This window comes from Acinetobacter sp. V89_4, assembly GCF_029967875.1.
GTDB classification, from domain to species: Bacteria; Pseudomonadota; Gammaproteobacteria; order Pseudomonadales; family Moraxellaceae; genus Acinetobacter; species Acinetobacter oleivorans.
The window spans coordinates 1-57,671 of record NZ_JASCAI010000024.1 but is presented as its reverse complement, the minus strand read 5'-3'; the positions used below and the strand labels follow the sequence as shown (position 1 = coordinate 57,671).

Here is a 57,671-nt window from a genome sequence, read left to right as displayed (position 1 = left end):
GATCCAGGAGTTGGCTGTAATGCCTTAGGTTCAAACTCATTACCTTGCTGGTGTAAATTTATTTTTTGATTTCCGAACTGTAGAGCCTTTCTATCACCTTTAAAAGTGATGATTTCAAACCTTAATACGGTTTGATAGAAATTACATGTAGTTTCAATATTCGAGACAGTTAAAACAAGATGATCAAGATGGCTGATTTTCATGTGTTACTCACTATCATTTAGTTGGGTTAATAGTCAGACAAAGATTCATTTTTTAAATGAGACGCACGGCTTTCTTTAGATGCTTGAGCGACTTGATCATAATCAAGTTGCTGAAATGGACCTGTCTTTAAGCCTGAAATCGTGATTGCCATTTCTTTTCGAAAATAGGGAATTTGATACATCCAAGGAAAAACCAGATCTCTTAGGCCTCCAGCCCACCAGTGGTCAGATTGATAAAGGGGTGTTAATAAGCGACTGAGGAACTGATAAAACTGAGTAGATGAGCGGCGAAGCTGGTGATAGTGCTGCCAGAGCAGGGGCCAATCAATATTTTGATTCTTTTGGGCATGTTGCAATGATTGAGAGAAAGCCCAAGCATCTAATAATGCCATATTTGCGCCTTGCCCCAACTGGGGACTCATCGCGTGAGCGGCATCTCCAATTACCCCAATTCTACCTTGACCAAATTGAGTCATGACGACATCGCGGTAGTTTGCAGATAGCCATTTAGGTTGAGTTTGACTGTCATATAAAATCTCTTTGAGCCATTCTGCAACTTTGGGCCATCGCTCTGAGACTTGCTTTAACCAAGTTTGTTTAGCTTGCTCATCTTTTAAAAAGCTTTGTAATTGCTGCGTCGGTAAGCTCCAGAAGATACTTGAAAGGCGCTGTTGAGGTTCTGTTGGAATCGCTCCTGTAGGAAGAATTCCCATCATAATCTTCGAGCGATCATAAAATTGATGCAGAATTTCAGAATCGAGTACTTGGCACTCAGGTACGATACTCCACGCCGCACCCCAAGGGTAGGCTTGGTCAACCTTTACCCATGCTTTGGGGCGTAATTGGCTACGAGCACCATTGGCAATAAGTACGGCATCAAAGCGAGCATCAAACTTTTGACTTTGATAAGTTCCGAATAGCCGAACTTCATCATTATGTTCTTCAAAACTCTCAACAGAGTGGTTCATACACCAAGTAATTTGGCTCGAATATTCACTAAGTTTTTGGGTGAGTACATGACATAAAGTGGCCCGGTGTATACCTAAGCCATAGAGATTTGCGGATGCTTCGTGATAATGACTGTTAACTAAAAGGCGCTTATCCGGAAGTTGTCCTTCTAGGCCTGTGACTCTCGCACCTAAGGTTAAGGCTTTGTCGAGTACACCTAAATGTTCAAATACTGCTAAGCCCGCAGGTTGTAGTAATAAACCAGCGCCGACTGGAGATAACTCATCAACTTGTTCAAAAATAGTAACGTTATTACCTTCACGGGCGAGCAAAATCGCAGTGGCTAAACCTGCGGTACCTGCACCGATAATGGCAAAATGAGGTGTTTTCATTGTTTGTTCTTTTAAAGCATTTATGAACGCTAATTTAGCAATCAACGAACAAGCGATCTATATTTTTAAAAATTAAAGTTATCCATAAAAAAAATCCCTTGCATTGGCAAGGGATTTAAAACTTATTTCAATATACGCCAAAGCGCTAATAAACTGCTTAGCACAATTAAAATAATAGAAACAAACCAAGGGCTAATAATTGCGATGGTCAGTAAAATCAGCATGCTACTACCGAACATCCAACTGCGGCGTTGTTGATGTTCCATTTGTAAACGAAGTTGCTGCATTTCGCGTAACTGACGGTCTTGCCAAGCAGACTGATTTTTTAAACCATTTAAACTGTCAACAATTAAGCTTGGGAAATCTTGAGCACCTAAAAGCAGGTCAGGTAATTGCTGTCCTAACTCTTTAATATTTTTGACTGGGTTCATATTGGCCTTGACCCATTCAGTCAAAATTGGTTTTGCCAATTTCCAGATGTCAAGCTGCGGGTAAAGATCGGTCCCTAGGCCTTCGACATGCACTAAAGTCTTTAACAACAACATGAGTTGTGGTGGAATCTCTAAATGGAAGCGACGGGCAATATCCATCACTTGAATCAAGATGCCAGCAAAATCAAGTTGATCCATTGGTTTAGATACCATTGGACCAACGGTGCGACGCATTTCACGCGATAGCGCATCTTGGTCTGTACCCGGTGGAATCCAACCAGCTTGATGCACGATTTGAATGAGCTGCATAAAGTTGCTGTTCATTACAGCAAGCAACATGCGGGCAATGGTCATCTGGTCATGCTTAGATAGCTCACCCATAATTGCACAGTCGAGTGCAATAAAGCGTGGATTGCTTGGGTTAATTGTTTCTACAAAGACATTGCCGGGGTGCATATCGGCATGGAAAAAGTTATCGCGGAATACTTGCGTAAAGAAAATGGTTAATCCTTTTTCTGCAAGTTGTGCACGGTCCATGCCTAGACGGTCAAAGGTTGCCGTATCTGAAATAGGAACACCTGTAATGCGCTCTGCTACCATGACATCTTTGGTGTCCATGTAGACTTCAGGCACATACATCATGGTTGAGCCAGTAAAATAATGGCGCATACGACGGGTGTTGTCTGCTTCAATACTTAAGTCCAGCTCATTTAAGATAATCTGGCGGTAGTCTTGAATAATTTCAGAGAGATGTAAGGCACGCGCAGCTTCAAGGCGACTTTCTAATGTGTTGCCTAACCATGCCAAAATCTCAAAGTCTTGCAAAATTTGGTTGCGAATGTCAGGACGAGTCACTTTAACAACAACTTCTCGACCATCGTGCAAAGCAGCAGTATGAACTTGTGCAATTGAAGCAGCTGCTAATGGCTGATCATCAAATCGTGCAAACAAGGTATTTACGTCAGCTTTTAATGATTCTTGAATACGTTGTTTGGCAACATTGCTATCAAAAGGTTTTACCTGATCTTGAAGTAAGACCAATTGAGCGAGTATTTCAGGTGGAATCAAATCACGTCGAGTTGACAGTAATTGTCCAAGCTTAATTGCAAGCGGTCCCATCTCTTCCAAAGCTTCTTTGAGCTTTAAAGGATTTTTACGTTCGCGACTAGACCATGCAGCTGGGTGCATTTTAATAACACTTAATGCACGTTGAGCTTTAACTGGTAATTCATCCGCAGGGAACAACGTATCGAGTCTATAGTGCGCTGCAATACGCCAAAGTTCGAGTAAACGTGAAACGTGCGGAATCATATACGGTCTTACCTAGTCTTGAGAGGGTTGTAGTTGTGTGTTGAGTTGCTGCAATCTTGCTTCTAAACGGTCAATGTCTTGATTAAGCTTGCGAGTTGCTTGAGTTAAATCATCCATTTCCCAACGAGGGGCAAATAGACCGCTGTCTTCTTTTAATGCGTCTTCTGCAAAAAATAGATGACTTTGAAGAGAGCGTTTTAAATGTTTTGGTGCAAGTTGAATCTTGCCAATTTCGTGGGCGAGTTGAGGACCGACCCATCTGGATAAGTGCGAAGCTAAATCTGGTTCAGCTTGCTGCATAATCTTTTGAATATCCTGTAGCAGATGGTAATCACCTTGCAATGGGATATTGCCAATCTGATCTGGATCGCTGACCAATAATTTAATCAGTTCGACGACATCTTTAACATGCAAAGTTGCTGTTGCTTCAGAAATTTTGAATTGCGCATCAAAAGGGCGTTGTTCAAAAATAGAAGGCTTTTCACTGTGCCCTGTTGCAGTAGGTTCAAGACGTACTTTTTCTTGGTCAAAGAATACATCGACAGAAAGCTGCGGACTATCAATCACAACACGCAACATTTTGCCCTGTAACTGATTAAGCTGAATGCGTGTAAGCGCATCCAGATCGATCAGATGATGAATGATACGTTCGACTGCACCGAGTGCCAGAATCGACCACATATCGTTATCCCTTACAGTTTGAAGCCACGGTGAACGGCAACGATACCTGCAGTAAGGTTGTGATAGTCACAGTTCTGGAAGCCAGCATTTTCCATCATACCTTTTAAGGTGCGTTGGTCTGGATGCATACGAATTGATTCAGCCAAATATTTATAACTTTCTGAGTCATTCGCAACCAATTTACCCATAATCGGTAAAGCAGTGAATGAATAGAGGTCATAAAGTTTTGAGAATGGCTCAAATACAGGTTTAGAAAATTCAAGAATAAGTAAACGACCACCTGGCTTTAACACACGGAACATAGATGCAAGTGCGGCATCTTTATCTGTCACGTTGCGTAAACCAAAGCTAATGGTGAGTAAGTCAAAGCTGTTATCTGCAAAAGGCTCTAAAGTTTCTGCATTAGCAAGTACGAAGTCAACATTGGTACAGCCTGCATCAATTAGGCGGTCGCGACCAACATTAAGCATAGATTCGTTAATGTCTGAAAGAACGACATGACCTTGAGGACCAACTTCACGGCTAAATACTTTTGCTAAGTCGCCTGTACCACCAGCAATATCTAATACGTGTTGACCACGGCGTACGCCAGACATATTAATTGCGAAGCGTTTCCATAGGCGGTGAATACCAAATGACATTAAGTCATTCATCAAGTCATATTTACTTGCAACCGAGTGGAATACTTCTGCAACTTTTTGTGCTTTATCTTCAGTTCTAACAGTTGAATAACCAAAGTGTGTAGTTTCACCAACGTTACCAGTATTGCCAGCACCACGTGGTAAATTGTATTTCGGTACAGAACCATTAACAGGTGTGTCGGTTAAGGTTTGTTGTAAAGATTGTTGTTGCCCTTGAGGGGTACCTGACGGTAAAGGTGAGCTTAGGAATGGGCTAACTTTGTCTGAACTTTGTGCCTGCTCAGTTGGAGATGTTGGCTTTTGGTTTTCGTTAGACATATTGTCTCTCCTAGACTCAAACTCAAGTGAAACGGAATAAGTTCTGCATGATGACAGATTTTGTCTATTTTTACAGGCATCATCATGCAAATATAATGAATAAAATCTCAACTTCGTAAGGTTGATTTTTTCTCTGTGCCGACCTTATCACACTCTAAACGGATTCGGATGCCCTGAATGTACATTTTCAATAATTTGGCGTTCTTTTTCAGTAAAAGTCTTGATAAAGTTCTCGGCTGATTTTAACGGTTTCATCGCACTAAAACCATCTTGGATAAAATCATACATCAATTCGAAGTGATATTTTTGGGCAATGCCTTTACACATTTTAAAAGCCGTAAACATCATAAATGAGCGCATGTATTTATCGAGTGCTGCTCCTAAATCATCAAGAAGAGCAAGCTGCTGATAACGAGCTTCTGCCTGATCAAGCTTGATTAAGGTTAAACGCATAATCTCATCAGTGAGTACTGTATCTGCTGGGTAGTCTTCAAGAAGTTGTATCGCTACTTGCTCATCAAGTTGAGTTGCAAGCACAGCTAAACTTACCGATTTAGTGCCAGTTTTAATTGCATTTTCAGGCAACACTTTTTCGGCTTTATGAGCATATTTCAATAAACGTTCAATTTGAGCCGCCAGAGCATCAAACTCTGGACCACCATATAAACGATTTAAAAAATATTCTGACATGAGCTTGTGTTCAGGCAGATTAAAAAAGTCGTGATGCGTATCTTTCATCCGCTCTTTTAGCCATGTTTGTACATCTTGCAAACGCTGGGCAAGCACTGGATTGTCGTGATAATTAAATGTTTTATATTGTTGTAAAAGATCATCAAAAGCAGCGAGTTTAGACATTTAAGGCTCTAATATTGGGCTATTTGCAAAAAATCATAAGAGGCATTGTAACCTTGTACTATGGCGAGTAGATGTAAAAAAAATGATTCATGCGTCAATTCTTAGACAGATTTTTGTCGCAATGACATAATTTGTATAGCAATTCATCATTTAACCGCATAAGTTAAAGATCATCGAAATTAAACAATAAAATATTAGAGCCGTGGACTATGAGTGAACAACAACCAAAATTTGAAATTCGAGATGAAGAACTGCTTTCAGTTGACTTGATTGAAGCACAATATGCGTTAAAAGAAAGTCGGGGAAAACCCAACGCTAAAAGCACACTCATTTTAATGAGTGGTATTGAGCTGGCAGGTAAAGGGGAGGCAGTTAAGCAGCTCCGTGAGTGGTTAGACCCTAGATATTTGCGAGTCAAAGCAGATGCGCCACGTGTACTGACAGATACAGAAGCATTTTGGCAATCTTATTCGGAGTTTATTCCTACCGAAGGCCAAATTGTGGTGATGTTTGGTAATTGGTATAGCGATTTGCTCGTAACAGCGACACATGTGTCTGAGCCTTTAGATGAAGCACGCTTTGATGCTTATGTTGAAAATATGCGGGCATTTGAGCAAGATTTAAAAAATAACTATGTCGATGTGGTTAAAGTCTGGTTCGATCTTTCATGGAAGTCACTACAAAAACGTTTAGACAAAATTGACCCGTCTGAGCAACACTGGCATAAGCTCCATGGCCTAGACTGGCGTAATAAAAAACAATACGACACTTTGCAAAAGTTACGCCGTCGTTTTACCGATGATTGGTACATTATTGATGGCGAAGATGAAAAGCAACGTGATCAGTTTTTTGCTCAGTACCTTTTACAACACATGCGCCAACTTCCAGACCATGAAACCGAAGTCAAAGGGAAATGGCAGCAGGCTAAAATTCCAGAGAGTTTATTAAAACCTGCTGATGAACCACTTGATAAAGCCGAATATAAAAAAGAGCTCGATAAATTAAGCAAAAAAATTGCTGATGCCATGCGTTTCGATAAACGTAATGTCGTCATTGCTTTTGAGGGAATGGATGCTGCTGGTAAAGGGGGTGCAATTAAGCGAATTGTTAAAAACCTAGACCCGCGTGAATATGATATTCATTGTATTGGAGCACCTGAACGCTTTGAAGCACGACATCCTTACTTATGGCGCTTTTGGAACCGCATTAATGAAGCCGAGAAAATCACAATCTTTGATCGGACATGGTATGGGCGCGTACTTGTTGAACGTGTTGAAGGTTTTGCTTCACCTTTAGAGTGGCAGCGTGCCTATGACGAAATTAATCGTTTTGAAAGAGATTTATTTGATAGCCAAACGATTGTAGTAAAAATTTGGCTTGCGATTAGCAAAGATGAGCAAGAACAGCGCTTTAAGGCCAGAGAAGAGACACCGCATAAACGTTTTAAAATTACCGCAGAAGATTGGCGTAATCGTGATAAGTGGGATGATTATTTAAAAGCCGCAGCCGATATGTTTGAGCGAACCAGTACTGACTACGCGCCTTGGTATATTGTTGCAACTGATGATAAATATACGGCACGTCTAGAAGTATTAAGGGCGGTTTTAAAACAGCTGAGAGCAGATTAAGCTCTCAGCCATAAGGCATAGATTAATTTACAATGGTGGTGCGGCTTTTTTGCTGAATACGTTTTGCAAGATTGTAACTGTCAGTAAGATGCGTTTCTGCTATTTTTTTCATCATGAAATAGCCTAAACTAGCTGCTACAATTTGTCCGCCTAGCGGTATAAATTTAGTCACCTGTTTCGTTACGATTTTGCCAAAAAAGCCATTAAATGTTTTTTTAACGGTCGTGCGTGCCACTACAAAGCCTGAAAATTCAAAACCACGTTTACGTAGCTCATCCCAGTGAATTGTTTTAGTTTTTGGGTCATAGACACTTACGTGTTCAGGGGCCAAACCGAAACGGGAATTGATATCTGGAATAAGGTACGACAAAATTCCCAAATCTATCACCACGTCAAAAAAAGGAATCGGTACAATTGCCGCCCCTGCTGAGACGTAAGCTCTTTTTTTGATGAGATCATGGCACTCATCGCGAATTTGTTCCAGATTTAGGCTAGGATCAATATAGTCAGGAATCTTGTCAATTTTCATAATGTCTACCTGTATAAATTTCTTGATGGCGTCATTCAAACCAAGTGTAAGTGACACCTGAAGTTAAATTATGCTGTGTTTAAACCAACGTGACATAGTCAGATTCAGTTGTATAGTAATGAATGTTTATGATTTTGTGCATAAATTATGCAAGCAGGAAATGAAATAAATGGGGATCCATGTTATTCAAAGTCAACGTATTGATGTGTTGTTGCAAGGTGTATTAGCGTCTACATCTCAAGCTTCAACGCATCCATTACAGGTTTTGAAAACCCAACATTTTATTGTTCCAAGTCCTGCGGTCGAGCAGTGGTTGATACAAAAACTTGCAGAACAGCAAGGCATGAGTGCCAATTACCAGTTTCACCAACGAGTACGTGGCTTCCAATGGTATGCCTACCAGCAAGTTTTAACTGCGCATAAAGAACAGGTTCGTAAAGCGAACATCCCACGTTTGATTTTTAAATGGCGGGTGCATCAGGCTCTACACGAATTTATTCAACCTGACACGATGAGCATAGACACATCGCATCCTTTACATTCTATTGTTCAGCGTATTTATGACAGTGCAGATCGACTCGAACAAGGCATAGATAAACAATTAAAAAAACAAAAAATGCTGTATTGGGTCGCTGAGCAGGTTGCGGATTTATTTAGCAACTATATGATTTATCGTGGACAGTGCCAGCGTGGTTGTGAAAATGGTTGCACTTGTCCTGAAAACTGGTTGTCTGCTTGGGGGCAGGGTCGAGCACTCGATATTGAAAAATATATTGTACAAAAAGATGAAGAAGTGACTGCTTTTGCATTGCACCAAACTGAGGAGTTAGAACGCTGGCAGCGCTGGTTGTGGCAGCAACATTTTCATGATGATTTTGTGCAGATGCAGCAAATTGATGCGTTGTTCTGGCAAGAGTTAGATCATCCGGACCGTAGTAAGCGTGCTATTTCAAGATTACCTAATCAAGTGGTGATCTTTACTTTGTTAGATTTACCACCAAGTCAGTTACAGTTCTTGCGCCGTTTAGGTCAATATATTGATGTATTGATTTTGCACTATAACCCTTCACAAGAATATTGGGCCGATAGTGTCGATCCACTGTGGAAGCAGCGTTATGACTTAGGGGTAAAAGAGCGTTTTATTGCGAAAAATCCAAAGGCAACAGATGCTGAAATTAGTGATTTCTTTAATAAATTTACACTCAACTTTAATGCTGAAGCGCGTGAGTCCAGACATCCGCTTTTAACCAGATTGGGTAAACAAGCACGCGACCACTTTTCACTATTATCGAATTTGTCTACGGGCGAAGAAGGTAAGTGGGTTGATGCTTTTGTGGATGATTTTCCAGAAAGTTTACTCGGTAAAGTTCAGTCAGATATTTTGCATTTGGTAGAACCGCAAGCTAAGCAATATGAGCTTGCTTCCGATGATGACTCTATTCAGATTCATGTTTGTCATTCGACTCTACGTCAACTTGAAGTATTAAAAGAGCAATTAATCTGTTGGTTGGCTAAACCGCATGAGCAACCGCGCCGTCCAAACGACATTTTAGTTTTAGTTCCTAATTTGGCCGACATAGAGCCTCTAATTCGAAGTGTATTTCCCGCTACTGCTACTGAGCAAGGTGTACATTTGCCAGTGAAAATTGCAGGTGTTGCATCACTCGATGCACTGAATGCATGGCGCGCTGTGATTGGGCGTATTCAGCTGATGCAGGGACGTTTTAGCTTTGATGATTTTGCTGACTGGTTAAGTTTGCATGCGACCCAGCAACGTTACGAACTTGAATATGTTCAGGTTGAGCGAATTTTAAATTTACTCGCCGATGCAGGCTTTAAACGAGGGCTTGATGCAGAACATCTCAAGCGAAGTTTGTGTGACGGTGATGATGATTACCGATATAGCTTTAAATTTGCCTTAGAACGATTGGCTCTTGGTATTGCCGTGCCTGTGCATGCGACATTTAATCAGGTGTTGAGTTATGCCAAAGTTCAACCGGGTGATTTTGAGCTGATTGGTACACTCATTCAAATTTATCAAGATTTGAATGAGCGCCGTGATTGGCTGACGCTGCATGAGCAGGGAAAAGTCTACACGGTTGAATATTGGCTTCAGGTATTGGGCAAAGATATTGTTGAGTTTGAACAGGTCGGTGTTGCTGCTTTAAAAGCTGTTCGGGAAATTGTTAAGAAACAAGAGCGAATGTTGACGCTCGCAAACTATTACGCCGAGACAGAAACAGGAACTTTGCGCAAAATTACCTTACCCCTGCCTTATATTATTGAAGAAATTCAGCGAACTTTAGAAAGCCAAAGTGCACAAGCTGAACCAACAGGGCAGATTACCTTTGCTCAAATTGGACATATTCGGCCGTTACCTTATCGCTTAATGGTCATGCTAAATCTGGATGCAGGGCAATTTCCAAACCGTGATACCCATGTGCCATTTGATTTAATGGATGCACTGCGTCAACAGTTAGGTGACCGCTCTCGACTTGAAGATGATCAAGGTGCTTTTTTAGATGCTTTATTATTAGCCCAAGACAATTTATGGCTGTTTTATAACGGTTTTGATGTGAATGATGGTGAGGTACGAGAACCTTCCAGTATTCTTCAAGAGTTCCGTGAACACCTTGCCCTGATTGTGAAAGCTGAAGACGATGTACCTGAGAACGTAGTTGTTGAAGGGATTGAGATTCCATCACAGTTAAAACAACTCTATCACTTACATGACTTACAGCCATTCGACCCGAAAGGTTTTACTGTAGAAAAAAGTGTGATCCGTTATCAAGATCACTGGTTTAAGGTCGCTTCACAAATTCAGCAAGTCTCAGGAAACCGCCAACCTTGGGCAAATACGACCTATCCGCTACAAGCTCCTGATATGCTGGTTTTAGAGAGCCATCAGTGGATACAGGATGTGACGTTCCCTGCACGTTTATATTTGAAAACTTTAGGGGTAGAAAACTTAGGAAGTGTCGGAGTGCTCGACCAAAATGAACCGTTATTATTAGATGGTTTAGGGCGCTATGCGATTCGACATTTTTTACAGCAATCTGAACAGCATGCACAACCTGAAGTATTAATTGATCAGTTGCCTGTAGGTAAAGTCAAATATAGCGCATGGCAACAAGGAGTGTTTGAGCAAGAATGTTTACTTGAACGCCTTCACCATTATGCACCTGCAGTGACACAAACAACTCAGCGTATTTGGCGAATTGCTAAACAGCTTCATATGAATATTACGGTTCCAAAGTCTGAAACTCAGGATTGGGTCAGTATGGAGCCTTCAAGCGCCCGAGCAAAAAGACGAGCGAAAGTCTGGTTGGAACACTTACTTTGGTTAGCTTATTTGAATGAGGGAAGTGCAGGAGCTGAAAAGCGCCGTATTGTGGTTTTTAGCGATCAAACTGTGATTTGTAGTGGGGTTAGTTCTGAGCAAGCTCGGCAATATTTACAGCCATGGTTTAAAATCTGGCGTCATGCACAGCAACAACCATTGGTTCTACCAGCAGCCTTATTATTAAAACCATTAGAAAAAGCCAAAGCATATCAGTGGGAAACAACAAATCAGGCAGAAAAAGCAAAACTGGATGAGAAGAGCTACACTGAGCTGTTAAAATACTGGAATGAAACAGGGTCATTTACCACAATGGATATGACTCAAAATGAAGCTTGCAAGTTGCATCGAGACTGGAGCTTTATTTTACAAGAACAAGATGCGCAAGCTTTGCTTCAACATGCTTGTGATGAGTTTGCGTATGATCTGTATCATCCGGTTTTTCAATTTCAACATTCGGAGTAAGACATGAACTCAAGAGTACAGGTGTCTTATCAACCTATTATTGATATTGAATTTAGTGGCTTACACTTAATTGAAGCTTCGGCAGGTACAGGAAAAACCTATACCTTATCAAGTTTGATGGTGCGTATCTTTCTTGAAAAGTACTTGCCTCGACAAGTGATTGCAACCACGTTTACCCGTGCTGCCGCTGCTGAGTTAAAAAGCCGTATTCGTGCCCGTTTGGTCGAAACGTATCGTTACTTAGAGACCAAGCGCAGTTTTACAGAACACGAATTAATTATGCAGGCTGAGCAAGAGCCTGACTTATTACTCCAACATATTTTAAAAGGCTTTGCGACGCGTATTGCCTATGCGTGTGAACGCTTAAAGTTAGTAATAGATCAGTTAGACGAGTTATTCGTCGGAACACTTGATAGCTTTAGCCAAAAACTATTACGTGAGTTTGCCTTTGAGAGTGGCAAAATTGAACGCGCTCAAATTACTGATGATGCCAAAACCTATAGCCGACAACTGATTCATGATGTTTTGCGTGAATGGATACAGTCTCAACCTCAAACCGTGATTGATGCGTTGTATCTGGCAGGTGAGTTAAAGAGTGTCGATAGTTTTGTCAAACTTGTTGAAGACTCACTTAACTTTAGTTCTGCTCATTTTAAACTTCCTGAAAAACCAATCATTCAATTTGAACAACTTGCTCAGCTCAAACAGTTAGCGACAGAAATTGACTTAAGCCTTTTAGAGCCGTATTACTTGCTTGATGGCGAACACTATAAACATGTAAGCGGCACAATATTTCGTAATGGGGCGTTTAACAAATTATTTAGCGAGTGTTTACCGCAGCTTTTACAAGTTCTAACGCAAAGCGACAGTATTTTGGTTTTTGATGGGTCTTTGACTGCACAACGTGAGCTTGTTTTTAAGTTTTTAGGTCAACTTGCCGATCAGAAAGTTTTCAAGAAATGTCCTGCTGAAATTTCAGATGGTTTCTATCAACATCCTTGTATTCAACATATTCAACAGCTATTTGGCGTACTGAAAAATTACGCTGAGCAGTTCGACCAGCTTCATATTTTTTTAAAAGCCTATTTGTGTGTAGAGGTGAAAAAACGTTTACCACAGGTTTTACAAAATAAAGGTGAAACTACTTTTTCTCAGCAAATTCGTACACTTTCTGAAGCTTTAAAAGGTGAGCAGGGGCAGCGTTTTGCTGTATTTGTTCAGGCGCGTTATCCCTTAATTTTGGTCGATGAATTTCAGGACACTAACCAAGATCAAGACGATATGCTGGCGAGCATTTGGCGTCATCCAGAGCGTTACCAAAAAGGTTGCATGATTATGGTGGGTGACCGGAAACAGGCGATTTACGGTTTCCGCGGTGGGGATATGCTCACCTTCTTAAATGCCTATAAGGATATTCAAACTAAACATGGCCGCGAATATAAGTTAATTCATAACCATCGCTCCGTTGCAGATCTGGTTGAAGTGGTCGATGCCTTATTTCAACGACAAATTGATTTCGGTGAAGAGGTTCAATATGACCCAATTCGAGCGGGAACTCGGCCTCATCCTGTACTGATTGAGCAGAACAATCATAATCCTCATCCTTTACGTTGGCTCATGCTCAAAGATAAAGAAACTGAGGCACAGCAAGTTGCTTGGAAGATTCGAGATCTACTCAACCAGTCACATGCTGGAGAGCTATATTTTCAAAAAGATGCTCAGACTCAAACTCTAAACGAAGATGATATTGCGGTATTGTCCCGTAATCATGATGGGCTTGATAAAGTTCAATTTGAGCTAGAGCGTTTAGGAATTCGGGTTAACAGGCCATCAAAACGAAGTGTTTTCGATTGCGCAGTTGCTCAAGACGTTGGTGCTTTGTTGACTGCCATACTTCATCCTTACGATGAGGCAAAAGTGAAGCGAGCTTTAATTAGCCGTCTATTTGCCATGGATTTAAAACAACTATTGCAGCTTGAGCAGACAGCCGAAGGGTTAAGCCAGTTTATGACTGGTTTCGACGTCATTCGTGAGTTGTGGTCCGCTCAAGGCTTTTTAGTGGCATGGCAGCAATGTCTCATCCAGTTTGATATATGGCAAAATTTGGTCGCTGCCCAAAGTAAAGATAATGAACGGGTTGTGGTGAACTTGCGTCATTTGACTGAAATTTTGAGTCAGCACAGTGAGAAATACTCAGGCGCGCAAAACCTCTATCATTGGTATCTCAAACAGTTGGGTTCTCCTCTCGATCGTGATTGGGAGTTAGAACGTAAATTGTCGAGTGAGGCTGGGGTTCAGCTCATGACAATTCACCAGTCAAAAGGACTGGAATTTAAGATTGTATTTTTATTAGGTGCAGACAAGCCCTTTCGAGAAAATAACAAAACTCTGAATTTTTCGACCCAAGATGTAGTCCAACCAGACTCAAGTCAGACCTTAACTCAACGTGTCGTTGCGATTGCTGATAAAACTTATTTAAATGAAGTTGAACTTAAGCAACACGAAGAACGAGCGCTTGCTGAACAGAATCGCCTTTGGTATGTCGCTTTAACGCGAGCAAGCCACCGCGTCTATGCACTTTTACAAGATGTGGATGGTAAATCAGTATCAGGTCTCGCGTTTTGGAAAAATAGGACTGAGCCTTTTCAACACCGTTGCTGTACGGATGAAATGGTTTTGGAGCAGATTCCACAGGAAATTCATTTAGCCAAACAAACAAGTATTATTGAAATACAAGCGCAACGGTTTCCTGAACAACGTTTTTATTCGAGAGGTAAAACCAGTTTCAGTTATTTGGCACAGCATTTAAAACATAAGGCTGGCACAGATTTATTGGCGAATCAGAGCAATGATGCTGTATTAGCAGAAGATGAGCTGGATTTAATTAACACTGCTGAGGCAATCAGTGCTCAGCCGATTGATTGGATAAAGAGTAACTTCCCGCGAGGAACGCTTGCCGGTAATTTCTTACATGAAATCTTTGAGCACATCAATTTTCAATGTTCAGATGACTGGGTAAGTGAAATACGTCGTCGTTTTAAAAATGACTATAGTAGTCTTTGGCAAGATTTACTTAATAAATATAACGAGAGCTTCCCAGAGCAAGAAGATGCCGAGAATCTGCTTTACCAGTCAGTTGCAGAGTGGCTGAAAGATATTTTGCGAACGCCGCTTGATCAAAGTTTCCGACTAAATCAGCTTCAACAAGAGCAGTATTTGTCAGAGTTTCCTTTTTATTTGGCGTTGTCAGATCGGGTTCTAGCGATGACACGTATTCAGCAGCTTTTCGCTGAGTATGGGTTGAATATGCCGGAATTACTTGAGGCTCGCTCAGCACGTTACCTCAATGGTTCTATCGATTTGGTCTATTTTGATGGGCAGCGTTACCACATTGCCGATTATAAAAGTAATTACTTAGGTGATGATCTTGCAGATTATCGTAGCGATAGCATTGCCCAAAGCATGTCTTTAGCAAGTTATTGGCTACAGGCAGGTTTATATCTCGTTGCATTACATCGCTATTTGCAAGTCAAAATGCAGGATTACCAAATTGAGCAACACTTAGGTGGGGCAACTTATCTTTATTTACGTGGTATGAATGGTGAAGCTGAGCAGGGCTATTATTACTGGCAGCCTAGCATTGAGTTTATTCTGCGTCTTGATGCCATTTTAGGGTATTTTGCTGAGGATAAAATTGCATGAAAAATGCTGATAAAGTATGTAATTTTAATATTAACAAATATTTGGCATGTGGATAAGCCTGTCTATAACCATGTGGACAAGCGTGTGGAAAACTAGGTGGATAAGTGTGTGGACAATCTAAATAGCTCTGAACAGGCCGATTTAAGCTGGTTAACAACGTGGAGTAACTTCTTAAATCAGGCTCCATTTACTGAGCGATCGCAAGGGTCAGAAGCCACTTCTTACTTGCAGCAGCTTATTGAAGCGAGCTTACAAGGCGATAGCTGTATCGATGTCAGTTCTGAGCAAATTGCAGCACTTGGTCAGCTTGCTATATCTGCCGATCAAGCAACTTCAAATGTTGCCCCATGCGTCTATGATGAGCAGGGGTTGGCATTATACCGATATTGGCACCTAGAGCAACGACTTGCAGAACAAATTTGTCGATTAAAGCAACAATTAATTCAACCTGTATCTTGTGATGACTACTTAGACCTACTCACAGACCCGCATCAACAGGCAGCTTTACAAATGGTTGCTCGGCAGAGCCTGAGTATTATTACGGGTGGGCCAGGTACGGGTAAGACCTATACGCTTGCACGTATTATTGCAGTGCTTAGCCAAACAATTCCGAATATTCGTGTGGCGATGGCTGCTCCAACAGGTAAAGCCGCACAGCGCATGCAAGAGGCCTTACAGAACTCATTTAATGACCCTAAATTGCTTGAGTCTGGATTAGTGAGTGAAGAACTAAGGAATCAGGGAACGCAAACAATTCACCGATTATTGGGGATGGGACATAGTCAAACACCACGGTTTAATCAAAAACAACCGCTTCCTTATGACGTGATTGTTGTGGATGAGGCTTCCATGCTGGATTTAAATCTAGCTACTCTTCTACTTGAAGCAGTGCCAGAGTCTTGTCGAATTATTTTATTAGGAGATGCAAATCAGCTGGCTTCCGTCGACGTCGGAGCGGTTCTTGCTGACTTGCAACAAATACAGGCACTCGCCGACAACAGGGTACAATTACAAACCAGTCGCCGTTTTGCTGAAGGGGCGTTGATTGGGCAGGTGGCACGTTTTATTCAAATGCAAACCAGTCAGATTAATCATGAGCAGGTTTTGCAACAGTTTGAAATTGATATTGTTGAGGTTTCTGAATTAAAGCCTATAGTTTTACAAAGTGAAATGCCAGATGTGGTTCAGCTTGAGTATTTACCAGAAGGGAATCACGCAGAAGTCGAAATTTATTATCAGAAGCTCATGCTCGGTTTCCAAGGATATGTAAAAAGCCTAAAAAATTATTTAAAAGAAGAACGCTCGATTGAACAGGTCCAAAACGTAGTAAAAGCATTTGATGACTACCGTATTTTAACGGCTGTTCGTCATGGCCCATTTGGGTTACAGCAGTTAAATCAATATGCGCAGCGTTGGATACAGCAACAACTTTCAATAGTGACAGCAGGGGGATGGTATGTTGGTCGTCCGGTCATGATGACTTATAACGACTATCAGCTCGGTATTTCAAATGGTGACATTGGTCTGTGTTTTGAACACAGAACTCAACCTCAGCAGTTTGAAGTATATTTTCCAAGTTTAAATAAATGGGTCGCTGCAAACCGATTACCTAAAAGTATTCAAAGTGCATTCGCTTTAACAATTCATAAATCGCAAGGGTCTGAATTTACACACACTGCTGTCGTTTTAGATCAAGCCGCAAAGAATTTATTAAGCCAAGAGCTTATTTACACTGCGATTACACGTGCTAAAAAAGTAGTGAGTCTTTTGGTTCATCCCGAAGCTTTACTACAGTCCTTTACAGTTCGTACGACACGAAAAAGTGGTTTAGTTCAGAAAGTTAATCGGTTAGTTCGTTAAGCCAAACTTAATATTTTCACCCTTGTAAGAAAAAGCTTACATAGATTCGAGATATTTGCTGCTAGAGTACACCCCATGTTTTTGAGATTATAAACGCACAACGAGCTTGGCAAGGAATGTCGGGCAAAATCGCACAATAATAATAGCTTAAGTCGAGAGACTGCGAACTTACAATGACGTAGGTGTATAAAGAGGAAACTTACAGCCGCTAAGCCTTGTAGTTTTGGGAGAGACTACAGGGCTTTTTTATATTCTCAATTTTATTTACTTCTAAAAATTATCAGAAAAGTTCGGATTTAAGCCAATATTGAGTGTAATTTCTTTTAAAAATTTATATCAATAATATCAATATATTTATCTGTAATATGATTTTTAAACACCCATTTTTCCTGTGAATTGTTAAGTTAAATGTTATACAGAACTGTACGATAATGGGGCAAAAACCGTTATTTATTAAATATTAGACAGACCTGTACGTTTTTGCTTACATGATGATAAGAAAAATACTACTTTTCTTCATAATTGGATATGTCACAATACATCACATAAGGAAATAGAAACAAAACAACGGAAGTCAGTTAAAACAACAAGAAGGATGTGACTAGCATCTCACCAACGATAATAAAAATAGAAATAACACGATAAACAAAAACTACAGCGCAAAAAACCCAAGCAGAAATGCTTGGGTTTTTTATTTGATTTATACTAAGTTCGTTTCATGAGCATCGCTGCCAAACAAAGATCGGCGCTGATCTCTAGGAATGCGTGGGCATTGTGTTGAAATCTGATAAAGCACGTTGGCTAAAGCAGGTAGGTGAGTCCCCACGACCGATTTGCCCGTTGTTAATAGAGAAACACTAATATCTCTTTCAGGGTCGGCCCAACATAAAATGTTGGAGAATCCTAAATGACCAAAAGCTTGCCCCGTCATTGGACCAAAAAGACCTACAGGATTACTACCTAACATTGGACCTAAGGCATAGCGCATTGGAATTAATAAAGTACGGTCAATGTTAACGCCTGTGGTCGGCAGTGTTGCCCTGAAAATTGTTTTCTCACTGAATATTTGCTGACCGCCGTAGCTTCCGCCACTTAAAAGCATTTCAAAGAAACGTCCAGCTTGCTCTGCACTCGTATAAATGTTGCCGGCTGGGCAAATTGTGTCCATGAAACGACTATCGTTAGTCACATCAACTGCAAGTTGCAACCCTCCACCTAATACATGATTTAGATAGTGATCGGTACCAAGCCGAGGGTGTAGACCCGTTGCACAGTTTAAGGCTACCTCTGAGCGGTTTTCTGGTTTTAAGCCATAATTGAAATAAGGCATTCCCATTGGCTTTTCGATAGTTTGATGCACAAACTCACGTAAATCCTGCCCAGTTACCCGTTCAATGACTTCACCTAAAATATAACCCGCCGTAACCGCATGATAGGCAAGATGGTTACCAGCAGGAGACACAGGCTTGGCAGCATATAAACGTTTTAAAATTTCATCTTTATCAAATAGGAGTTCGGGTGTGACATCGCCATCAATATAGGGGATACCCCCACGATGTGCTAATAAATGAAAGAGAGTTGCACGGCGCTTACCATTTACGCCGTATTCCGGAATATAGTAGCTAACAGGATCAAGCAAATTGATTTCGCCCTTTTCATCTAATAAATGAATCAGCATGGCCGTGATCATCTTAGATGCTGAAAACAGACAAACGGGCGTATCTGGAGTCGCAATCAGGGCATTCTCTTGTAGTCCTGCCGGCGAGTTCCCTTGAGCATATCCAATGCTTCTGTTCAGCAAAACTTTACCTTGTCTACGTAAGCAGAAGGTAATGAGTGGATAATTTCCGGTTTTATATAGTGCTTCTATACTGTTCCAGATTTTTTGAATCTGGCGTTCAGTCATTCCACCCTGTTCAGCAGCAACTTCATCTTGATGACGAATAACTTGCTCAATATTGTCCGGTACTGGACAAGTGTTGGTTGAAAAAATTTTCACACGTCCCTCGCGCTTCTTTCTTTTTATTCAAAGCTAGTGTGCAGGGTTAGCATGCTCGTGTCAGTGTCTAAAATGACAAGTTACTGAAAACTATTTTGCAATCCACCTATAGATACCTTAAAATAGGCAACTTGCTGTAGTGATGCACGGCAGTCAGTTGCCTCAACTGATTCATATCGTTTACTTTTTTAAGCATCTCGGAGAAATCGAATGGCTTTAACTAATGCAGACCGCGCAGAGATCATTGCTAAATTTGCTCGCGCTGAAAATGACACTGGTTCACCAGAAGTACAAGTAGCTTTATTGACTGCTCAAATCAATGATTTACAAGGTCACTTTAAAGCTCACAAACACGACCATCACAGCCGTCGTGGTTTGATCCGTATGGTTAACCAACGTCGTAAATTGCTCGACTACTTAAATGGTAAAGACCACGGTCGTTACACTGCTTTGATCGGTGCTTTAGGTTTACGTCGTTAATTCGATTTTCACTTTGTTTTCGCTATTTCGCATGTCGCAATGCTTTATCGCTGAAAAGAGAGTTTCACTTAATTTTAGGTTAAGTGATGTTTAGAAGGGGCGCTTGTGCGCTCCTTCTTTGCGTTTAATATTATTTAAAATTTTTGGCCTAGTGTGATGGCTTCTAAGCTTTGTCATTTATCTACCAACAGTTGTAGTCTGAATGCCAAACCTTAGGGGTCTCACTAGAATAAAATTAGGAAAATACAATACATGTCAATGTTTAATATCGTTCGTAAAGAATTCCAATTCGGTCAACATCAAGTCGTTTTAGAAACGGGTCGCGTTGCACGTCAAGCAAACACAGTTTTAATTACAATGGGTGGCGTAACTGTTTTAGTTGCAGTTGTTGCTCAACCTAAAGCAAAAGCGGGTCAAGACTTCTTCCCGTTAACAGTTAACTATCAAGAAAAACAATATGCAGCTGGTCGTATCCCTGGTGGTTACGGTAAGCGTGAAGGCCGTGCTTCTGAAGCTGAAACTTTAATTTCACGTCTTATTGACCGTCCAATTCGTCCATTGTTCCCAGAAGGTTACTTCAACGAAATCCAAGTAACAGCAACAGTTGTTTCTTCTGACAAAACTATGGATGCTGATATTGCAGCAATGCTTGGTACATCAGCAGCATTATCTATTGCTGGTACTCCTTTCCGTGGTCCAATCGGTGGCGCACGTGTTGGTTTAATCAACGGTGAATATGTTCTTAACCCGAACTTTGAACAGTTGAAAGAAAGTGATCTTGACCTTGTTGTTGCTGGTACAGAATCTGCTGTATTAATGGTTGAATCTGAAGCTAAAGAGCTTTCAGAAGACCAAATGCTTGGTGCTGTGCTTTTCGGTCATGACGAAATGCAAATCGCGATTCAAGCAATTAAAGAATTTGCTGCTGCTGCTGGTGCAGTTGAATCAACTTGGGTTGCCCCAAGCAAAAACGAAGCACTTCTTGAGCAATTAAAAGCAGCTTTCGAAGCTAAAATTTCTGAAGCATATACAATTGCGGTTAAACAAGACCGTTATGCAGCACTTGATGCACTTTATGCAGAAGCTGTAGCTCAGTTCGTTCCTGAAAATGACGAAACTGGTATTGCTGACGAAGTAAATGAATTATTTGAAGACCTTAAATACCGTACAGTACGTGACAACATCTTGTCAGGTAAACCACGTATTGATGGCCGTGATACTAAAACTGTTCGTGGTATCGACGTTCAAGTTGGTGTATTAGACCGCGCTCACGGTTCTGCATTATTTACACGTGGTGAAACTCAAGCGTTGGTAACAACAACTTTGGGTAATACTCGTGATGCATTAATGGTTGATACATTGTCAGGTACTAAAACTGACAACTTCATGTTGCACTACAACTTCCCTGCATACTCTGTAGGTGAAACTGGTCGTGAGTCTGGCCCTAAGCGTCGTGAAATCGGTCATGGTCGTTTAGCACGTCGTGGTGTTCAAGCTGTTCTTCCTGCTGCTGACCGCTTCCCGTACGTAATCCGTATCGTATCTGACATTACTGAATCTAACGGTTCATCTTCAATGGCTTCTGTATGTGGTGCTTCATTATCACTTATGGATGCGGGTGTTCCACTTAAAGCACCAGTTGCTGGTATCGCAATGGGCTTAGTGAAAGAAGGCGAGCGTTTTGCAGTACTTTCTGACATCTTGGGTGATGAAGATCACTTAGGTGATATGGACTTTAAAGTAGCAGGTTCTGCAAACGGTATTACTGCGCTTCAAATGGACATCAAGATTGAAGGTATCACTGAAGAAATTATGGAAGTTGCATTAAACCAAGCATTTGCTGGTCGTATGCACATCCTGAATGAAATGAATAAAGTCATTTCACGTGCTCGTGCTGAAATCAGCGCACATGCACCGACATTTGAAGTGATTAACATCAATCCAGACAAGATCCGTGATGTTATTGGTAAAGGTGGCGCAACGATTCGTGCCATTACTGAAGAAACTAAAGCTGCAATTGATATTGAAGATAACGGTACAGTTCGTGTATTTGGTGAAACTAAAGCTGCTGCTCGTGCTGCGATTGCAAAAATTCAAGCACTTACTGCTGAAGTTGAACCAGGTAAGATCTATGACGGTAAAGTAATCCGTATTGTAGAATTCGGTGCGTTTGTAAACATCATGCCGGGTACTGATGGTCTTCTTCACATTTCGCAAATTTCAAACGAACGTATTGCGAACGTGACTGACGTTCTTAAAGAAGGTCAAGAAGTGAAAGTACAAGTTGCTGATGTTGATAACCGTGGTCGTATTAAATTGACTATGAAAGACATTGAACAAGCATAATTGTTTGAATGACACGAAAAAGTCCGCTTGATGCGGACTTTTTTTATGGCATGATGCAAGTAATACAAAAACAGATCGTTGTGGTATGCAGGTTTATTATTTTTATCGCCATCAAAGCGACGGCTATGTCTTTTTAAGCCGCGAACAGCATAGTGAACATGTTCTGGAGTTTTTCTGGATTGATAGTGTCAGAACGGATGTGGTTAACCATAACGAAGAATGGCAACAAGAGATTCATAAGCTTTCAGGTGTGGTTATTAATGAGTTTCATATGCGGGATATTGCCAACATTGAACATCCCTGTGCATTTGATACGCTTGAAGAATATGACCTGTTAATTTTTAAGAAATTGGTTACGCCTGACGATGAAATTAAGCATGCAGAATCACAAGATAGTGTTTTTGGTTTAGCAACGACGCCGATTAGTTTTATTTTGACACCTGATGTGCTGATTAGTGTGCGCGAGCAGGGGAATAAGTCGATTGAAAACTATATTCAACGTCTCGAAAATATTTTATGTAAAACTTTAGAAGAACAAAACAAAACCCGTAAATTACCGAATTCACCCGTCGATTTATCATTACGCTTGTTAAATAGTATGGTTGATGGTTATCTTGATATCCGCTCACCATTGACGAGAAGAGTAGAGCATTGGCAACAACAACTATTGCAGGGTAATCGTCGTTTTAAACAATGGCACCAGTTGTTCCATGAGAATATGGCCTTTCAACAGGTCGAAAATTTATGTGAAGAACAAATTGAAACCCTTCAAGAGTTTCGGGATGAAATTGTAGAAAATTACCATCATGTTGTTGGCAGTCACATCCATAATTCTCAAGATATTTTACTGGTTCGTTTAAATGATTTAATGAGTCATGTTGAACGTATTCAGAAACATACTTTGCGGTTACGTAGTGCAATTCAGTCGGCCATTGATTTACATTTTTCTGCTATTGCAAACCAAACCAATGAAAACATGCGGATTCTTGCGATTATCACGGCAGTCTTTGCGCCGCTTACCCTTTTAACAGGCATTTATGGAATGAACTTTGAGTTTATACCTGGTCTTAAATCACCTGTTGGTTTCTGGATTATGTTGGGTGCCATGCTGATTAGTACGATTTTTCTGTTGTACTATTTTTATAGACAGCACTTGGTTGGGCGTGGTGAAAAAAGTGTGATTGATTTACTGGCTCAACAGCATCGTCAAGATCGGATGAATTTGTTTTGGTTTTTGGAATATGAGCCGATTAAACAGACTGTGAAGGAATTGGAGAAGATTACTCGGTTGAAGTAATAGGAATTTTCAAAGATCAGTAAAGTTGATTTGTTAGTACTGCCTCAAATTTAGGGATTAATTTGATACTTATTGTCTAGGCATATCCTTACTTTTGACTGGGCAAAAGTAACAAAACCCCTTGCTTGGACTGACGGTACATCCTTGTTACCGCAGTCCAAAAGGCGGCATCCATGCCGCCCATCACGTTAGCTCATACCTGTGTGAAAGATTATTTAGAAGAAAAAATCTTAATGAAAATGCTTCAACTGTTTTCTAAGTTGTTGTACTTCATCAATCAAATCTAACATCACCGCAACTGCTGCCAAACTTGCGTCAAAGTCACGTTGCAGACGATAAGCTTTACGTGCACGTGCCACATCTTCACCGATAAATTGGTGTGCTTCAGGCGTATTATCGACAGATAAAATGTCATATTCAATTAACTGAATAATCCAGTCAGGGCTTTGACCACAAGCTTGAGCAAATTGTTGTAGGTCAAATGTAGATTGTTCATCAACGACCTCCGCACTAAAGGTATGGCCGTCATATACAATTTCGCGATAATGAATGGTTGTCATGATCTTGCTCCCTAATGAGATGAACGAGGTTCGAATGAAGCGAAGGCTTCAGCCAGTTGCTGATAAGCTTGTTTTTCTTTTTCAGAATGTGCGGGTGGGAATACAATATTTAAAATTAAATAGAGATGGCCTGGCGTTTTATTTGGTATCCCTTTGTCTTTTAAACGTAGCTGTTGTCCTTGTTTTGCGTTGTGAGGTAAATTGACGTTTAAAGGTCCAGCTGGTGTTTTTACCTCAATACCTTGACCTAATGCAGCTTCCCACGGCGCTACATCTACAGTCAAATATACATCGCTACCTTCAACATGAACGCGGTCTGTATCTTTATACTGAATTTCAATATAAAGATCGCCATTGGCACCGCCATTGATACCACTTTGTCCTTGTCCACTTAAGCGAATTTGCTGACCTTCTTTCATACCTTTTGGTATTTTCACCTGTAAGGTTTTGCGTTGAACTTCAGGCTCGCCATAAGCATTCATGGTCGGGATTTGCAGGGTAATCTGTTGCGTTGATCCATGATAGGCAATATCAAGATCAACCTCTATGCTGGCATGTTGGTCTTCACCGCGATAACTACGCTGTTGTCTTTGGTACTGCTGCTGACCACCACCAAATCCTGCACCAAAGCGTCCAAATAAGTCTTCAAAACCGCTAAAGTCTGCTTGTTCACCACCTGTAAAGCCTTGGCGATAAAACTGTGCTCCATCAAAACCACCTTGTGCAGCACCCTGACCAAAGTTATTAAAACCTTGAGGATGATCTAACAACTGGTCATATTCAGCTTTTTTTTCTGCATTGCTTAACGTGTCGTAGGCAACATTAATTGCCTGCATCTTTTCTTCTGCATCTTTTTCTTTGCTGATGTCTGGATGATATTTACGGGCTAATTTTCGATAAGCTTTTTTAATTTCATCAGCAGAGGCTTTGCGTGTAACCCCTAATTCTTCATAATAATTTTTTGCCATAATGTTTTATCACGATGGAGTTGTTTATTTCATTATGAAACGATTTTTAGAGTTTTCAATAAGCTAGATTGTATAAGAGTTGTTCTATTCTAAAATGAAATTGATAGAAAAAGGTATAGGCAAATGAGGCCTATACCTTTCATGATTTAGATGAAACTTTGATATAAGCCATACAGGGCAATAAGTAAAAGTAATAAACCGCATAGCCCTAATATTTTTGGATATAAATGACTGTTAGAGAGGCGACGGAAGAATATATAAACCAAAGATAAGGTGAGGAAGTCTAAAACAATCCATGTCAGGGTGAGTATGGTTAGACTTAAATTTAATTGAGGGGTAATAGAGACGAATTGCGGAAAGAAGGCCGAGAAAAAGATAATATCTTTAGGGTTTGAAATACCGACGAGAAAGCCTTTTTTAAAGCCACCATTTTGTGCTGAAACTGTTTGTATCGCTTCTGGATGAGGTGCTTGAATTACTTCTTTAAGAATACTAAAACCCAAATAACCAATATATAGGCAGCCTAAAATACGAATGATATTGAGATAACTATCGTTAACACTCAGTACTCCCTTTAAAACGAGTACTGAAATAAAAATTAAGACAAGAGACGCTAGATTTGTACCAAAAATGGTTTCAAGCGCTTTTTTATAGCCTCCTTTAAGTCCAGCGCTTGCAACTAAAATCATTACGGGGCCAGGGGTCGCAATCATAATAATTACGCTAAAAATAAAGAGAAAATAATCAAAATAATTCATGGCGTTTTAAGCATCTATTTATAGGCTATAAAGTAGCCTTATATTATCCTATTTAAAATAAAATATTGAAAACTATCATCAAAAGTACAGACAAATAAAAAGGCGGTATATCCGCCTTTTTATAAATTTTAATAATTAACTCAAATGTTCACCAAATAATGCTAAAGCTTCTTCAGCAGTAAAAGTGTATTGAGTATTACAGAACTGACAATCCATACGAATAGGGTTCTGTTCTTCTAAGGTTTCATGAACAGCGTCTACACCAATTTGAATCAGTGCATTTGCACAGCGTTCTTTTGAACATGTACAGCCAAATTTTAGAGCTTCAATTTCTGGTAAACGAACTTCTTCTTCGTTATATAAACGATATAAAATTTCGTTTGCATCTAAATTGGTCAGCTCTTCGGCTTTTAATGTTTCGGTCAACATCGTCAAACGTGGCCATAAATCTTCATCGACCAAGTTTTGCTCTTCCTCATCATGACGTGGTAAAAGCTGAATCAGTAAACCACCAGAGCGTTTGGTCGTACTTGCTAACACAATACGAGTTGGAATTTGTGCAGACAAATCGTAATACTGCATTAAACAGCCAGCTAAAGTTTTTTGATCAAGAGGGACAATCCCTTGATAACGCTCGCCAAATTCAGGTTCAATATTAATAAATAAAACTGGATTAACTAAAGCGCCAAGAACTGTACTACTGTCTGTTGCTTCGATGAAGCGTGGGTCCGTTTCGTAATCAGCTAGAGCACGTACTTCACCCAAATGATTACATTCAGCCATTGCCCACTTAAAGGTACCGCTAGCCTGGATTTGCAAGCTGATACGGCCTTTGATTTTTAGTGTACTTGCAAGTAATGCAGTCGCACTCAACATTTCACCTAACAGAATTTTAACCGCAGGCATATAGTCACGTTGAGCTAAGATAGTTTGTAATGCCTCTTCTAGATGAACTACTTCCCCACGAACCGGAAAGTTCTCAATATAAAAGCGTTGGCGTAAATCAGACATAATATTCTCCAGGGCCCTAAGCAGAGTATAACTATTTCGTTTTAATCAAGCTTAGGAAATGCAGCGAAGCCGCAAGCCGGACAGGGGCAGCTTTGTGCCCATTGTCCAATTATTTAGGCAATGTGAATAAGTCCTTAATATAGCCATTTTTTGAAATCTCAAGTTATTCTAGATGATCTCTTGTAATGTCGATGCGATTTGGCTGTAAATGGCGCTTTAAATTCACATCATGTTTTGATGTAGCCTGTTGTTGCGCATCACTTTCAAACAAATGTTCAAGTTCGGCTAAGGCATTACGATGTGTTTCAAAGATCTTCTGTTCATCAGTATAAATACTTTGCTGCTGTATGAGCAATTTCTCATCATAATCCCGAAAGATTTCGATATTGTTATAGGCTTGTTCATCTGAGATACCAAGTTCTCGTAAGGCGCGATAAGCCATACCTAATGAGGATAAATACGTCTCACGCCAAATGTATTCAACGCCTAAATCTCTTAAAAGATGGACATGGTGACGGTCACGAGCACGAGCCAACAGCTTTAAGTTTGGATAATTTAATCTGAGATGGCGAGCGACATTCATTGAATCCTCAACATCATCAATCGCTAAAATAAATACTTTGGCTTTTTCAATACCCGCAGAACGCAATAAATCTGGCTGGGTCACATCGCCATAATAGAGCTTACCGCCGTATCTACGAACAAAGTCCACTTGATGAAGATTATTGTCGATTGCAGTAAAGCCTAAGTGCTGCAAGCGGGCAATACGCGCAATAATTTGTCCAAATCGACCAAAACCAGCAATAATAATAGGGTTATCCTGCTGAGGAATTTCATCGTACTCAGGTGGGAGTTCTTTATTAAACAGAGGAATGACCTGGGTTGCCATAATCCAGTAAATCACTGGGGTAAGTACCATCGACAACGTCACAATAAGGGTCACTGGCTCTAATAGAGCTTGAGTTAAAATTTTCTCACTTTTGGCAAGACTCAGAATTACAAAAGCAAATTCTCCGCCTTGTGCCAAGCAAGTGCCCAAAAGCAAACTATTGTTCCAACTGTATTTTTTATAGCGGGCAATGGCAGTCAATATCAGTGTTTTGATGAGCAATAAGCCGACTGCTCCACCAATAATAAGTAAAGGCATTTCAATGAGTAGTGACAGTTGGGTGGTCATACCCACGGTCATAAAGAATAAGCCAAGTAGTAAACCTTTAAACGGTGCAATACTCGCTTCAACTTCGTGACGAAATTCTGAATCTGCTAATAATACACCTGTGAGGAACGCGCCTAACGTCGTGCTAATTCCTAAAGTATCCATAAGCAAGACAACTGCAAGGATAATAAATAATCCTACTGCTGTAATAAGTTCAGTCGCTCCACTTTTGGCAACAAAGCGGAAGAATGGACGCATCACATAGCGACTAAACAAAAACAAGCCCGTAAAGGTTGCAATAATCGCCGCAAAATAAGCGATCCCGTGATGGGTTGATTCTGTTCCTGCCAATAATGGAATGATGGCAAGTAAGGGAATCGCCGCTATATCTTGAAAGAGCAAAATCGAAAAAGACTGCTGACCATAAGTGGTGTTGAGTTGCTGCTTTTCAGTCAGAAGCTGTAATACAAAAGCGGTGGAAGATAGCGCAAGGGCAAAACCAATGACAAAGCTAACAGAAAGCTGCTGCTTAAAGAGTAATAGTATGATCAGCATAAGTACGCCACCGCTAATGAGGACTTGCAGACTTCCCATTACAAAAATAGAGTCACGCATTTCCCACAACCGCTGTGGTCTTAGTTCTAAACCAATAAGGAACATCAATAAAATGACACCGAATTCGGCAAGTTCCATAATTGCTTCAGGATCATGTGCAATGTTTAAAACACTAGGACCTAGAAGTATTCCTGTAAATAAATAACCTAAAACTGTTGCTATCCCTAGGCGTTTGCCAAGAGGGACTAAAATCAGAGAAGCTCCAAGAAAGATTGTTGCTTGCAGTAGGAATGACATTCATTGCCTCGAATGTATTAGTCTCTTTTAAGTGTAAAGCCAAAAAGGCTTCTTCACACCATGATATTCAAATCATCTAATTAAATTCTTGCGGATCGACATCAATTGATAGCCTGAGTTGATGCTGTCTTGGTGCATGAACCAATTGAGACCACCATTGTCTTAAGTAAAAATGTAGGCGAGCACGGTCAGCAGATAAAATCACCATGTGGGCACGGTAGCGCCCCGCTTTACGTTCCATCGGCGCTGGAATAGGTCCCCAAATATCAACAATCTCACCAGCGACTTGACGAAGTTGCTCGGCAGCTTCATTTAAAAATTGTAAGGTATAGTCACGATCTTTAGATTCTGCACGAATTAAAACTGCATAACGATAAGGTGGCAGCAAAGCTACTTTACGTTCAGCCAGCGTTTGTTTGGCAACCGCGCGATAATCTTTTTCGATGAGTGTGGTGAGTAGTGGATGATCAGGTCTTAAGGTTTGTAAATAAACATGGCCTTTGTGTTCACCACGACCTGCACGACCAGCGACTTGTACAATCAGCTGCGCCGTACGTTCTGGTGCACGGATGTCTACACTGAGTAAACCTGCATCAATATCTAAAATGGCAACTAATGTGACATGTGGAAAATGATGGCCTTTTGCCAACATTTGAGTGCCGAGTAAAATTGTTGGTTTGTTTTGATGAATACGGTCATAGATTTTTTGCCAGCTTCCGACACGACTGGTACTGTCACGATCGACCCGAATGACATCATGATCTGGAAATAGTTCTTGTAAGTGCTCTTCAACCTTAGCGGTTCCTGCACCTAAAGTTTTTAAGCTTTTTTGCTGACATTCAGGGCAATGATCGGGTAAGCGATGAATGGTTCCGCAGTGATGGCAGTGTAAATAAGAATAAGGCTGAGTGTGTAAAGTAAAATGCGCGTCGCAATGTGGACAATTTGCTTGCCATCCACAGCTTTCACAAACCAGTACAGGTGCATAGCCACGACGGTTTAAAAAGATTAAAACCTGTTCTTTTCTAGCCAATGTATGCTTGATTTGTTCAATAAGAGGCTGGCTGATTCCATGCTGTTTTTTGACAATTTTAAGGTCAATCAAATGCATTTTAGGCAAAAGTGCATGTCCAGCACGTTTGTTGAGTTGCAGTGCAGTTAATTTGCCAGTTTCGACTAAATAATAACTATCAATACTTGGAGTTGCCGACCCTAAAATAACAGGGCAGCTTTGCAAGTGACCGCGGTACAGTGCGACATCACGCGCATGATATCGGAAGCCTTCTTGCTGTTTATAAGACAGGTCGTGCTCTTCATCTAAAATGATGAGGCCCAAACGTGGCAGTGGCGTATAGATGGCAGAGCGCGTTCCTAAAATAATAGACGCTTTTCCAGTCTGTGCCTGTTGCCATGCTTGTAAGCGTTTGGAATCATTTAAGCCAGAGTGCAATAAAGCAATATCACAGTTAAAACGAGACTTAAAACGGGAAATCGTTTGAGGGGTTAAACCAATTTCAGGTACTAACACCAGTACTTGTTTACCTTGCTTTAGCACCTCGTGCATGATGTGCAGATAAACTTCGGTTTTACCACTTCCTGTTAAACCATCTAGCAAAAAGGCTTGGTATTGATGCTGTGCATTTACGACGTGCTGAGTTGCTTTCTTTTGGTCTTCATTGAGCGTGAGCGGCATTTGTGCCAATTGAACAGGTGTGGGGCTAAAGTCATGTGGTTCGAGCGTGCAGTCAACCAGTCCTTTCTTTTGAAGTGCTTTAAGCGTTGCTGTTTCTACACCACTTAAATTGAGAATATTTTCTGTAGTTCCAGCAGGGTGTAATTTTAAAATTTGATACGCATCTTGTTGCTTAACAGAACGTTTTAGCAGGGCGTCAACATTGTCACAGGGTGTGATTTTCCAAAGATGGAACAAAACATCCATCGGTTTGCCCTGACGCAATAACGCGGGTAGGGCAGTTTGCATAACTTCACCAATTGGAAATTGGTAATATTGCGCGGACCATGTCAATAAACTTAAAACTTGTTCATCTAAAATTGGTTCTTCATCTAAAAGTTCAGAAATGGCTTTAAGCTGAAATTTACCTGTAAATGGCTCATGTGGATTTACTTTTTCTGTAATGATGCCAATCAGGTTTTGGCGCCCAAATGAAATAGCGACGCGTGAGCCTACGTGAGCCCGTTCATATTGTGCTTGGGTGAGTGTATAGTCAAAAGTGTCGTACAGATGCACAGGTACGGCTACACGCACACGATAAACAACTGAATCTGGCTTTGGCGTTATGGTCATAGAGGCTCATTTCGTCAATTTTAAAAAACGGCATAGCGTCGTGAAGAGGACTTGGGTATTCTACACAGGCTATAGAACGAATATGAATGATTGCGTAGCATAGATGCAACAGCAGCGACTATTATTTTTGGAAAATTAGAACATTACCATGCCTGCATATCAATTTACTGCCATTGATGCTTCAGGGAAGCAGCAAAAAGGAGTGCTTGAAGGAGATTCAGCACGCCAGATTCGCCAACAATTACGCGATAAAGCATGGACACCAATTAGTGTTGACCCTGTTGAACAAAAAGATAAACATCAAAGTCAGGGGTTATTCCAAAAAAAGTTCAGTGCTTATGATTTGGCACTCATGACCAGACAACTTTCTGTTTTGGTTGCAGCCGCAATTCCTCTAGAAGAAGCTTTACGTGCAGTGAGCAGGCAAAGTGAAAAACCACATGTGCAAAACCTTTTATTATCTGTCCGTTCTCGCGTTTTAGAAGGGCATTCACTCGCACAAGGGATGCAGCAATCTGGACGGTTTCCAGACCTCTATATTGCAACGGTCGCCGCTGGTGAGCGTTCTGGGCATTTAGATCTGATTTTAGATCAGCTCTCTGATTACACCGAAAACCGTTTTGCTATGCAAAAGAAAGTTCAGGGCGCCATGATTTACCCAATCATTTTAATGCTGATGTCTTTTGGTATTGTGATGGGCTTAATGACTTATGTTGTACCAGAGATTGTAAAAACGTTTGACCAAAGCAAAGATGCCTTGCCGTGGATTACAGTTGCTTTAATGAAAGCCAGTGATTTTATCCGTCATGCTTGGGTGTTTATTATTATTTTTGCAGTTGTGGGAATTGTTGCATTTGTACGATTCTTAAAAACGACTGCTGGGCATTATGCTTTTGATCGATTAACACTCAAATTGCCATTATTCGGTAAACTGTCACGTGGTATTAATTCTGCACGATTTGCCAGTACTTTATCTATTTTGACTCGTTCAGGCGTACCTTTGGTCGATGCCTTAAAGATTGGTGCAGCAGTGACCAGTAATTGGGTCATACGTGATTCAATTGCCCATGCAGCTGAGCGTGTTACCGAAGGTGGTAACTTGGGTACACAACTTGAGCGTAGTGGTTATTTCCCACCAATGATGGTACAAATGATTCGAAGTGGTGAGGCATCAGGTGAACTGGACCGCATGTTAGAACGTGCATCGACCATGCAAGACCGTGAGGTTACAACATTTATTTCAACCTTACTGGCATTACTTGAACCACTTATGCTGGTTCTAATGGCAAGCATTGTACTGGTTATTGTAATCGCGGTTATGCTGCCAATCGTAAATATGAACAATATGATTTAATAACTTTGATATTAGAGATAATGATGAAGATGGTCATGAAACAAAAAGAGCACGTTAAGGATGCTCAAAAAACCTCAAGCGTAGCTTTCGGACTTGCGGCACGTTCGAGCGGTGCTCGAATGAAACGTGCCTCAGGATTTACCCTCATTGAAGTCATGGTCGTGATTGTAATTTTAGGCGTGTTAGCAGCGTTAATCGTACCAAATGTCATGGGACGTAGTGAAAAAGCTAAAATTGATACCACCCAAATTACATTAAAAGGTGTGGCTGGTGCTTTAGATCAGTACAAACTTGATAACGGACATTTCCCAACCATGCAAGAAGGCGGGCTAGATGCTTTAGTTAATCAACCTGCAACAGCGAAAAACTGGATGCCGGGTGGCTATGTAAAAGGTGGTTATCCTAAAGACAGTTGGAAAAACGATATTCAATATGTCATTCCTGGGGCAGATGGTCGCGCTTTTGATTTGTATTCATTTGGAGCAGATGGCAAAGATGGTGGTGAGGGTAATGATGCGGATATTTATTATCAGCCTTAATTAAAAATATAATAGAGATTATCAATTCAGTTAAAAAGATAAACCGATAAATTCGAATTGATAATCTCTCTCAATCAGAAAAATATAATAAACAACTGAAAAATATAAATTAAAATTAATAATGATATTTGAGATTTATAATAAGAATTATTCCCATATTTAATAGTTACAAGAAAGTTAAAATGTAGAGAAAAATAAGCTATATATTTAAATGAAAGCTTTGCATAATAAATAAAAAGCACTTTATTCAATTAAAAAGGAGAGATTAAATGAAAGCATTTCTCATATTAGATGAACTGACTCAGTTTCATTGGGTAATGCTCAAGTCTGTCCTATTGATTTTGGGTTTATTGCCGCTTGCTGAAGTTTCATTAAAGCTATGGCTGAGTACAGAGGGAAGTAGCCAAATTATGATTGGTTTCTTCGCATTAAGTATTGTGAGTGCATGGTTGATGGTGAGCTTCTTTACCGCATTAAAAGCGAGTGTCTGGCAAGCTAAACAAATATCTACTAAATATGAGCAATTACTGTTTAAAGCTTATCGCTATGTACCCATGGTCTTTTTATCAAGCCTAGTTGCTTATTTATCTTTGGAACTATCTATCGCTTTTTAATGATATTTTAAAAGCAGATTTTTAAATAAAACGTAGACTCAACATCTACGTTTTATTTTTTTAGTTAAGCAGGTTGTACTAATATTGCCGTGATTTTACGAACTACAGGTAAGACCAAAAGTAACGTTGGAAAAGCGATTAACCAAGAAATTGTCCATGCAGACATCCAGACATAAATGGAAAATTCTCCTAGCCCTAAACTTCGTAAAGTACTGACCATAGACACTACAAAAGTCATAATGATGGATAGAAGAAAAGGTAAAACGATAGATGTATAGCGATTTGGAATTTTTTTAAAACTAGACAAAGATTTTGAGTTTTGCATTTTTGACTCCGTAAACCAACAAACGCCAGTGCCATTCAAAAATATAAAAATATTTTGAACAAATAGCTCCAAGCATTGTTGGAGGTATGTTGGCACGTTGATTGACGTAAACGTTTACGGCTTTTTGATGAGCAGATTTAATTTAGCATGAATTTTGAAAACTGGAAATAAAAAGAGGGTGTTTCTTTATTTGTACATATTATATGCTTCAAATCAGATATTTAAGAACATGAGAAAATGCAAATGGAACAAATCGAGTGGAATGATTTTTTAAAAGTAGAGCTTCGTGTTGGTAAAATTATTCAAGCTGAGGTTTTTGAAAAAGCGCGTAAACCTGCCTATATTTTACATGTAGATTTTGGTGAAGAATTGGGTATACGTAAATCGAGTGCTCAGATTACTAAACTTTATCAACCACAAGATTTAATTGGTAAATTAGTTGTTGCTGTAGTGAATTTCCCTAAAAAACAAATAGGGCCTATTCAGTCAGAATGTTTGGTGACAGGGTTTCATAACGCGGATGGGGATGTTGCACTTTGTATCCCAGAGTTTGAAGTTCCTCTGGGTACAAAGCTATTATAATTTAGCGACGTGATTTAAAAGAAACGTCAACTTTACGTGGACGATAAATCCAACCTAAAATCAGCAGTAATACTGCAAATCCTAACACTGGATAATCACCTAAACGGTTATAAAGAGTTTGACCTTGCATGGCAGGTAAATCACCTCTCAAGACAAACTCTTTATCGAGCGGTGCTTGTTCAGTGATATGACCATTTTGATCGATAAATGCTGTTACACCAGTGTTGGTTGCACGAATAAACCAGCGACCATTTTCTTTAGCACGCATCTGCACCATCTGTAAATGTTGCCATGGCCCCGCAGTACCCGTAAACCAAGCGTCATTAGATACAGTCACTAAAAAGTCGCTGTCTTCTGCATTGCGTCGGGTAAGGTTTGGATAAGCCACTTCATAACAAATCGCAGCAGCAAGCGCATGTCCTTTAATCATGAGTGGTTTCTGGTTACTCTCACCACGTGAAAAACCGCTCATGCTAATATCATTTTGCATGGCTGGTAATACCCATGAGAGTAAACCTGATAGTGGAATATATTCACCAAACGGCACAAGACGCTGCTTTTTATAGAGACCGCTTGAATCACTGCCAGAAGCCATAATACTGTTGTAATACAGCGGGCTACCGACTTCATGAGATTTGGTAACATCCCAGTAAGGAATTCCGGTTACCCATGCAGTGTGGTTCTTTTTAGCTTGTGCATCCATTGCATCCAAAAACGGTTCAATGTCAGTTTGGAAGAGTGGAATTGATGATTCAGGCCATACAATCAGGTCACGGCCCCATTCAGATTGAGTCAGACCAGCATAAATTTCTAATGTTCTGACTTGATATTCAGTCAGCCATTTTAAATCTTGTGGAATGTTACCTTGAATGAGCGAAACGCTAAGTGGTTTAGCAGCTTTAGGTTTTACAAACTGTATATATGATGCTCCCCATGCGCCTAAAACCAATAGGGCAGACGGGATAACCCAGAAAATACGCTTGCGCAGAACTTCAACTAAAGCACATGCTAATACAATGACAACGAAGGAAATTGCATAAATACCGAATAGAGGTGCGTAACCATCAAGTAAACGTTCAGTAAAAGCGTAACCCACAAACAGCCATGGGAAACCTGTAAATACCCAAGTTTTTGCCCACTCGAAAACAATCCAGAGCGGTGCAAAAGTCAGGGGTGTTTCAGGGAAGAAACGTCGGTAAACCCAAGTCTGAAGTGCGGTAAATAAGCCCATAAGCAGGGCCATAACAGCAATCATACCCACGCTTAGAAAGGCATTGGTATCGCCATATACATGGATTGAAGTGTAGAGCCAAAAAGCGCCTACAAACCATAAGCCGAAGCCATAGCTCCAGCCAATAGCAAATGCTTGTTTGGCCGAACGTTTATGTAGTGATGCGTAGAGTAGGGCTGGAGATAATATTGCCAACCACCACCAATAATAAGGTGCCAGTGAAAAACTGAATACGGCACCTGAAAATAAAGCAATGAGTAAAGGAAAAATTAAAGGAAGCTGTTTTTGTTGTTGCGAAGAATCTAACAGCTTTTCAAAGTATGCTCTCATTGACGTACAGCTCGAATCAGATGAATAGTGCGGGCATCTGCTTCAACGATTGTAAATAACCAATTTCCAAGCTCAACAGTTTGACCTTGTAAATCACTTACCAGACCAATCTCTTGAAGCAATAAACCGCCGACAGTTTCTACTTCATCGTCAGAAAAATCAGCATCTAAAACAGTATTGAAATGTTCGATTGGTGTAAGTGCTTGCACCATCCATGCATTTGCTACCGTATGGTCATTGTCCGGAACAATGTACTGAGCATCTTCATCAGCAGTGTCGTGTTCGTCTTCGATTTCGCCAACGATTTCTTCAAGAATATCTTCAAGCGTAACAAGACCAGCCGTTGAACCATATTCATCAATTACAATCGCAATGTGGGTCTGAGTATGTTTCAACATGCGTAGTACCTGATCGGAACGTGCACTTTCTGGAACAAATAAGGGTTGACGCATAAGAACTCGAATATCGACTTTGGTATTCGGTTCGGTTAGAAACGGCAGTAAATCTTTTGCGAGCAAAATCCCGACAACATTATCAGGCTGATCAGAAGAGAAGACTGGAAAGCGTGAGTGAGCAGACTCGACCAATACATCAAGAATATCAAGTAACTGATCATCTTCTTGCAAACTGATCATTGCTGTTCGTGGTGTCATGACTTCACGAATTTTTGTAGCTGGAAGGTCAAGAACACCTTCAAGCATGGCAACAGTATCTGGTTCTAAAAAGCGACGTGAATTTTGGACTAATTTTAATAATTCATCACGGGTTTCTGGTGCTGTGCCTAACCATTTTCGTAAGCCGCGCATTCCCCACGACGGACTTGGTTCCTCTTGCATGATCTTTCCTAAAGACTCAATCTATCAAATGAATACTTTGAATCATACCGAAGAAAAGATGCTTATGCATCTATAAAACAAGCTAAAAGACAAAACGTATATTGTTATGTAAAAGCCAGTTACAGTTAACAGCTCAGTAATTTGTTTATGCTAAAATGTGAAAATTCTATTTGTTCGAGTTTGTTATGTCAGAGCAACCCATTTCACCTACTGTACAACTCAATACGCGTGGTTTACGTTGTCCGGAACCTGTCATGATGTTGCATCAAGCCATCCGTAAATCTAAATCTGGCGATGTGGTTGAAGTCTTCGCAACAGATAATTCGACCTCGTGGGATATTCCTAAATTTTGTATGCATTTAGGCCATGAGTTGCTTTTGCAAGAAGAACGCTTAGATGAAAATGGTCATAAAGAATTTCATTATTTGGTGAAGAAAGGGTAATAGAATAATAAGGCTTCTAATAACGACAATTAGGAGCCATTAATAATTCAAATTTAATTTGAAATGATAATTTTTTACAAATAAGAATCGTTATATAATTTATAAAATTAAGTATATAAATGACGTATAAAAATGAATGATTATTTTGTGAAACGAAGCTTATTTATTTGTCTTTGGTTTTTCTCTATTGCTGGTTTATTAAATCTAGAAACCCCTTGGTTATCTGAAACTCTTGCCACCATTATTTTAGTTACTCTTATTATTGTTGGCTCAATTCTGTTGGGTTATAGAAATACATATTTTGCTCCCGAACCAAAAATAAAGATGAGTCTGATTTTACATACAAGATTCATGGGCTTCATGTTAATTCTTGATTTATTGTTTGGGAAATCAGTTTGGTATTTCGATTTAGCACGAAACTTTGGTTTTCTTGGTCTGTTTTTATTAGGCTCATTTATTTTCTATAAAAAGAACCTTAATTTAAATGTAGCAAAAATACCGCCTTTTCAATAAGCGAACTCCAATAAAAAAAGCCCCGAATAATCGGGGCTTTTTTTATTACATATTAGGATAATTCGGACCACCGCCGCCTTCTGGCGTTACCCATGTGATGTTTTGAGATGGGTCTTTAATGTCACAGGTCTTACAGTGAACACAGTTTGCTGCGTTAATCTGGAAGCGTTTAGAGCCATCATTATCTTCCATGATTTCATAAACACCAGCAGGGCAGTAGCGCTGTGCAGGCTCATCCCATTTCGGTAAGTTTACGTTCACTGGAATTGAAGGATCAGTAAGCTTCAAGTGAGCTGGCTGGTTTTCTTCATGTACAGTGTTTGAGATAAATACAGAAGATAAACGGTCAAATGTAAGCTTGCCATCTGGTTTTGGATAGTTTGGCTTAAAGCTGGTTGTATCAACAGTTTTCAATACAGCGAAGTCTTGCTTCAAGTCATGTAAAGTAAATGGCACTTTAAAGACATTTTGGTCGATAAAGTTAAATGCACCACCAATCCATTGACCAAATTTATGCATTGCTGGGCCAAAGTTACGAGAGTTATAAAGCTCTTCTTTTAACCAGCTGTTGTTGAATTTGTCAGTGTATGAAGTTAATTCTTTAGTGAATAAATCTTCGCCTTCGGTAACACGTGCAATCGCAAGGTCACCACCTTTTTCTACACCAGCAGCAATCGCTTCAAATACAGCTTCACCACATAACATGCCTGATTTCATGGCAGTGTGTGAGCCTTTGATTTTTGCAAAGTTCAAGAAACCTGCGTCATCACCAATCAAGCAACCGCCCGGGAAAGTCAATTTAGGCAATGAGTTGAAACCGCCTTTCACTACAGCACGTGCGCCGTAAGAAATACGTTTACCACCTTCTAAATACTGTTTAATCAGTGGGTGAGTTTTCCAGCGCTGCATTTCCATGAATGGATACATGTGTGGATTTTCATAAGACAAGTCCACGATCATACCCAAAGTCACTTGGTTGTTTTCAGCGTGGTATAACCACCAACCACCAGAAGAACCAGTTTCAGCCAATGGCCAACCAGCACCGTGCATCACTAAGCCCGGCTTATGTTTTGCTGGGTCAATTTCCCAAAGCTCTTTAATCCCGATACCGTAGTGCTGAGGATCAGCATCTTTATCAAGGTTGTATTTAGCAATGAGGCGTTTGCCTAAGTGACCACGGCAACCTTCAGCAAAGAGGGTGTATTTAGCGTGAAGCTCATAGCCTGGAGTAAAGTTATGCGTTGGTTCGCCATCTTTACCAATACCCATGTCACCAGTTTGAATACCTTTTACCGTACCGTCTTCATGGTAAAGCACTTCAGATGCAGCAAAGCCAGGGAAGATAGAAACTTCTAGTTCTTCAGCTTTTTGTCCTAACCAGCGAACAACGTTACCTAACGAGATAACGTAGTTACCATCATTGTGCATGGTTTTAGGAACCATCCAATGTGGCGCTTCTTTAGAAGTGGTTTCAGAAAGTAAGAAGAATGTCTTGTCTTCAGTTACAGGTACGTTAAGAGGCGCGCCTTCTTCTTTCCAGTTCGGGAAAAGTTCATTGATGGCACGTGGCTCAAGCACAGCACCAGACAAGATATGCGCACCTACTTCAGAGCCTTTTTCAACTACACAAACAGAAAGATCGGGTAAGTTTTTTTCAATCGCTAATTGACGGATCTTAATCGCAGCAGACAGACCGGCAGGTCCTGCACCTACGATGACAACGTCAAACTCCATCGATTCACGTTCGATGTGTTCCATGTAGGACTCCTCAATACTTAAAGGTGGCAACCGTCATATTCAGAAATTCGGTGCTGCCGTGAGTGTTTTAATCCATAGGCGCAAATATGCTATTGTGCCTTTTATCGTTTTGGCTAGTATAGTTTTAAACCATGATCTAGCCAATTGGCTGAGTCGTCATATTTTTTCGTCAGCAAGGCATAAACTATGGTAAATCAAAATAATTCCCCATCGGATATGGGAAAAATACCGTTATCTGATGATAAAAACTTAATGAACATTGCACAATACTTAAAAGGTGTACAGCAAAGTCACAAAAGGTCAATTCCACCTTTAGAGCAGTGGCATCCAAAGCATTGCGGCAAAATGGATTTGACGGTTAAAGCCAATGGAGAATGGTGGCACGAAGGTCAATTAATTAAGCGCCAAGCCCTATTAGATCTATTTACCAAAGTCCTATGGAAAGAAGAAGGGAAATTCTACCTGAAAACCCCCGTAGAACAAATTGAAATTGAGGTTGAAGATGAACCTTTATTAGTCAATCAGGTCGATCAAGTTGAAATTTCAGGTGATCAATTTTTACAACTGACCACGACCAATCAAGATGTGATTTTGGTTGATGCTGAACATCCAATTTTTATGCGTGAATATGCAGGGGAGTTGCGTCCTTATGTGCATGTGCGTTTTGGAATTAATGCGCTTATTCAACGTCAGTCTTTTTATCACTTAGTGAACTATGGAACACTCATCGAAAAAGAGAATGGTGAAACCGTTTTAGAGTTAAAAAGTGGTAATTTGCTCTTGCAATTAGGCACTTGAGGTTTAAGCTTTAGGAAGTGAAATTTTCTGACACTTCAGTACAGCTATGACCGCCATACAACCTCTATTTACCGATCTAGAACCTATGCCTAAAGCATCAGCAGATGCCCCAATTGGTATTTTTGATTCGGGAATTGGAGGAATGTCAGTTGCAGCAGAAATAGCTAGATATTTGCCGAATGAACGCATTGTGTATTATGCCGACACAGCCTACGTTCCTTATGGCCCACGTTCTGATGAAGAAATTAGAGAACTCACAGCCCGAGCCGTTGATTGGTTATACCGCCAAGGTTGTAAAATTGCGGTAGTTGCATGTAATACAGCTTCAGCATTTAGCCTTGACCATTTACGTGAGCATTATGGTGAACACTTTCCAATTGTTGGTTTAGTTCCCGCATTAAAACCTGCCGTATTACAGACACGTTCTAAAGTGGTTGCCGTGTTGGCAACGCCTGCTACTTTTCGTGGGCAACTTATTAAAGATGTTGTTGAGAAGTTTGCTGTTCCGGCGGGTGTTAAAGTGATGACCTTAACCAGCCTTGAACTTGTTCCTTGTGTGGAAGCGGGACAGCAAATGGGGGAGGCGTGTTTAACGGCATTAAAAGAAGTTTTACAGCCTGCCGCTGAGCAAGGTGCAGACTATTTAGTGCTCGGTTGTACGCATTATCCTTTCTTAAATGAAGCAATTCATCATCTTTTTGATAACCAATTCACACTGGTTGATTCGGGATTCGCAGTTGCCCGACAAACAGCCCGTATTTTAATAAAAAATGCGTTATTATGTGACCAAATAGGTCAGAATGTTGCACGTATTGAATGTTACGTCAGCGGAAATAATGCTGACGCACTGCAACCTGTTTTACAACATATGATTCCACAAGAGTTAACTTGGACACTTTATAATCTGAACTGATCTTTTAGCATCATTTAGAAAATAGTGTTTTTTTATATTTATTATTTTATTTGGGGCGGTTCATGATCTTGGCTGATTTTAAGTCACATACAGATCATGAGGCGAAAGGGTATTGTTATGCTCGATACACGCTATCAGATTTTTATTTCAACGTCTGGCCGCGATATGCAGCCAGAGCGAACGGTTTTGTCTCAAACCTTGGTGGGGATGGGGTTCTTTGCTTGGGGGCTAGAACATCGAACACCTTTAACAACTACACTTGCACGTCGACAGATTGATGAATGTGATTATGTAATCTTACTTCTGGGTAGTCAGTATGGAGAACAATCGATTTCTGGTGTGAGTTATCTGTCTTTAGAATATGAATACGCGTTAAGTCAGGCTAAACCTATTATTGTGTTCATGCATGAACAGCCTGAAAGTCGTGAAATAGTTTTACAAGAAACACAGCCACAACTTAAAGATAAATTTCTCGCATTTAGAAAAAAGTTATTACACGAAGCAAAGCATATTTTTTACTTTAAAACTCCACGTGAATTGGAGTTGGCTGTCCGTTTAAATATCCCTTTAATGGTTGAGCAACATATGGGACAAGGTTGGGTTCCTGCTCATCAAGCTCAGCAGTTAGAAGATGAAATTAGACTCTTAAGAAGTAAAATTTTGCGTTTAGAACAGCGAGTAACCGAGCCATCAACTCAGTTAAATGAAGTCGCACCACAAGATATTTTTGTATTTGAATATCAGATTCAAGCATTTCAGGATGGCAACTTTAAAGAGCTTAAACGACAGAGACAAATGACATGGTCTCAGTTGTTGAGCGTGCTGGCAAAGCGCTTTGAAACAGCTGTGCCAGAAGAGAATTTTGGAATTTGTCTGAATGAATATTTAAATCAGGCTGGCTTAGAAGATGCCCGTCAGGAATTACCTCGTGCACATGCGGTGGCTTGCGCACAGATTAATCATAAGGCACTGTTTCAAATTAAAAATCAAATGCAATCACAAGGTTGGATTGTCCCAACGCAAACTGAGCAATCATATGACCTCTGGAAACTAACCACTAAAGCTCAAAAGATATTGCTTAGTTATAAATGGAACCATCGAGGCGTTCGATTAAAAGCTTAGAGCGATTCAATTTATATATGACACTGAAAACTGTTACATTAGTGTCATAAGATGAACTGAAAGGCATTTACACATGTCGTTTGAACAAAAACCGAAAGTTACTGTCATTTTAGCGAATTTAGGCACACCAGATGAGGCGACTGTCCCTGCGGTGCGCCGTTTTTTAAAACAGTTTTTATCTGATTCACGCGTGATTGAAATACCAAAATTCATCTGGTGGATTATTTTAAATCTGTTCGTTTTACCTTTTCGCCCGAAAAGAGTAGCGCATGCCTATGCTTCGGTATGGTCAGCAGACTCGCCAATGCGCGAAATTGTGTTTGAACAAACCAAACGTGTGCAGGCTTATTTAGAACAAGAAAATAAACAGTTTGATTTAACCGTTTTACCAGCAATGACTTACGGTAATCCGGGTATTGATGCAGTTTTAGAAAAATTGGCGACGAATCCGCAAGAGCATGTCATTTTATTGCCTTTATTTCCTCAATATTCTGCAACGTCTACAGCGCCGTTATATGATGCATTTGCCAAGTGGATTCCAGCTCAGCGGAACTTGCCGGGTCTGACCATCATTAAAGACTATTATCAGCATCCTATGTTTATTCAAGCATTGGCAGAAAGCGTTTTAGCCTACCAAGAGCAGCATGGTAAACCTGAAAAACTATTGATGTCATTTCACGGGATTCCACAGCCATATGCAGACAAAGGTGACCCTTATGCAGATCGTTGTCGCATTACAGCAAAGTTAGTTGCTGAAGCCTTACATTTAAAAGAGGATGAATGGGCTATTAGCTTCCAATCACGTTTTGGAAAACAAGAATGGGTGAAGCCTTATACTGACCAGCTTTTACAAGATTGGGCGAAGCAAGGTGTTAAGTCTGTTCAGGTATTAAGCCCAGCTTTTTCTGCCGATTGTTTAGAAACACTTGAAGAATTAGCTATTCAAAACGCTGAGTTATTTCAAGAAGCAGGTGGTGGTAGCTATGCTTATATTCCAGCTTTAAATAGCGATCAGGCTCATATTGATTTGCTTGCAGGTTTAGTTCAGGCTAATCTTGATGCCCTTACCCATACCTTAGCCCACCGTTAATTGCGTTTTAGCCAGAGGTTCTTATGCTGCAAGTCAAAATTGTTCCCGTTACTGCATTTGCTCAAAATTGTTCCCTTGTTTGGGACAGTGAAACGAAAGAAGCAGTTTTGATTGATGCAGGTGGTGATGCTGCTGTTTTGAAAAAAGAAGTAGAAGCCTTAGGTTTAAAAGTGAAGGCTCTGTGGCTAACTCATGGGCATTTAGATCATGCAGGAGCGGTAGGCGAGCTTGCTAAAGAATGGAGCGTTCCAGTTATTGGTCCACACAAAGAAGATCAGTTCTGGCTAGACATGATTCAGGAAGTATCAGCACGTTATGGCTTCCCGATTCCACAACCTGTCAAAGTCGATCAATGGCTTGAAGGTGGTGAAGTACTCAAATTGGGTGAAGATGAATTTGAAGTACGCTTTGCTCCAGGGCATACGCCAGGTCACGTAGTTTTCTATAATAAAAACCATGGTTTACTTTGGACAGGCGATGTTCTGTTTAAAGGTTCGATTGGGCGAACAGACTTCCCACGTGGTAACCATGAGCAGTTGATTGAATCGATTAAACGTGAATGTTTTAGTTTGCCAGATGATACTCAGTTTATTTCTGGACATGGTCCAATGAGTACCATTGGCTATGAAAAGCAATTTAACCCGTTTGTCGCGGGTAAAGCAGGTTAATCCTCATAATCATCTTCATTTTGACTACCCTTGTTTTGCTGAGGAGCATCTTGGGTAGGCAGTCTATATTCATCATTTGCCCAAGCGCCTAAATCAATTAATTTACAACGTTCAGAACAAAACGGACGAAATTCATTGCCTTCCCAAACACTTGGTTCACCACAACGTGGGCAGGGAAATGTACGTGGCATAAAGCGATATCCTCAAAGTGAAGAGAAATAGATTAGGCAAAAGTCAGGTGACTTGTTAGACTTATGCCGATTTTTATTTAGTTTGATGTGATTATGCCGATTCGTCAATTTCAAGCACAACGTATGCAAGCGCCTCGTGATTTTACTCCAATTGAAAATACCCCGATTTGTGTAGAAATTGGAGCGGGCAAGGGCAAACATGCTTTGCTTTTTAGTGGGCAACAGCCACAGCACACGTTGTATGCAATTGAACGAACCCGAGAAAAATTCTTGGCAATGCAAAAACAGCATGGTTTGGAACCAAGAGATAACTTGGTACCTGTACATGCAGATGCTTTACCTTGGGTAGTGCATGCTTTGCATCCAGCTCAGGTTGAACATTTCTTTATTCTCTACCCAAATCCAGAACCACATAATCCAGCACAGCGCTGGTTGAACATGCCATTTTTTGAGTTCCTGTTATCACGTCTGCAAACATGTGGAACCATTACTCTGGCAAGTAATATTCCTGAATATATTGAAGAGGCAGAGCAGCAGTTATTAAATGTATGGAAGCTGCCTTACCAAAAAGAAAAAATTGCTCAAACATCTGCACGTACTCATTTTGAAATTAAGTATTTAGAGCGTGGTGAGCTTTGTCAGCAGCTCATTATGACCAAGCCTGAAGGTTATCAAACTCGATTTGATGAGTTTGCGCCATTGCAAGGGCAAACACATGGCGAATAAGCGGGTTGCCATTATTGGAGCAGGCCCAGCAGGTCTTATGGCTGCTGAGGTATTGAGCCAATACGCTTATGATATTGATGTCTATGAACAAAAACCTTCAGCGGCACGTAAGTTTTTGATGGCAGGTAAAACGGGTTTAAATATTTCGCATGCCGAACCATTAGCCCAGTTCATTGACCGTTATGACCAGGCAGAATGGCTCAAACCGTGGGTTGAAAAATGGGATGCAGTCTGGATTCAGAACTGGATGAAAAGCCTGGGAATTGAATCTTATGTGGGCACCTCAGGTCGCATTTTTCCGGTCGAAATGAAAGCTGCTCCTTTACTGCGTGCTTGGCTAAAACGTTTGGCAGAGCAACAAGTTAAATTCTTTTATCGTCATCGTTGTATTGATTTGCAAGGTACAACGGTGACTTTAGAAAACCAAAATAATCAAAACACTGAAACTTTTACCAAGCAATACGATGCAGTCGTGTTGGCTTGCGGTGCGGTGTCTTGGTCACAATTAGGTAGTGATGGTGCATGGCAGCAATGGGTGGATCAATCCAGTATTGAACCTTTTCAGCCAAGTAATGCAGGGGGATTGCACACTTGGTCAGCTTTTATGGAAAGCTGTTTTGGTGAACCTTTAAAGCGTATCAATGCGTGGGTTGAGCCTAGCCAAGTTACTCATGGCGATATTGTAATTACTCACTATGGTTTAGAAAGTGGTGTTATTTATAAACTTGGACGTGCCTTAAGAGAACAACAAAAACAAGGGAAAAGCTTAAATCTATTTTTGGATTTATTGCCTGATGTAGAGTTGTCACAGTTAATTAAAAAATTGCAGGCTGGTAAAAAACAATCGCTCACTAATATCTGGCGTAAAGCAGGCTTAGACACAGCTAAAATTAACTTAATTAGAGAAGTCGTTGATAAAGCGTTATGGAGCCAACCAGAGACTATGGCTCAGCAAATTAAATCACTTCAAATTAAGTTAGATGGCTTTAGGCCTATTGAAGAGGCGATTAGTTGTGCTGGTGGTATTAAGCAAAAAGCATTAACTGAGAACTTGAGCCTTAAACAAATCTCAGGTGTGTTTTGTTGTGGTGAAATGCTAGATTGGGATGCGCCTACGGGTGGATATTTACTTACAGCATGCTTTGCTACAGGGCGAGCAGCTGGTGAAGGCGTGCATTTATTCTTAGAAAAATAACAGCGAATTTGGTGCTATTTTTGATATGTGAAAAGTGTTATTTTTGAGCGATCAATAATAATAGGATTTACGAGAACATGTCTCAAGCATCACCAGTTTATCAAGGAAGTTGTTTGTGCCAAGGTATTCGCTATGAAATTAAAGGCGATATCGGGGATATCATTCAATGCCATTGTCAACGTTGCCGAAAATCCAATGGAACAGCATTTGCCACGAATGCTCCTGTTAAAAGTACAGATTTTAAAATCATCCAAGGTGAAAACTTAGTTAAAAAATTCGCTGTGGAAGGTGTGTACCGCTGGTTCTGTAGCGAATGTGGTTCACCTTTGATTAGTTCGCGTGATGCTCAGCCTGAACTGTATCGTGTAAGAATTGGGACACTAGATACGCCATTAGAGCAAAAACCGACAATGCATATTTTTGCTGCCTCTAAGGCAGAGTGGGAATGCATTCGTGACGATTTACCGCAATACGATGAACGTCCATGATTTTACAAAGTATATTTAAATCAAATTCAAGATGATCTAATATACTTAAAACGGGGAGATGGCATTCCTCCCCTGACAAACCGCCGTATTGGCTAATGATGCCTACGTTACCCTCATGTATTTATATATCACTGGGTACGTAGGTTATTGCGTACTCTGCTTATTTTTGGAGTACGCCATGTCATATTTTCCTTCATTATTTTTTGCTCTTTTAGCGTCTATCTAAAGGGGTGGTCTTATGTATTATTCTCTACTTTCAATTGCTCTAGGCTCAGTTCTAGGGGCGTGGTTACGTTGGTTTTTAGGTTTAAAACTTAACCCGATTTACCCGCAAATTCCACTCGGTACTGTCACTGTTAATTTGGTCGGTGGTTTTATTATTGGTTTTGCGATTGCCTACTTTTCTCAAAGTGATTTAAGCCCAAATTATAAGCTCTTTGTGATTACGGGTTTTTGTGGTGCTTTAACTACGTTTTCAACGTTCTCGATTGAGATCGTCACTTTATTACAAAGTGGTAAGTTGGGAATGGCGATGTTGGGAATTTCCATTCATTTAATTGGATCGTTAATTTTTACGTGTTTGGGGTTGGCGACTTATTATTGGGTAGCAGGACATTGAGTGTTTGTTTTGGTTGAAATGTTTACTGCTGAGTCTTTTCAATAAAGTTTTATGCATGGATGCCGTCGTTTCGCTGTGCTACATGGATGTAGCATCAGCGGAACAAAGGGTTTTGTCACTTTTGCCCTCAAAAGTGAGGCATTGCCTATTAACAGGCTTTAGAAAATCTCATAATTTGAGGTTGTGCTAAAAAATGATTAAGCTTTTTCAGCCAAAGCCTGACCTTCAAACTTCACACCATCCCAACCATTTTGCATAAACTGACGAATATTCTGATGATCAGTTCCCTCAGGTGTAGCCAATACAGATGCGTAGTGCTCTGCAAATAAACTTAAAGTTTGAGCTTGGTCTAAACCTTGTAACTTGGCAAAAGAGAAAACTTTTGCACTGCCTTGATTTTCAGTCGCAGCATTATGCTGTGCGCCATTTTGAAAAGCTGTTGGAGTATGTTGGTAACGTGCTTCAATATGAGCTAAAACGTCTGAAAATTTTGCTGTGCCTGCTTGTAATTGTGCAAGTAACTCTTGTGCCATTATCTTAAACTTCCTATTAAATGAGGGTTCAAGCATAGCATCGAATAGCAACTTTGAAAGCTCGGCGAATGCAAAAAAAAATGATGAGTTGTGGGAAAAATAAGAAGAGTTTTTATACAAGTTGTGGATAAGTTCTCTTTTATACACAACATAAAAAGATTGAAAAAATACACATAAAAAAAGAAGCCTAAGTGGAGGAGATAGTCTTAGGCTTCCAATGATTTAAGTGTATTGATCAAATCTTAACGTAAGATTAACTCTTACGATTAAAGCGAGCGAAGCGTTTATTAAATGTTGCAACGCGGCCTTCGTTACTTGCTTGACGTACTTCACCTGTGTAGAAAGGGTGAGATGCACTTGAAATATCAAGGGTTACATAAGGATAGACTTTTCCTTGATATTCTTTGGTTTGTTTAGACTGAAGAGTACTACCAATTAAAAAGTACACGTCTGCATTGGTGTCATGAAATAACACTTGTTGATAAGCAGGATGAATATCTTTACGCATGAGAGATTGTCCTAAATTATTTTTGATTAAAGAAATGTTATAACATAACAATTAAAAAGTCAATGTAACCCCTAGAAGGCTACATTGATCAGTAAATTAAGTTAGTTAGAAGGTGGGACAAGCTCTTCAAATAGACCATTCAAATTGTCATGAACTTTTAGGTGAATGAGGTTCCAGTAGTGTCCTGAAATGGTTCTGTTGACCATTAATGTATCTGGTGAAGGCTTAAATACATCCCAGTACTTCAAAGATTTTTTCACAAGCAACATGCCATCATGATGTGATGAATTCTCGGCAAAATCATAAGTGGTGGTAAGCGGACGCAATAACACTTCAATCCAGAGTTTATAAAGGTCGCTCGGGAATTTGCCTTTTTCGGCTAGTGAATGTAGCTCAAGTAACTCAGTTTCAATCAAATCGATATTTTCATGACGAGCTGCATTTACTAAGCGTTTAAAGCTATACACAATTTCATTGGAAAGCGTTTTAACACTCCCGTAGTCATAAATAATGACACTACCATCTTGGCGGAAGGCAAAGTTACCCGGGTGGGGGTCACAGTGAAAACGTTTTAAAAAGAACATTTCCTGACCTAAAGCACGAATCAAACGACGTCCAATCGTATTTCGAATTTCAATAGGCCAAGCGCTGGCAGTTTCAATGCTGTCACCTTGTTCAAGGCTTAAGGTTAAAATACGTCTTGAAGAGTAATCTTTATAAACAGTAGGGATGATAATTTTGTCATCTAACTGGCTATGAAATGTTTTGAAAACTTCTAGGTTTTGAGCTTCGATTTCATAGTTAAGTTCTGCTGAAAGACTATCCTGAATTTCTGTAAAAAGCTGATCTTGTAGCTTTTTATCAATTTTAAGTACGCCCATTAAACGAAGGGCTAAACGTACTTGTTTTAAGTCACTTTCACAGGCCTCATCAACACCTGGATATTGCACTTTAACAACGACTTGTTCGCCACTAGGTAGTGTAGCTTTGTGAACTTGACCAATTGAAGCAGCTGCAAAAGGTTCTTGATCAAAAGATTTAAAGGCAACATTAAGCGGTTTTCCAAGCTCACGTTCAACTTGTTGCTGAATAGCAGCAAAAGGCATGGCTGGGGCTTGGCGTTGTAACTTTGAAATTGCTTTAGCAACTTCGGGTGGGAATATATCTTTATATTGAGATGCAATTTGGCCGACTTTCATGACGGCACCTTTCATTTCGCCTAAGGTGTCGGCAATTTGCAAACCAATATCTTGAAATAACTTGGTTTTTGAAGCCAGCTTTTGTTCTTCGTCTGCGGTCAAGTTTCGAATCGAGTTAGAAACGGTTTTCGTTGCAATGCTCGCGGTCATTCCTGCAAGTTTCATAAATCGTTTGCCGGGTGAACTTGCATTCTTTGCCATATCTTCGATACCTCATTGACTACAACATAATATTGCCTAGTTTTGATCATAGGTGACAAAGCTTAAAAAGCCTATATGAAATTGTTTATCTCATGTAAGAAAATTTTCGAAAAACAAAATGTTATTTTTATAGTAAAAAATATGAAAAGCTTGTGAAAATCCATTTCATAAACAAAGCTTTAATATCTATAAAGTGTCTGTTTTTTTGGTGCTAATGTGAATGGCAGGTTAAATAAAAATAGAGATAACAAAAGTTATGACAAGTTTAAGTTCAGCCCATGGGCGGTCTCAGGCAGTTCCTTTATCTGTGTTTGAGCAGTCAAAAGATGCGCATATTATTCGTTCTGATGAAGAAGCAATTGAGGTTGCCAAACAACTTGCGCAAGAGTTCGCACACGAAGCATCTGATCGAGACAAGGAGCGCCGTTTACCTCTAAATGAAATTCAACAGTTCTCACAAAGCGGCTTATGGGCCATTACGGTTCCTAAGCAATTTGGTGGTGCACAAGTCAAATATCGAACTTTGGCTGAGGTCATCAAAACAATTGCGAGTGTTGATCCATCTCTTGCACAGCTTCCCCAAAATCACTTGGCTTTTATTGAACATTTACGTCTTGATGCCGGCCCAGAACAACAACAGTTCTTCTTTAACTTAGTATTGAGAGGTATTCGTTTTGGCAATGCATTTTCGGAAAAACATAGCAAAACAGTGGCTGACCTCACTACCACATTAAAAAAGACTGAGCACGGTTATGAAATTAATGGGAAGAAGTTTTTTGCAACTGGCGCATTGCTTGCACATTGGGTTCCAATTGTTGCTGTAAATGAACAAGGGCAGCCTTATGCGGCGCTAGTTCCTCGGGAAACTTCAGGGGTGAATATTATTAATGACTGGTCTGGTTTCGGGCAAAGAACCACAGCCAGTGGGACTGTTGAACTTAATCAAGTTCCAGTACGTGAAGAATATCTAATTCCGATTTATCAGGCTTTCGAACGTCCTACACCAGCAGGTGCAATTTCACAATTTATTCAAGCTGCTGTCGACGCTGGTATTGCACGTGGCGCAATTGAAGAAACAATTCACTATGTCAAAAATCATAGTCGTGCATGGGTCGATTCAGGTTTAGAAAAAGCGAGTGATGATCCCTATACGATTGCAAATATTGGTGATTTAAAAATAAAACTGCGTGCAGCAGAGGCGGTATTAGATTTAGCAGGAGATGCGATCGATCAAGCGATTGCTGACACGACAGAAGAATATGTAAATCAAGCGACATTACTGGTTGCTGAAGCAAAAGTACTCACTACAGAAGTTGCGATTTTAGCAGCGAATAAGCTTTTTGAGTTGTCTGGAACACGTTCTACTTTGTCAGAGCTTAATCTGGACCGCCATTGGCGTAATGCTCGCACTCACACCTTGCATGATCCAGTGCGTTGGAAATATCACATTGTTGGTAATTATTACCTCAATGGTATCCATCCACCTCGTCATGCATGGAGCTAAAGTGAATAAAAAATAAGATTAGGAGAATAAAGATGACAATTACGCAAATTGAATTAGAAGAGCTATCGGTAGGCGCCGATTATGAAAAGGTAGCAAGTAGATTTCGTCCAGTTTTTGAAAAAATTGCCCAAGGTGCAATTCAACGAGAAAAAGAACGAATCTTGCCTTTTGAACCGATTCAGTGGTTAAAAGAACTCAAATTAGGTGCAGTACGGGTACCCGTTAAATATGGTGGAGATGGGGTGTCGTTACCACAACTTTTCCAGCTTCTAGTAGAATTGGCGCAAGCAGATTCGAATATTGTGCAAGCATTGCGTGGACACTTTGCTTTTGTCGAAGACCGTTTGGTTGCGCATAAAGAGCATTCGCAGGAAGTCTGGTTTCAGCGTTTTGTACAAGGTGATTTAGTTGGAAACGCATGGACCGAAGTTGGAAATGTACAGATTGGTGACGTCGTTACGCGAGTCACTAAAGATGCTTCGGGTAACTTGGTGGTGAATGGTGAAAAGTACTATTCAACAGGAAGTATTTTTGCTGACTGGATCGATTTATTTGCTTACGATGAAGTGAATGACCGTCATGTGATTGCTGCTATTTACCGTCATGAAACAGGGGTAAGCGTAATTGATGACTGGGATGGCTTTGGTCAAAAGACAACGGGCAGTGGTACTTTAAAAGTGCATCAGGTGCATTTGCCGGCCTCGCACCTTATTCCATTTGACCAGCGTTTTAAATATCAGACCGCTTTTTATCAGGTTGTCCACCTTGCAACCCTAACAGGGATTGCACATGCCGCGGTCGAAACTTTTAGCCAAGAAATACGTGAGCGAAAGCGTATTTTTAGTCATGGCAATGGTGACCTTGTTCGTCACGACCCACAAGTTTTACAGGTGGTGGGTAAAGCCTCTGCTCAAGCCTATGGAAGTCTAGCAATTACGATTAAAACAGCAGAAGCCTTACAGAAGGCTTATGAAAGTCACTTTAGTGAGTTAGAGGTGAAAGAACATCAGTTTAATGTAGATGCCGAGCTTGAGTCAGCGCAAGGGCAGGTGGTGATTTCTAATTTGGTATTGGATTTAACTAGCCAGTTATTTAACGCTTTAGGTGCATCGGCAAGTAGTCAGGTTAAACAACTCGACCGTTTCTGGCGTAATGCACGAACAGTCTCTTCTCATAATCCACTCATCTATAAAGAAAAGGTCATTGGCGATTGGGAAGTGAACCGTACCGATTTACCCTTTGTCTGGCAAATTGGAGCAAGTCCGCGGGCAAAGTCTGCATAAAATAAAAAAGCCGATGTTTCATCGGCTTTTTTATTAGGTTTGGCTTAAACGTTTGGTATTTAAATAAAGCCTTGAAAGTAATAAAACACAAGCAATGCTCAAACCAATAATCAAACCTAGCCACACACCTGCCACGCCCCAATGGGTATAACGCGCTAAATAAAGCCCAATAGGGAAAGCAATCACCCAATATGCCATGAGCGTAATCCACATTGGTGCTTGAGTATCTTGCATACCTCTTAAACAGCCTGCGGCACTCACTTGTAATGCATCCATCAACTGATATGCCATTGCAAACCAGAGTAAATACATCGCAACAGGAGCTACGTTTAAGTCTTGAGTATAAATCGAGATAATTTGTTCACGGCCTAGAGCAATAAAAGTCATGGTTAATATGGCAAAAAATATTGCTGTGCTGAGACCAATTTTTTGTACTTGGTACATTGAAGCCCAGTTCTTTTCACCATAATAAGTACCGACACGGATGGTTAAGGCAATGGCTAGTGAAAGCGGAATCATAAACAGCACAGAGGTAACGGAAATTGCGACTTGGTGTGCGGCAATAAACACTTCACCAAGAGGGCTAAGGACCAATGCACCTGTACTAAAAATACTAATCTCAAAGAACACAGCTAAACCGATTGGTAGACCAAGCTGTAAAATTCTTTTAACTAAAGCCATATTAATTTTATCAAATCGGCCAAAAATAGGCGTGTTTTGATAAGCCGAAGCTTTATAAATATAGCCAGCTAAAGTAATTAGCATGAGCCACTGTAAAATGGATGTTGCAAAACCACAGCCCGCGCTACCTAATGCAGGTATTGGTCCTAATCCATGCATAAAAATCATGTTAAGAGGGACCAATACAACTAAAGCTAATAGGCTAATAGCTGTGACAGGGCGTGGATGGCCTAATGCTTCTGAATAGCCACGTAGCGCTGCGTACATAGTCACAGCTGGCATCCCTAAACCAATTGCATGCAAGAACAAGCTTGCTTTAGGTCGTAAGCTCTCTGGTACGCCGAACACATGCAAGAAAAACGGCATAAGCTGCAAAATGAGCATTGCCAGTACACCTAAAATGACAGCAACCCATAATGACTGACGAACAACGACAGGGATCTGCTCTGTATTTCTTGCGCCTTTTGCTTCAGCGACCAAAGGTGTTGTTGCAATCATAATGCCGCTGAACAGGAGCATGATTGGAACCCATAAACCGACCCCTACAGCAATTGCTGCTAAATCGGTTGCAGATAAATGCCCAGCCATAATAGTGTCAATTAACCCGAATCCTGCTTGAGCAAACTGGGTAATTAAAATTGGTAGCATTAAGTGGAAGAGTTGTTTTAATTCAGCCCGAAAAGATGTGACATTCGACACAAAAGGTACTCTTTTTAAATATAAAAAATGAAGCTAACGCTGCAAAGTGAGTACCACACCAACAAAGATGATGACTCCACCAAGAAACCGTTGCCATGTAACAGGTGTCTTTTCTGTGCCCAACCAACCAAAATGATCAAGTAACATTGAAATAACGATTTGCCCAAAAACGACTAGCCCTGTAAAGGTTAAAAAACCAAGCTTAGGTGCAGTATAAATGCTCATGCTGATTGCATAAACCCCAAGAAATCCTCCAGTCCAAAGAAGCCATGGAATATTTGATATTTCACTTAAAGAGGGCTTCTCGGCACTTTGAAAGAAAACCATAATTGCTAAAACAATAGTACCTATGAAAAATGATAATAAAGCTGCTTGTAAGGGTGAGTGTAGTTGCTCGCGCAGTTGAGCATTAATTGCGGTCTGAAAAGCCATGGCAACACCGATTCCCATAGCTAAGGGTAAGATCAGGAAAAGTTGACTAGAGAATTTCATCATTTTTATCAGTATTTAAGAATGTTTAAATTTAGTCTAAAGCAATTAAGGTATGTTTTCATAAGCCCATTGATGCAGTCATGTTAAAATAGAAATATTGTGTAAATTGGACCTGCTCCTTGGCCGTATTAAACCCTGCTTCTATTCCTCTATCTTTATATATCCATATGCCGTGGTGCGTGCGTAAATGTCCATATTGTGACTTTAACTCGCATGCAGTACCAGACGGAGCACTTTCGTCAGAACTTGAGCAAACCTATTTAAAAGCATTGGTCGCCGACTTTGAAACTCAACTAGAGATGGCGCAGGGACGTTCGATCCATAGTGTGTTTATTGGTGGTGGAACCCCTTCACTGATTTCGGCACAGGGGTATGTATGGTTATTTGCAGAACTTAAGTCATTGCTTAAGTTTGAAGATGGCTGCGAAATTACCTTAGAGGCAAATCCGGGAACGGTAGAGCATGACCCATTTGCAGGGTATTTAGAGGCTGGCATTAATCGTTTGTCTATTGGTGTCCAGAGCTTTGATACTGATCATTTGCAAAAACTTGGTCGTATTCATTCTGCAAACAATGCAATTGAAGCGATTCAACAAGCAAAGCAGGCTGGTTTTAAACGAGTAAATGTAGACTTAATGCATGGTTTGCCTGAGCAAACGCTAGAGCAGGCACTCTATGATCTCAAGCTTGCTGTAGAAAGTGGTGCCACTCATATTAGTTGGTATCAACTTACCATTGAACCGAATACCGTTTTCTTCCGTACCCAGCCCGTTTTACCGCAAGATGAAATGCTTGAAGATATTCAAGAGCAGGGTGAGGCATATCTTAAGGCAAATGGTTTTATAAATTATGAAGTTTCGGCATGGCGTAAAGAGCTGCCTTCAGCACATAACTTAAATTATTGGGAATTTGGTGATTATCTTGCGATTGGTGCAGGTGCACATGGCAAAGTGACACGGCCAGATGGTGTGTATCGTTTCCAAAAAACTCGGTTGCCAAAAGACTATTTAGCTAAGGTTCCTGCTGAACATTTGCAAATGAAAAAGATTGAGGCAGAAGAGCTACCTTTTGAATTTATGATGAATGCTTTACGTCTAAATGATGGTGTAAAAGCTGAGTTATATAAACAGCGTACAGGCTTAAGCTTAGATCATTTAAATGAGGTACTCACTTCACTGCGAGCTAGAAAGCTACTGGTAGAGGATAGTTCTCGTTTGGCTTGTACAGAGCAGGGGCATATTTTCTTGAACTCGGTACTAGAAGAGTTTTTATAATAAAGCAAAGTCAAAGCCGCATTATCAAATGCGGCTTTTTGATTTTAGCGAGTGGTGTAGCCACCATTTGCAAAAATTGTTTGGCCGGTAATCCACCAACCATCGGTCACCAAAAAGCGAACTAGAGGCTCGATATCTTCAATTTTGGTGAGCCCACCTAAAGCGGAAGCTGATTTATGGTAAGCCACTGCCTCGGCAGATTCCTGTCCATAAAAGAATGGTGTATCCATTGGTCCGGGTGCAACGGCAGTTACAGAAATCTGGCGATCACCAAACTCTTTTGATGCAGCACGGGTGTAATGCTCAACAGGTGCTTTTAAGCCTTCATAGGTTGAATAGAGTCCAGTGTAGGCTGCAAGAAGAGATGTCACGATTGAGCAGATCTTTCCGCCGTCATTTAAATGACGACCCGCCGATTGAATAAAGAAATAGGCAATTTTTGAGTTGATATCGCTCATGCTATCAAACTCTTGTTCTGTGGTGTCTAAAAAGGATTTCTTTAAAACCTTTCCAACTGTATTAATGGCAATATCAATTCCGCCAAAATGCTGCTTAGTGTCTAAGAAGAGCTTTTCAATATTATTAATATCCGTTAGGTCTGCTTGAATTAAAACAGCGTCTATACCGAATGCTGTTACATCCGCGAGTGTCTTTTCTGCATCTGCTTGAGTTTCAGTGCTATTGTAGTGAATTGCAATTTTTGCACCTTGTTCTGCAAATTTACGGCTAATAAGTCCGCCTAAGTTTTTTGCACCGCCCGTAATCAGTACAACTTTATCTTTCAGAGTATGAGTTGTCATGATGATTGTTCCTATGATGACTTGTTTTAATGTGTTTTTAGTCTAGATTGGCGGTAATTTTTGATCAATTATGCTAGTTTGGTTTAACTATTCAGAAAATACGAACAATTAAATGGATCGGTTGCAGCAATTTTTTATTTTTTCAGAAGTCGCTAAACGACAAAGCTTTAGTGAGGTAGCAAATCAACTTGATTTACCTCGCTCTACAGTGACGAGTGCAATTCAACAATTAGAAACTCACTATGGTGTTCGGTTATTCCATCGAACTACACGCAAAGTAAGTCTCACTCAAGATGGACAAAGAATCTTGCCTGAATGTCAAAACCTTTTGTTTGACTATGAACAGCTTGAACAACTCATACAAACGCAAAAGCAGCATTACCGTGGCACGCTAAAAATTTCAATGCCCAGCCGAATCGTGCATCAAGTGATTATTCCTGAACTTCCTGATTTTTATAGCCGCTATCCAGACATTCATTTACAACTAAATAGCTCAGATGACATTACTGACTTGATCGAGAAAGGGATCGATTGTGTGGTTCGGGTGGGGCAGCTAGAGAATAGTAGTTTGATCGCGAAGTTCGTTGGTAACTTGATTATGGTGAACTGTGCAAGTCCCCACTATTTAGAACAATACGGTATTCCTGAACAATTAGAAGATCTATCTCAGCACAAACTCGTTAACTACGCAGGAGCCGTAGGAGAAAAACAGGGTATATTTTTATATCAAGATGGAACAGTGATGATCGATAGTGCTTTAAGTGTAAATAATACAGAAGCCTATGTCGCTGCTGCTTGTGCTGGCTTAGGGATTATTCAACTTCCATACTACGATGTTCAGGATAAAATAGAGAAAGGAACCTTGATTGAAGTTTTAAGTGCACATACTGCTCAATCTTTGCCACTCAATATTTTGTATCCGAACCGAAGTTATATTCCTAAACGTTTAGAAATCTTTATGAATTGGGTTAAAGACATTTTATATAAGAAATGCATCGTCATCTTTTAGTCATGAAACTAAAATAAGATAACAATAAAAAAGCCTCTCGTAGTGAGAGGCTTTTTAGAATTTGGTGGGTCGTCCGCGACTCGAACGCGGGACCAACGGATTAAAAGTCCGCTGCTC

The 57,671-nt window shown here is 40.3% G+C and carries 51 protein-coding genes and 1 riboswitch (1 of these 52 running past the window's edge); of the genes, 26 read left to right on the top strand and 25 right to left on the bottom strand.

All coding sequences use genetic code 11. The annotated features are described in order from the left end of the window. The 6 genes from QLG01_RS10740 to QLG01_RS10715 all read right to left on the bottom strand — a co-directional run. A protein-coding gene (locus tag QLG01_RS10740; protein ID WP_282496422.1) for a VOC family protein crosses the window boundary here: on the bottom strand, positions 1-203 show its 5' portion. The gene continues 184 nt to the left of window position 1, outside the view; 203 of the gene's 387 nt are visible here — the first part of the coding sequence; it begins with the start codon at positions 201-203; its stop codon lies off the left edge, out of view. Between the two features lie 26 nt (positions 204-229). Further along, positions 230-1,543: an NAD(P)/FAD-dependent oxidoreductase gene (locus QLG01_RS10735; protein ID WP_282496421.1), complete on the bottom strand. Its 1,314-nt coding sequence runs from the start codon at positions 1,541-1,543 to the stop codon at positions 230-232. Positions 1,544-1,665: 122 nt separating this feature from the next. Next, a complete protein-coding gene (locus QLG01_RS10730; protein ID WP_004794982.1) occupies positions 1,666-3,285 on the bottom strand; it encodes an AarF/UbiB family protein in 1,620 nt (539 codons plus the stop codon). Positions 3,286-3,297: 12 nt separating this feature from the next. Continuing rightward, entirely contained in the window at positions 3,298-3,966 is a 669-nt protein-coding gene (locus QLG01_RS10725) for a hypothetical protein (protein ID WP_282496420.1), read from the bottom strand. Positions 3,967-3,977: 11 nt separating this feature from the next. Continuing rightward, the gene (gene ubiE, locus QLG01_RS10720) at positions 3,978-4,925 is read right to left on the bottom strand and encodes a bifunctional demethylmenaquinone methyltransferase/2-methoxy-6-polyprenyl-1,4-benzoquinol methylase UbiE (RefSeq protein WP_005301878.1); all 948 of its coding nucleotides are present in this window, start codon (positions 4,923-4,925) and stop codon (positions 3,978-3,980) included. Positions 4,926-5,072: 147 nt separating this feature from the next. Continuing rightward, positions 5,073-5,780 (bottom strand): hypothetical protein, encoded by a 708-nt coding sequence (locus QLG01_RS10715; RefSeq protein WP_282496419.1) that lies wholly within the window; start codon positions 5,778-5,780, stop codon positions 5,073-5,075. 209 nt (positions 5,781-5,989) lie between these two features. Here QLG01_RS10715 and QLG01_RS10710 point away from each other — a divergent pair, with 209 nt between their 5' ends. Further along, positions 5,990-7,408, top strand: a complete 1,419-nt coding sequence (locus tag QLG01_RS10710) for a phosphate--AMP phosphotransferase (RefSeq protein WP_151988897.1) — start codon at positions 5,990-5,992, stop codon at positions 7,406-7,408. Positions 7,409-7,430: 22 nt separating this feature from the next. Here the strand turns inward: QLG01_RS10710 and QLG01_RS10705 are convergent, their stop codons facing one another. Continuing rightward, positions 7,431-7,937, bottom strand: a complete 507-nt coding sequence (locus QLG01_RS10705; RefSeq protein ID WP_005301888.1) for a hypothetical protein — start codon at positions 7,935-7,937, stop codon at positions 7,431-7,433. Between the two features lie 169 nt (positions 7,938-8,106). Here QLG01_RS10705 and QLG01_RS10700 point away from each other — a divergent pair, with 169 nt between their 5' ends. The 3 genes from QLG01_RS10700 to recD all read left to right on the top strand — a co-directional run bounded on the left by QLG01_RS10700 (position 8,107) and on the right by recD (position 17,304). After that, positions 8,107-11,742, top strand: a complete 3,636-nt coding sequence (locus QLG01_RS10700; protein WP_282496418.1) for an exodeoxyribonuclease V subunit gamma — start codon at positions 8,107-8,109, stop codon at positions 11,740-11,742. 3 nt (positions 11,743-11,745) lie between these two features. Continuing rightward, on the top strand, positions 11,746-15,444 hold the full coding sequence (locus tag QLG01_RS10695) for a UvrD-helicase domain-containing protein (RefSeq protein WP_282496417.1): 3,699 nt from the start codon (positions 11,746-11,748) through the stop codon (positions 15,442-15,444). A 108-nt stretch (positions 15,445-15,552) separates the two neighbouring features. After that, entirely contained in the window at positions 15,553-17,304 is a 1,752-nt protein-coding gene (gene recD, locus QLG01_RS10690; protein WP_282496416.1) for an exodeoxyribonuclease V subunit alpha, read from the top strand. A gap of 700 nt (positions 17,305-18,004) precedes the next feature. Here the strand turns inward: recD and QLG01_RS10685 are convergent. Continuing rightward, on the bottom strand, positions 18,005-19,303 hold the full coding sequence (locus tag QLG01_RS10685) for a serine hydrolase domain-containing protein (protein ID WP_282496415.1): 1,299 nt from the start codon (positions 19,301-19,303) through the stop codon (positions 18,005-18,007). A gap of 210 nt (positions 19,304-19,513) precedes the next feature. Here QLG01_RS10685 and rpsO point away from each other — a divergent pair, with 210 nt between their 5' ends. The 3 genes from rpsO to QLG01_RS10670 all read left to right on the top strand — a co-directional run bounded on the left by rpsO (position 19,514) and on the right by QLG01_RS10670 (position 23,426). Beyond that, entirely contained in the window at positions 19,514-19,783 is a 270-nt protein-coding gene (gene rpsO, locus QLG01_RS10680) for a 30S ribosomal protein S15 (protein ID WP_002114951.1), read from the top strand. A 258-nt stretch (positions 19,784-20,041) separates the two neighbouring features. Beyond that, positions 20,042-22,129 carry a polyribonucleotide nucleotidyltransferase gene (gene pnp, locus QLG01_RS10675; RefSeq protein WP_171056879.1) on the top strand — a complete coding sequence of 696 codons (2,088 nt, stop codon included), beginning with the start codon at positions 20,042-20,044 and terminating at the stop codon, positions 22,127-22,129. Between the two features lie 85 nt (positions 22,130-22,214). Further along, positions 22,215-23,426: a magnesium transporter CorA family protein gene (locus tag QLG01_RS10670; protein WP_005301909.1), complete on the top strand. Its 1,212-nt coding sequence runs from the start codon at positions 22,215-22,217 to the stop codon at positions 23,424-23,426. Positions 23,427-23,656: 230 nt separating this feature from the next. Here QLG01_RS10670 and QLG01_RS10665 read toward each other — a convergent pair whose 3' ends face one another. From QLG01_RS10665 to QLG01_RS10640, 6 genes are all read right to left on the bottom strand, one after another. Then, positions 23,657-23,986: a chaperone modulator CbpM gene (locus QLG01_RS10665; RefSeq protein ID WP_005301912.1), complete on the bottom strand. Its 330-nt coding sequence runs from the start codon at positions 23,984-23,986 to the stop codon at positions 23,657-23,659. An 11-nt stretch (positions 23,987-23,997) separates the two neighbouring features. Next, positions 23,998-24,954, bottom strand: coding sequence for a DnaJ C-terminal domain-containing protein (locus tag QLG01_RS10660; protein WP_005301915.1), 957 nt, complete (start codon positions 24,952-24,954; stop codon positions 23,998-24,000). Between the two features lie 146 nt (positions 24,955-25,100). Beyond that, complete coding sequence (locus tag QLG01_RS10655) at positions 25,101-25,712, bottom strand: LysE family translocator (RefSeq protein ID WP_005301917.1); 612 nt, start codon at positions 25,710-25,712, stop codon at positions 25,101-25,103. A gap of 135 nt (positions 25,713-25,847) precedes the next feature. Continuing rightward, positions 25,848-26,723 carry an Hsp33 family molecular chaperone HslO gene (gene hslO, locus QLG01_RS10650; RefSeq protein ID WP_005301920.1) on the bottom strand — a complete coding sequence of 292 codons (876 nt, stop codon included), beginning with the start codon at positions 26,721-26,723 and terminating at the stop codon, positions 25,848-25,850. 163 nt (positions 26,724-26,886) lie between these two features. Continuing rightward, entirely contained in the window at positions 26,887-28,731 is a 1,845-nt protein-coding gene (locus QLG01_RS10645; protein ID WP_282496414.1) for a monovalent cation:proton antiporter-2 (CPA2) family protein, read from the bottom strand. A 76-nt stretch (positions 28,732-28,807) separates the two neighbouring features. Continuing rightward, on the bottom strand, positions 28,808-31,036 hold the full coding sequence (locus tag QLG01_RS10640; RefSeq protein ID WP_250374842.1) for a primosomal protein N': 2,229 nt from the start codon (positions 31,034-31,036) through the stop codon (positions 28,808-28,810). Between the two features lie 148 nt (positions 31,037-31,184). On the opposite strand from QLG01_RS10640, the gene gspF reads away from it, so the two are divergent. The 3 genes from gspF to QLG01_RS10625 all read left to right on the top strand — a co-directional run bounded on the left by gspF (position 31,185) and on the right by QLG01_RS10625 (position 33,543). Further along, entirely contained in the window at positions 31,185-32,390 is a 1,206-nt protein-coding gene (gspF, locus tag QLG01_RS10635) for a type II secretion system inner membrane protein GspF (RefSeq protein ID WP_005301929.1), read from the top strand. Positions 32,391-32,413: 23 nt separating this feature from the next. After that, positions 32,414-32,929, top strand: a complete 516-nt coding sequence (gene gspG / locus QLG01_RS10630) for a type II secretion system major pseudopilin GspG (protein ID WP_107880652.1) — start codon at positions 32,414-32,416, stop codon at positions 32,927-32,929. 269 nt (positions 32,930-33,198) lie between these two features. After that, positions 33,199-33,543, top strand: coding sequence for a hypothetical protein (locus tag QLG01_RS10625; protein ID WP_151766769.1), 345 nt, complete (start codon positions 33,199-33,201; stop codon positions 33,541-33,543). A gap of 64 nt (positions 33,544-33,607) precedes the next feature. Here QLG01_RS10625 and QLG01_RS10620 read toward each other — a convergent pair whose 3' ends face one another. After that, positions 33,608-33,868 (bottom strand): DUF2798 domain-containing protein, encoded by a 261-nt coding sequence (locus tag QLG01_RS10620; protein ID WP_199987270.1) that lies wholly within the window; start codon positions 33,866-33,868, stop codon positions 33,608-33,610. A gap of 243 nt (positions 33,869-34,111) precedes the next feature. On the opposite strand from QLG01_RS10620, the gene QLG01_RS10615 reads away from it, so the two are divergent. Next, positions 34,112-34,450, top strand: a complete 339-nt coding sequence (locus QLG01_RS10615; RefSeq protein WP_005301940.1) for a tRNA-binding protein — start codon at positions 34,112-34,114, stop codon at positions 34,448-34,450. 1 nt (position 34,451) lies between these two features. On the opposite strand, the gene lnt is transcribed toward QLG01_RS10615, so the two are convergent. Together lnt and QLG01_RS10605 are read right to left on the bottom strand one after the other, a co-directional pair. Next, positions 34,452-36,011, bottom strand: a complete 1,560-nt coding sequence (gene lnt, locus QLG01_RS10610; protein ID WP_111855596.1) for an apolipoprotein N-acyltransferase — start codon at positions 36,009-36,011, stop codon at positions 34,452-34,454. Beyond that, a complete protein-coding gene (locus tag QLG01_RS10605) occupies positions 36,008-36,847 on the bottom strand; it encodes a CBS domain-containing protein (RefSeq protein ID WP_004794939.1) in 840 nt (279 codons plus the stop codon). Before QLG01_RS10605 ends, lnt begins: the two co-directional genes overlap by 4 nt. Before the next feature lie 185 nt (positions 36,848-37,032). Between QLG01_RS10605 and tusA the strand changes: the two genes are divergently transcribed. Both tusA and QLG01_RS10595 read left to right on the top strand, forming a co-directional pair. Further along, a complete protein-coding gene (tusA, locus tag QLG01_RS10600) occupies positions 37,033-37,290 on the top strand; it encodes a sulfurtransferase TusA (protein ID WP_002053527.1) in 258 nt (85 codons plus the stop codon). Between the two features lie 132 nt (positions 37,291-37,422). Continuing rightward, the gene (locus tag QLG01_RS10595) at positions 37,423-37,803 is read left to right on the top strand and encodes a hypothetical protein (protein WP_013199055.1); all 381 of its coding nucleotides are present in this window, start codon (positions 37,423-37,425) and stop codon (positions 37,801-37,803) included. A gap of 45 nt (positions 37,804-37,848) precedes the next feature. On the opposite strand, the gene QLG01_RS10590 is transcribed toward QLG01_RS10595, so the two are convergent. After that, on the bottom strand, positions 37,849-39,561 hold the full coding sequence (locus QLG01_RS10590; protein WP_151988890.1) for an electron transfer flavoprotein-ubiquinone oxidoreductase: 1,713 nt from the start codon (positions 39,559-39,561) through the stop codon (positions 37,849-37,851). A 186-nt stretch (positions 39,562-39,747) separates the two neighbouring features. Between QLG01_RS10590 and QLG01_RS10585 the strand changes: the two genes are divergently transcribed. The 5 genes from QLG01_RS10585 (at position 39,748) to QLG01_RS10565 (ending at position 44,152) form a co-directional block, all read left to right on the top strand. Then, the gene (locus QLG01_RS10585) at positions 39,748-40,359 is read left to right on the top strand and encodes a DUF1285 domain-containing protein (RefSeq protein WP_004794931.1); all 612 of its coding nucleotides are present in this window, start codon (positions 39,748-39,750) and stop codon (positions 40,357-40,359) included. Positions 40,360-40,405: 46 nt separating this feature from the next. Beyond that, a complete protein-coding gene (gene murI, locus QLG01_RS10580) occupies positions 40,406-41,272 on the top strand; it encodes a glutamate racemase (protein ID WP_282496413.1) in 867 nt (288 codons plus the stop codon). A 117-nt stretch (positions 41,273-41,389) separates the two neighbouring features. Beyond that, positions 41,390-42,394, top strand: a complete 1,005-nt coding sequence (locus QLG01_RS10575; RefSeq protein WP_282496412.1) for a DUF4062 domain-containing protein — start codon at positions 41,390-41,392, stop codon at positions 42,392-42,394. A 73-nt stretch (positions 42,395-42,467) separates the two neighbouring features. Further along, positions 42,468-43,484, top strand: coding sequence for a ferrochelatase (hemH, locus tag QLG01_RS10570; RefSeq protein WP_191900545.1), 1,017 nt, complete (start codon positions 42,468-42,470; stop codon positions 43,482-43,484). Positions 43,485-43,507: 23 nt separating this feature from the next. Continuing rightward, a complete protein-coding gene (locus tag QLG01_RS10565) occupies positions 43,508-44,152 on the top strand; it encodes an MBL fold metallo-hydrolase (protein ID WP_004794923.1) in 645 nt (214 codons plus the stop codon). Here the strand turns inward: QLG01_RS10565 and QLG01_RS10560 are convergent. After that, a complete protein-coding gene (locus QLG01_RS10560) occupies positions 44,149-44,343 on the bottom strand; it encodes a DNA gyrase inhibitor YacG (RefSeq protein WP_004794921.1) in 195 nt (64 codons plus the stop codon). The two genes, QLG01_RS10565 and QLG01_RS10560, sit on opposite strands and share 4 nt — an antisense overlap. 87 nt (positions 44,344-44,430) lie before the next feature. Between QLG01_RS10560 and QLG01_RS10555 the strand changes: the two genes are divergently transcribed. The 4 genes from QLG01_RS10555 (at position 44,431) to crcB (ending at position 47,371) form a co-directional block, all read left to right on the top strand. Then, positions 44,431-45,069 carry an SAM-dependent methyltransferase gene (locus QLG01_RS10555; RefSeq protein ID WP_282496411.1) on the top strand — a complete coding sequence of 213 codons (639 nt, stop codon included), beginning with the start codon at positions 44,431-44,433 and terminating at the stop codon, positions 45,067-45,069. Continuing rightward, positions 45,059-46,264: a TIGR03862 family flavoprotein gene (locus QLG01_RS10550; protein WP_282496410.1), complete on the top strand. Its 1,206-nt coding sequence runs from the start codon at positions 45,059-45,061 to the stop codon at positions 46,262-46,264. Before QLG01_RS10555 ends, QLG01_RS10550 begins: the two co-directional genes overlap by 11 nt. Before the next feature lie 77 nt (positions 46,265-46,341). Beyond that, positions 46,342-46,752: a GFA family protein gene (locus tag QLG01_RS10545; RefSeq protein ID WP_282496409.1), complete on the top strand. Its 411-nt coding sequence runs from the start codon at positions 46,342-46,344 to the stop codon at positions 46,750-46,752. 45 nt (positions 46,753-46,797) lie between these two features. Continuing rightward, positions 46,798-46,864, top strand: a riboswitch (Fluoride riboswitch). Between the two features lie 126 nt (positions 46,865-46,990). Next, positions 46,991-47,371, top strand: coding sequence for a fluoride efflux transporter CrcB (gene crcB, locus QLG01_RS10540; RefSeq protein WP_057105397.1), 381 nt, complete (start codon positions 46,991-46,993; stop codon positions 47,369-47,371). Between the two features lie 197 nt (positions 47,372-47,568). On the opposite strand, the gene QLG01_RS10535 is transcribed toward crcB, so the two are convergent. The 3 genes from QLG01_RS10535 to QLG01_RS10525 form a co-directional block, all read right to left on the bottom strand. Continuing rightward, entirely contained in the window at positions 47,569-47,904 is a 336-nt protein-coding gene (locus QLG01_RS10535) for a HopJ type III effector protein (RefSeq protein ID WP_004794912.1), read from the bottom strand. Positions 47,905-48,157: 253 nt separating this feature from the next. Next, entirely contained in the window at positions 48,158-48,412 is a 255-nt protein-coding gene (locus tag QLG01_RS10530) for a type B 50S ribosomal protein L31 (RefSeq protein WP_005301976.1), read from the bottom strand. Positions 48,413-48,513: 101 nt separating this feature from the next. After that, complete coding sequence (locus QLG01_RS10525; RefSeq protein ID WP_013199046.1) at positions 48,514-49,812, bottom strand: AarF/ABC1/UbiB kinase family protein; 1,299 nt, start codon at positions 49,810-49,812, stop codon at positions 48,514-48,516. Between the two features lie 256 nt (positions 49,813-50,068). Between QLG01_RS10525 and QLG01_RS10520 the strand changes: the two genes are divergently transcribed. Next, entirely contained in the window at positions 50,069-51,316 is a 1,248-nt protein-coding gene (locus QLG01_RS10520; protein WP_068527666.1) for an SfnB family sulfur acquisition oxidoreductase, read from the top strand. A 32-nt stretch (positions 51,317-51,348) separates the two neighbouring features. Then, positions 51,349-52,599 carry an acyl-CoA dehydrogenase family protein gene (locus tag QLG01_RS10515; protein WP_199987264.1) on the top strand — a complete coding sequence of 417 codons (1,251 nt, stop codon included), beginning with the start codon at positions 51,349-51,351 and terminating at the stop codon, positions 52,597-52,599. A gap of 33 nt (positions 52,600-52,632) precedes the next feature. Here QLG01_RS10515 and abeM read toward each other — a convergent pair whose 3' ends face one another. Further along, the gene (gene abeM / locus QLG01_RS10510; RefSeq protein WP_192455173.1) at positions 52,633-53,979 is read right to left on the bottom strand and encodes a multidrug efflux MATE transporter AbeM; all 1,347 of its coding nucleotides are present in this window, start codon (positions 53,977-53,979) and stop codon (positions 52,633-52,635) included. A 33-nt stretch (positions 53,980-54,012) separates the two neighbouring features. Then, the gene (locus QLG01_RS10505; protein WP_004794898.1) at positions 54,013-54,474 is read right to left on the bottom strand and encodes a DMT family transporter; all 462 of its coding nucleotides are present in this window, start codon (positions 54,472-54,474) and stop codon (positions 54,013-54,015) included. A 116-nt stretch (positions 54,475-54,590) separates the two neighbouring features. Here QLG01_RS10505 and hemW point away from each other — a divergent pair, with 116 nt between their 5' ends. Continuing rightward, positions 54,591-55,745 (top strand): radical SAM family heme chaperone HemW, encoded by a 1,155-nt coding sequence (gene hemW / locus QLG01_RS10500; RefSeq protein ID WP_282496408.1) that lies wholly within the window; start codon positions 54,591-54,593, stop codon positions 55,743-55,745. 44 nt (positions 55,746-55,789) lie between these two features. Here the strand turns inward: hemW and QLG01_RS10495 are convergent, their stop codons facing one another. Then, positions 55,790-56,545 carry an SDR family oxidoreductase gene (locus tag QLG01_RS10495; RefSeq protein ID WP_151821909.1) on the bottom strand — a complete coding sequence of 252 codons (756 nt, stop codon included), beginning with the start codon at positions 56,543-56,545 and terminating at the stop codon, positions 55,790-55,792. 112 nt (positions 56,546-56,657) lie between these two features. Here QLG01_RS10495 and QLG01_RS10490 point away from each other — a divergent pair, with 112 nt between their 5' ends. Then, a complete protein-coding gene (locus QLG01_RS10490; RefSeq protein WP_250374829.1) occupies positions 56,658-57,554 on the top strand; it encodes a LysR family transcriptional regulator in 897 nt (298 codons plus the stop codon). Positions 57,555-57,671: the final 117 nt, after the last annotated feature.

Excerpts from the sequence above, each read along its gene's own strand:
- QLG01_RS10515 (WP_199987264.1), top strand. The coding sequence starts at position 51,349 with ATGACAATTACGCAAATTGAATTAGAAGAGCTATCGGTAGGCGCCGAT.
- QLG01_RS10625 (WP_151766769.1), top strand. The coding sequence starts at position 33,199 with ATGAAAGCATTTCTCATATTAGATGAACTGACTCAGTTTCATTGGGTA.
- QLG01_RS10560 (WP_004794921.1), bottom strand. The coding sequence starts at position 44,343 with ATGCCACGTACATTTCCCTGCCCACGTTGTGGTGAACCAAGTGTTTGG.
- QLG01_RS10590 (WP_151988890.1), bottom strand. The coding sequence starts at position 39,561 with ATGGAACACATCGAACGTGAATCGATGGAGTTTGACGTTGTCATCGTA.
- QLG01_RS10695 (WP_282496417.1), top strand. The coding sequence starts at position 11,746 with ATGAACTCAAGAGTACAGGTGTCTTATCAACCTATTATTGATATTGAA.
- QLG01_RS10645 (WP_282496414.1), bottom strand. The coding sequence starts at position 28,731 with ATGTCATTCCTACTGCAAGCAACAATCTTTCTTGGAGCTTCTCTGATT.
- QLG01_RS10725 (WP_282496420.1), bottom strand. The coding sequence starts at position 3,966 with ATGTGGTCGATTCTGGCACTCGGTGCAGTCGAACGTATCATTCATCAT.
- crcB (WP_057105397.1), top strand. The coding sequence starts at position 46,991 with ATGTATTATTCTCTACTTTCAATTGCTCTAGGCTCAGTTCTAGGGGCG.
- QLG01_RS10710 (WP_151988897.1), top strand. The coding sequence starts at position 5,990 with ATGAGTGAACAACAACCAAAATTTGAAATTCGAGATGAAGAACTGCTT.
- QLG01_RS10730 (WP_004794982.1), bottom strand. The coding sequence starts at position 3,285 with ATGATTCCGCACGTTTCACGTTTACTCGAACTTTGGCGTATTGCAGCG.
- QLG01_RS10575 (WP_282496412.1), top strand. The coding sequence starts at position 41,390 with ATGCTCGATACACGCTATCAGATTTTTATTTCAACGTCTGGCCGCGAT.
- QLG01_RS10660 (WP_005301915.1), bottom strand. The coding sequence starts at position 24,954 with ATGGCAAAAAATTATTATGAAGAATTAGGGGTTACACGCAAAGCCTCT.
- QLG01_RS10565 (WP_004794923.1), top strand. The coding sequence starts at position 43,508 with ATGCTGCAAGTCAAAATTGTTCCCGTTACTGCATTTGCTCAAAATTGT.
- pnp (WP_171056879.1), top strand. The coding sequence starts at position 20,042 with ATGTTTAATATCGTTCGTAAAGAATTCCAATTCGGTCAACATCAAGTC.
- QLG01_RS10490 (WP_250374829.1), top strand. The coding sequence starts at position 56,658 with ATGGATCGGTTGCAGCAATTTTTTATTTTTTCAGAAGTCGCTAAACGA.
- QLG01_RS10615 (WP_005301940.1), top strand. The coding sequence starts at position 34,112 with ATGGAACAAATCGAGTGGAATGATTTTTTAAAAGTAGAGCTTCGTGTT.
- hemH (WP_191900545.1), top strand. The coding sequence starts at position 42,468 with ATGTCGTTTGAACAAAAACCGAAAGTTACTGTCATTTTAGCGAATTTA.
- QLG01_RS10715 (WP_282496419.1), bottom strand. The coding sequence starts at position 5,780 with ATGTCTAAACTCGCTGCTTTTGATGATCTTTTACAACAATATAAAACA.
- rpsO (WP_002114951.1), top strand. The coding sequence starts at position 19,514 with ATGGCTTTAACTAATGCAGACCGCGCAGAGATCATTGCTAAATTTGCT.
- QLG01_RS10655 (WP_005301917.1), bottom strand. The coding sequence starts at position 25,712 with ATGAATTATTTTGATTATTTTCTCTTTATTTTTAGCGTAATTATTATG.
- QLG01_RS10525 (WP_013199046.1), bottom strand. The coding sequence starts at position 49,812 with ATGGCAAAGAATGCAAGTTCACCCGGCAAACGATTTATGAAACTTGCA.
- QLG01_RS10640 (WP_250374842.1), bottom strand. The coding sequence starts at position 31,036 with ATGACCATAACGCCAAAGCCAGATTCAGTTGTTTATCGTGTGCGTGTA.
- QLG01_RS10605 (WP_004794939.1), bottom strand. The coding sequence starts at position 36,847 with ATGCAAGAGGAACCAAGTCCGTCGTGGGGAATGCGCGGCTTACGAAAA.
- QLG01_RS10735 (WP_282496421.1), bottom strand. The coding sequence starts at position 1,543 with ATGAAAACACCTCATTTTGCCATTATCGGTGCAGGTACCGCAGGTTTA.
- gspG (WP_107880652.1), top strand. The coding sequence starts at position 32,414 with ATGAAGATGGTCATGAAACAAAAAGAGCACGTTAAGGATGCTCAAAAA.
- lnt (WP_111855596.1), bottom strand. The coding sequence starts at position 36,011 with ATGAGAGCATACTTTGAAAAGCTGTTAGATTCTTCGCAACAACAAAAA.
- gspF (WP_005301929.1), top strand. The coding sequence starts at position 31,185 with ATGCCTGCATATCAATTTACTGCCATTGATGCTTCAGGGAAGCAGCAA.
- QLG01_RS10545 (WP_282496409.1), top strand. The coding sequence starts at position 46,342 with ATGTCTCAAGCATCACCAGTTTATCAAGGAAGTTGTTTGTGCCAAGGT.
- QLG01_RS10665 (WP_005301912.1), bottom strand. The coding sequence starts at position 23,986 with ATGACAACCATTCATTATCGCGAAATTGTATATGACGGCCATACCTTT.
- QLG01_RS10530 (WP_005301976.1), bottom strand. The coding sequence starts at position 48,412 with ATGCGTAAAGATATTCATCCTGCTTATCAACAAGTGTTATTTCATGAC.
- tusA (WP_002053527.1), top strand. The coding sequence starts at position 37,033 with ATGTCAGAGCAACCCATTTCACCTACTGTACAACTCAATACGCGTGGT.
- QLG01_RS10550 (WP_282496410.1), top strand. The coding sequence starts at position 45,059 with ATGGCGAATAAGCGGGTTGCCATTATTGGAGCAGGCCCAGCAGGTCTT.
- QLG01_RS10495 (WP_151821909.1), bottom strand. The coding sequence starts at position 56,545 with ATGACAACTCATACTCTGAAAGATAAAGTTGTACTGATTACGGGCGGT.
- QLG01_RS10520 (WP_068527666.1), top strand. The coding sequence starts at position 50,069 with ATGACAAGTTTAAGTTCAGCCCATGGGCGGTCTCAGGCAGTTCCTTTA.
- QLG01_RS10700 (WP_282496418.1), top strand. The coding sequence starts at position 8,107 with ATGGGGATCCATGTTATTCAAAGTCAACGTATTGATGTGTTGTTGCAA.
- hslO (WP_005301920.1), bottom strand. The coding sequence starts at position 26,723 with ATGTCTGATTTACGCCAACGCTTTTATATTGAGAACTTTCCGGTTCGT.
- murI (WP_282496413.1), top strand. The coding sequence starts at position 40,406 with ATGACCGCCATACAACCTCTATTTACCGATCTAGAACCTATGCCTAAA.
- QLG01_RS10620 (WP_199987270.1), bottom strand. The coding sequence starts at position 33,868 with ATGCAAAACTCAAAATCTTTGTCTAGTTTTAAAAAAATTCCAAATCGC.
- QLG01_RS10505 (WP_004794898.1), bottom strand. The coding sequence starts at position 54,474 with ATGATGAAATTCTCTAGTCAACTTTTCCTGATCTTACCCTTAGCTATG.
- QLG01_RS10705 (WP_005301888.1), bottom strand. The coding sequence starts at position 7,937 with ATGAAAATTGACAAGATTCCTGACTATATTGATCCTAGCCTAAATCTG.
- QLG01_RS10670 (WP_005301909.1), top strand. The coding sequence starts at position 22,215 with ATGCAGGTTTATTATTTTTATCGCCATCAAAGCGACGGCTATGTCTTT.
- ubiE (WP_005301878.1), bottom strand. The coding sequence starts at position 4,925 with ATGTCTAACGAAAACCAAAAGCCAACATCTCCAACTGAGCAGGCACAA.
- QLG01_RS10585 (WP_004794931.1), top strand. The coding sequence starts at position 39,748 with ATGGTAAATCAAAATAATTCCCCATCGGATATGGGAAAAATACCGTTA.
- QLG01_RS10595 (WP_013199055.1), top strand. The coding sequence starts at position 37,423 with ATGAATGATTATTTTGTGAAACGAAGCTTATTTATTTGTCTTTGGTTT.
- QLG01_RS10535 (WP_004794912.1), bottom strand. The coding sequence starts at position 47,904 with ATGGCACAAGAGTTACTTGCACAATTACAAGCAGGCACAGCAAAATTT.